This is a genomic window from Xanthomonas floridensis (assembly GCF_001642575.1).
In the GTDB taxonomy this organism is placed as follows: domain Bacteria; phylum Pseudomonadota; class Gammaproteobacteria; order Xanthomonadales; family Xanthomonadaceae; genus Xanthomonas; species Xanthomonas floridensis.
Map to the genome: position 1 here is coordinate 110,846 of NZ_LXNG01000034.1, position 56,869 is coordinate 167,714.

Consider the following 56,869-nt stretch of genomic DNA (forward strand, 5'->3'; position numbering starts at 1 on the left):
CGGGTCCAGGCTCGCCATGGTGTGCAGCGTCGATCCGGCTTCGATCCGCGGCTGCGCATACGCCCGCGTGGCAGGCGCAGCGCTTGCGGCGCGCGTGCCTGCCTGCCGGAACGCGCGCAGGTGATGCAACAGGCTGGCGAGCAGGGCACGCATCGGGCGCCGCTACACCAGCCGCCCGGCGCGACGAGCGGAGCTGGCGGCCGCACGGCGCCTTTGGTCGCTGCCGCCGTGCGCATCACCCCAGCCCGAGCCTGGGCGCTGCACCGCCGGATCGATCACCGCCCCCACCGCCATCGTTGGGCTGCGCTCAATCGCGGAAGTTGTCGAACTGCAGCGGCAACTCGAAGTCGGCCTTCTTCAGCAGCGCGATCGCATCCTGCAGGTCGTCGCGCTTCTTGCCGGTCACGCGCAGCTTGTCGCCGTTGATCTGCGCTTCCACCTTGAGCTTGGCTTCCTTGAGCTTGGCAACCAGCTGTTTGGCCTGCTTCTGCTCGATGCCCTGCTTGACGGTGACCTTCTGCCGCGCGCCGGCCAGGTTGGTTTCCACGTCGCCGAACTCCAGGCAGCGCACGTCGATGCCGCGCGCCAGCAGCCGCGCGCGCAGGATGTCGGTCATCTGCTTGAGCTGGAAGTCGCTGGGGGCGGACTGGTTGATCACCTTGCCGTCTTCCAGCTCGAACGTGGCCTCGACTCCCTTGAAGTCGAAACGCGTGTCCAGTTCGCGGTTGGCCTGGTCCACCGCATTGGTCAATTCGTGCTTGTCGACTTCGGACACCACGTCGAAGGAAGGCATGCAAGGCTCCTGCTGTCTGAATACAGCGGCCATTCTAGGCCATTGGCCGCGCTGCCCCGTGTCGGCGCATTGGCGGCCGGCGCGCTGCGGCGGCGATACTACGCCCATGCCCACTCCCCGTTCTCCGCTTCCCGCCATCGCCTGGATGGTGGCCGCCGTGGCCTGCTTCTCGTTGATGGACGCGGGAATGAAGCTGCTGTCGGCACATTACCCGCCGTTGCAGGTGACCCTGCTGCGCGGCGCGGCGTCGTTGCCGTTCGTGCTGGTGTGGGTGCTGGCCACCGCCGGGCCGCGCTCCATCGTGCCGGTGCGCTGGGGGCTGCACCTGCTGCGCGGGGTGCTGGGCATGGTGATGATCGGCTGCTTCGTCTACGGCCTGAAGCGGATGCCGTTGTCCACCGCCTACACGCTGTACTTCGTCGCGCCATTGCTGGTGGCGGCCTTGTCGGTGCCGCTGCTGGGCGAGCACGTCGGGCCGCGCCGCTGGACCGCGATTGGCATCGGCCTGGTCGGGGTGATCGTGGTGCTGCGCCCCGGCGTGGACGGGCTGATCTCGCTGCCTGGCCTGATGGTGCTGCTGGCGGCCACGGCTTACGCGGTGGCCGCGGTCACGGTGAGCCTGTTGACCCGCACCGACACCCCGCAGGCGATGGTGGTGTGGTTCCTGCTGTTCATGGCGATCGGCGCCGGGTTGCTGGCCATCCCCGGCTGGGTGCCGCTGCAGGGCGGCCATGCCTGGTTGATCGCCGGCATGGGCCTGGCCGGCGCGCTGGGCCAGATCGCGCTGACCCAGGCCTTCCTGCGCGGCGAGGCCTCGATGATCGCCCCGCTGGAATACAGCGGCCTGGTCTGGGTGATCGGCTGGGACTGGCTGCTGTGGCAGACCCTGCCCGACACCTGGACCTGGACCGGCGCCGGCATCATCGTCGCCAGCGGGCTGTACTTGTTGCGCCGGGAGCGGATACGGCAGGCCGACAGGCCGCCGCCGTTGGATAGGCCGTGATTGGGGATTCGGCATTCGGGATTGGCAACAGCACGAACGCCGTTGTCCTTGCGAATCCCCAGCGGCCGGGATTGGGGATTTGCGATTCGGGATTGGCACCAGCGGAGCCGCCGTGGCCTTTGCGAATCCCCAATCCCCAATCCCCGACTCCCGGCAGTGAACATTGACTGGTAGGCTTCACGACCCCCCAAACGGCCACGCGCGGTGATCCAGTTTCAGCGCCTGCACAAGTCCTACTCCGTTGACGGTCGTCAGATCGTGGCGCTGCACCCGCTCGATCTGCGGATCGGCCCCGGCGAGGTGTTCGGCATCATCGGCCACTCCGGTGCCGGCAAGTCCACGCTGATCCGGCTGATCAACCGGCTCGAAGAGCCCAGCGGCGGGCGCCTGCTGATCGGCGAGGACGACGTAACCGCGCTGGACAGCCAGGGCCTGCGTGCCCTGCGCCGGCGTATCGGCATGATCTTCCAGCACTTCAACCTGCTGTCCTCGCGCACCGTGTCTGGCAATGTGGCCTTCCCGCTGGAACTGGCCGGCACCGCGCGCGCCGAAATCGATGCGCGCGTGGCCGAGCTGCTGGCCCGGGTCGGATTGCAGGAGCACGCCAACAAGTATCCGGCGCAACTGTCCGGTGGGCAGAAGCAGCGGGTGGGCATTGCGCGCGCGCTGGCCACCCGGCCACAGATCCTGCTGTGCGACGAGGCCACCAGCGCGTTGGACCCGCAAACCACCGCCTCTGTGCTGCAGCTGCTGGCGCAGATCAACCGCGAGCTGGGCCTGACCATCGTGCTGATCACCCACGAGATGGACGTGATCCGCCGCGTCTGCGACCGCGTGGCAGTGCTGGATGCCGGCAAGCTGGTGGAAACCGGCCCGGTCACCGAAGTCTTCCTGCATCCCAAGCACGCCACCACCCGGCGCTTCGTCTCCGAAGCCGAGCACGTGGACGAGGCCGAGCTGCATCGCGATTTCGCCGCGGTCGGCGGGCGCATCGTGCGGCTGACCTTCCTGGGTAACGGCACCTACGAGCCGGTGCTTGGCCGCATCGCCCGCGAGACCGGGGTGGACTACAACATCCTGTCCGGGCGCGTGGACCGCATCAAGGACACCCCGTACGGCCAGCTCATCGTTGCCCTGACCGGCGGCGACCAGAACGCAGCGCTTGCCGGCTTCGTGGCGGCCGGCGTGCATGTGGAGGATCTGCGCGCATGATTCCGACGTTGTTTGCCGCCGCCGGCGGTTTCTTCCGCAACCTCGATGCCGCCAAATGGGGCGACATCGGCCAGGCGACGCTGGATACCTTGCTGATGCTGGCTGGCGCGCTGCCGCTGACCTTGCTGATCGGCCTGCCGCTGGGGGTTGCGCTGTTCCTGTGCGGCGCCCCGCAGCTGCGCCGCCGCCCGGTGCTGTACGGCGCGCTGGCGCTGGTGATCAACCTGCTGCGCTCGGTGCCCTTCATCATCCTGATGATTGCGATGATTCCGCTCACGCTGATGCTGATGGGCACCTCGCTCGGCGTGCGCGGCGCGATCCTGCCGCTGGTGGTGGGCGCGGCGCCGTTCTATGCACGCCTGGTGGAAACCGCATTGCGCGAAGTCGATCGCGGCATCATCGAAGCCAGCCAGGCGATGGGCGCCACCACCCGGCAACTGGTGCTGCGGGTGCTGCTGCCCGAAGCGCGCCCTGGCCTGATCGCCGGTGCCACCGTGACCACCATCGCGTTGATCGGTTTCACCGCCATGGGCGGGGCGATCGGTTCCGGCGGGCTGGGCGATGTGGCCTACCGCGAAGGCTATATGCGCTCGCATGCCGATGTCGCGCTGATCACCGTGATCGCCCTGCTGGTGCTGGTGCAGCTGCTGCAGATGCTGGGCGACCGGCTGGTGGCGCACTACAGCCGGCGCTGAGGCAGTGCAGGGCAGGGGTGGGCCGGCGGACGCTGGTCGTGCACCCTGGCACCGGCCGTGCTGGCCGTGTTGGCGCAATCCGGCACGCCTGTCTGCATGACGCGATGCGCCGTGGGCTGCCACGGCGCGCTGCATCGCCGCCGTCGCTGCGGTCTGCTAGGTTTAACGTCTGCGGCCTGCCCGCACTCCTCCTCCCACGGATCCCCACATGAGCACTTTTGCGTTTCGTTCCCTTCTGGCTGCCGCCACGCTGGCGCTGGCGTCCTGCGGCGGCAGCGCTGGCGGCAGTGGTGGCGACACCCTTACCGTCGCGGCCACGGCGGTGCCGCATGCCGAGATCCTGGAAGTGGTCGAACCGCTGCTGGCCAAGCAGGGCGTGAAGCTGGACGTGCGCGTGTTCAACGATTACGTGCAGCCCAACGACCAGGTCGTGCAGAAGCAGATCGACGTCAATTATTTCCAGACCGAGCCCTACCTGGACGCGTACAACCGCGATCGCAAGAGCCAGCTGGTGACCGTGGTCGGCGTGCATATCGAGCCATTCGGTGCGTACTCGCGCCGCTTCAAGGCGCTGGCCGATCTGCCGACCGGCGCCGACGTGGTGATTCCCAACGACCCGAGCAACAACAGCCGCGCGCTGATCCTGCTCGACAAGGCGGGCGTGATCAAACTCAAGGACCCGAGCAACGCGCTGTCCACCCAGCGCGACATCGTCGACAACCCCAAGCAGCTGAAATTCCGCGAGCTCGACTCGGCGATGCTGCCACGCGTGCTGGATCAGGTCGACCTGGCCCTGATCAACACCAACTACGCGCTCGATGCCGGGCTCAATCCCACCCGCGATGCGCTGGCGATCGAAAGCAAGGACTCGCCCTACGTGAACTTCCTGGTGGCCCGCGCAGACAACAAGGACGATGCGCGCGTGCAGAAGCTGGCCAAGGCCTTGACCAGCCCGGAAGTGAAGGCCTTTATCGAGCAGAAGTACAAAGGCGCGGTGTTGCCGGCGTTCTAAGCGCGGCATGCAGCACGAAACACGCGGCGCGTGGCGCCTGGCGTTCGAAGACCGCGGTTGCGCGGAGTCTGGGAGCGTGTGTGTCATGGCGTGGCACGCATGATCGGTGCCGAGTTATGCCGCTGTTGGAAGCCAGTGCCGCGACTGGGCGATCGCGCTGTCTTATGCAGACAGCGCGGTTTTTCGCAGTGATTGCTGCCACGGTGACCGGCTGATTCGACTTCGGCCCGCTTCAGGACCGTCCCAACCCCAAGCGCCTGCCGTCAGCTGGTCTGCCGACCTGGTCAACCCGCGTGACAGCGGCCCCCTGACGCCCGGTGCGCTGCCTTTTCGTGCCTGCTGACGCGCGGTTGGACGGTGGCCTGCAAGTCGCTTGCATGCACTGACGCACGGACATCGTGAGCACGTGGCGCAAGCAACGTTGCACCCGGCGCCGGCGCTTCGATCGAACGGAGCAGAAGGTGCTTGGAGACGTGGATTCCCAAACTTCTGCCGAATTCTCGTGTGCATTGAAGAGACGTTGACGCAACGCGGCCTCGCCGTTGGATCGCTGATCCGCTACGCCATGCCGTATCGAACGCCACGCGCACAAGCCTGCGTAGCCTGCCGGTATCGCAACACCCACACCCACACCCACACGCACACGCACCGCTGACGCAGGCGTAGTAGCGTGGTCGTCCATCCCTTCCTGCAACCCGCTCCCATGCCTCTGCTGCTTGCCATTCCGCTGGCCGTGATCATTGCCCTGGCGGTGTTCGCGGTGTTGTTCCCGTTGTCGTTGCTGCAGCGCTTTCGGGTCGGCACCGCGCGTCGCCAGGCGCGTGGCTGGTTGCTGATGATCAACCTGGCGTCGGCGGTGGTGTCCAGCGTGTTGTTTGTCGTCTTCACCCTGATTGCCGCGGCGTTCTGGCCCGGTGCGATCAGCCATGCCGCCTTCGGCTGGGCCTGCGGGCTGGTGCTGGGGGTCGTTGCAGTGCGCCTCACCCGTTTCGAGCGCACCGCGCAGGGCCTGTTCTACCGCCCCAACCTGTGGCTGGTGCTGGCACTGACGGTACTGGTGGTGGTGCGGGTGATCGCCGGCATGGTGCAGGGCTGGCGCAGCACCTGGCAGGGCGCGGCGTGGCCGGTCGAGGGCTGGCTGAGCCATGCCAGCCTGTTGGGCGCGGCGGGCGTGCTGCTCGGTTATGCGCTCGCCTACGCCACCTTGCTGTGGTGGCGCTGGCGCAACGCACGCCTGCGCGGCAGCGTCTACTGGCGTTGAGTCATCGAGTCATCGAGTCATCGAACTGCGAGTCATCGAACTGCAGGACGTGCAGGCAACAGCGCCTGCACCATCAGGCCATCAGCGCCCCTCGCGCACAAAAAAAACGGGCCTTGCGGCCCGTTTTTTCATCACGCGTCAGTTGACTGGACGGCCATCGCTTAGAAGCGCGCGCCGACACCGAAACCAACCGTCCACGGATCCAGTTCCAGCTCGCTGCCGGTGCCCTGGCCGCCGACACGCAGTTCCGGACGCGAACGCATGTAGCGGGCGTCGGCACGTGCAAACCAGGTGGAGTTGATGTTCATGTCCACACCGACGGTGCCGATCACGCCCTTGGCGGTATCCAGACCCACGTGCTGACCGGTGGTCGACGCCGCATCGATCTTCTCGTTGCTGAAGTTCGACTCGTAGTAGCCCACGCCCACGAACGGGCGGAACACGTTGTCGGCCTGGCCGAAGTGATACTGGCCGCTGATGGCGATCGGCTGCTGCTCGACGGTGCCCAGCTTGCCTACGCCATCGGCGTTGACGCGATGGTTGAACTTGTCGGCAGCGCCCCACAGCTCAACGGCCCAGTTGTCATTGATGTAGTAGCTGGCGCTCAGCGTCGGTGCCGGGCCGCCATCAACGTCCAGGCCCGGAGCCGGATCGTTCTTGGGGTTCAGCAGCGCCACGCCGCCGACCACAGCCCAATGCTTGCCCGACGCAGTATCGTCGCTGCTGGACATCGTGCTTGAAGAAGTCGAGGAGGTATCACCGGTATAGGTGGTGTCCTGCGCGAACGCGGACGGTGCAATCGCAAGTGCGGATACAGCAGCCAGGCTCAGGATGGAAATGGAACGCATGAGGGTCTCCTCGTCTTGTTGTTAGGCCCGTGGAGTGGGCCGCGCCAAAACTATTCCCAAAAATCTGAATCCACGCCCACCTGCAGCCCGCTAAAATTTCGTTTGTTCAGGAATTTCCCGAAGAAGGCCGTGGTTGCGCGATGCAAGCTGAAAAAGACATTCACGCAGATGCGATTGCCGTGACGAAAAACGGCGCATGCGACGGGCTGCCAGCGCACATTCGTCACGATTGCCGTGTACTGGTGCTGGGTTCGATGCCGGGCATTGCCTCGTTGCAGGCAGGCCAGTACTACGCGCATCCACGCAATCGCTTTTGGCCCTTGATGCATGCCCTGTTGGGCATTGATCCAGCGGCAAGCTATACGGCGCGCCTGCAGGAATTGAATGTGCACGGTGTTGGGGTGTGGGACGTGATCGGCCGGTGCGAACGACACGGCAGCCTGGATTCGGCCATCGTCGCGGACAGCATCGTGGTCAATCCATTGCCCGCCTTGCTGGCCACGTTGCCGCAGCTGCGCCTGGTGGCCTGCAATGGCGCCACGGCGATGCAGGCCTGGCGCCGGCACGTGCAGCCGCTGCTGTCGGCCGACGCACGCGCGGTGCCGGTGCTGGCCTTGCCGTCCACCAGCCCGGCCAATGCCGCCTGGTCCCTGCCACGTCTGTGCGCGGCGTGGCAACCGCTGCGCGATGCCGTGCAGGGCTGATGCCGCGCGCAGGCGTGTTCATCATTGCCATGCGGGGCTTGTCAGCCTGCGGGTTTGCCACGTGCTCACCCATGCCCCGGCCGCCAGAAGTCATGCCAGCCTCCGGCCTATGGTGGTGTGCGGTGCCTGCGCACATGCTGCCCCCAGCATCCAAGGGAGTTGCGACATGACGATCAGGCAGACGCTGGCGGCGGCAATGGCCGTGTTGCTGGGCATGGCCGGTGCGATGCCGGCAGCACTGGCCGACCCGTTGCACTGCAATGTCAGCAGCGACTACGACCTCACCCTGTCTCCGCGCAGCGTCATTTTCATCCGCAGCACAGGAACGCCGCAGCGGCTGGTGCTGCGCCAGGGCGCCTTGTTCGTCGACGATGCCTGGGTGGCGCTGAGCGCCGACGATCGTGATCGCCTGATCCGTTTCGAACGGCAGACCCGCGAGCTGGTGCCGCTGGCGCAGCAGGTCGGGCGCGAGGCTGCCGATATCGCGATCACCGCACTGGGCGAGGTGGCCGCCGGCTTCAGCCGTGATCCGGAGGCCACGCGTGTGCAGCTGACCGGTGTGCGCGAGAAGATCGACCTGCGTTTGCAGCAGAGCTTCCGCAAGAGTCAGCTGACCCCCATCGATATCGATGACGACATCGGTGAACTGGTCGCCGAGCTGTTGCCGCAGCTGATCGGCGATGTGGTTGCCGGCGCTGTGCAATCGGCGCTGACCGGAAACGCGGAGCGGCTGCGCTCGCTCGATGGCCTGGAACAGCGCATCGAGCGCCTGGTCGAGCCGCAGGCACGCGCATTGCGGCCACGCGCGCAGCAGCTGTGCACCCGGGTCGAGGCGCTGGATGCGCTGGACAATGCGCTGGCGTATCGTTTGCCATCGGGCGCGCCGTTGCAGCTGTTGCAGGTGGATCGACGCGCGTCGAAATGATCCTGCAACGGCGTACGCAGACACTGCATTCCGCCCGGCACGCGATCTTTTCATCGGCAATGGTTGGCGCTGCGGCCCGTGGCCGGCCACAATAGGGGTTTCCCCATCTGTTGCCGGAGTTCCCCGTATGGCCGAAATCAAGGAAGCACTTGTCCCCGATATCGGTGACTACAGCGACGTCCCGGTAATCGAGGTGCTGGTGTCGGTCGGCGATACGGTCAGCAAGGACCAGAGCCTGGTCACGCTGGAATCGGACAAGGCCACCATGGAAGTGCCGTCGTCGGTGGCTGGCGTGGTCAAGGAGATCAAGGTCAAGGTTGGCGATTCGCTGTCGCAGGGCGCCCTGGTGGCGCTGATCGAAGTGGCCGATGCCGGCGCCGACACTGCCGCCAAGCCTGCCGCTGCCGCGCCTGCTGCCCCGGCCAAGGCTGCGCCCGCGGCAGCGCCGGCACCTGCTGCCAAGGCTGCACCGGCTGCACCTGCCGCCGCCGAAGGCGGTCTGGTCGAAGCGCGCGTGCCCGATATCGGCGATTACACCGACATCCCGGTCATCGAAGTGCTGGTGGCTGTGGGCGATACCGTTGCCAAGGACCAGAGCCTGGTCACGCTGGAGTCGGACAAGGCCACGATGGAAGTGCCGTCCTCGGCCGCCGGCGTGGTCAAGGAACTCAAGGTCAAGGTCGGCGACACCCTCTCGCAGGGCAACGTGGTGGCGATCATTGCCGCCAGCGACGGCGGCGCCGGCGCGGCGCAGTCGCCCGCCAAGCCCAGCACCGAGACGGCCGAGACTGCCGGCAAGGTCGAGCCGGTCGCGGTGTCGGCCGAGCCGGACAAGCTGGCCCAGCGCGAGATCGCGCAGGTGCAGGGTGCTCGTTCCGGTGCAGGTGCACAGGCAGCGCAGGGTGGCCAGCCCTCGGCCGGCAACCCGAGCAGCCCACCGGTGACCTTCGACGCCGACAGCGTGCTGCCGTCCAAGGTGCCGTACGCCAGCCCGGTGGTGCGCGTGTTCGCACGCGAACTGGGCGTGGACCTGAACCAGCTCAAGGGCAGCGAAAAGGGCGGCCGCATCACCCGTGAAGACGTGCAGCGCTTCGTCAAGGCAGCACTCAGCGGTGGCGCACCTGCCGCAGCCGGTGCTGCGCCGGCCGGTGGTGGCAACGGCCTGAACCTGCTGGCCTGGCCGAAGGTGGACTTCAGCAAGTTCGGCGAAACCGAAACCCAGCCGCTGTCGCGCATCAAGAAGATTTCCGGTGCCAACCTGGCACGCAACTGGGCGATGATTCCGCACGTCACCCAGTTCGAATCGGCCGACATCACCGACCTGGAAGCCCTGCGCGTGGCGCTGAACAAGGAAAACGAGAAGGCGGGCATCAAGCTCACCATGCTCGCCTTCCTGGTCAAGGCCAGCGCCGCGGCGCTGAAGAAGTTCCCCGAGTTCAATGCCTCGCTCGATGCGGCCGGCGAAAACCTCACGCTGAAGAAGTACATCAACATCGGTTTTGCCGCCGATACCCCCAATGGCCTGGTGGTGCCGGTGATCCGCGACGTCGACAAGAAGGGCGTGCTGCAGATCGCCCAGGAAAGCGGCGAGCTGGCCAAGAAGGCGCGCGACGGCAAGCTCGGCCCGGCCGACATGAGTGGCGGCTGCTTCTCGATCAGCTCGCTGGGCGGCATCGGCGGCACCGCGTTCACTCCGATCATCAATGCACCGGAAGTGGCGATCCTGGGCGTGTCCAAGTCGGCGATGCAGCCGGTGTGGAACGGCAAGGAGTTCGCGCCGAAGCTGATGCTGCCGTTGTCGCTGAGCTACGACCACCGCGTCATCGACGGCGCGCTGGCGGCCCGCTTCACCACCTACCTCAGCCAGGTGCTGGCCGACATGCGTCGCGTCCTGCTGTGAGGCGCGCGCTGCTGACGATCGCCGTGCTCGGCGTGCTGCCGTGGACCGGCGCGGTCGCACGCGAGTGCGACAGCACGTTGGGGCGCGGCTGGCCGCCGGCAGTGGGCAATTACGGCACTGCCGTCACCACCTTGCTCGATGGCGGCAGCAAACCCTCGCTGGCGCTGTTGACGTTGCCTGTGCGCGGCGTGGAAAGCGGCGTCTCGCTGGTGCCGGGCAAGGACGGTGCCGACTGGACCCTGCGGCATAGCCGTGCCGACGAGCGCGTCTACAACTGGGTCAGCGAGGCTGGTCGCGGCAGCGTGCAGTTCCGCACCGAGCAGACCCCGGAAACGGTCGAGATCCCGATTCCGGCGGCGTTGGCCAAACGGCTGGTCAGCAACTGGACCGCGGCCTTGACCCAGCTGGCACCGAGCGGCCGCACCGCGCCGGTGACCGAGGGCGAAGTGCTGTCGTTCCAGGTCGAGGGCGTGCGTTACAGCGGCGCCCGCCCGAGCTGCGGCGCCGGCGAACTGCTGCTGCAACAGGCTGCGCTGCTGATCGAAGCCAGCGACGGCAAGGAAAAGAAGCGCGACAAGCGCTGGACCCAAATCGAATCGTCGCTGGATGAACTCCAGCAGACGCTTGCCGGCACGGCCGGTTAAGCCACAGGAGAAGCAAATGGCGGTCATTGAAATCAAGGTTCCCGACATCGGCGATTACAGCGATGTCCCCGTCATCGAAGTGCTGGTCGCCGTGGGCGACAGCGTGGCCAAGGACCAGGGCCTGGTCACGCTGGAATCGGACAAGGCCACGCTGGAAGTGCCGTCCTCGGCCGCCGGCGTGGTCAAGGAACTCAAGGTCAAGATTGGCGATACCCTGTCCGAAGGGGCGGTGGTGCTGCTGCTGGAAACCGAAGGCGAGGCCGCCGCGCCTGCGCCTGCGAAGACCGAGGCCAAGGCCGCTGCGCCCGCTGCGGCCCCCGCACCCGGCAGCAAGCCGCCAGTGACGCCGTCGCACCGCGCTCCGGCCGAGCCGGCTGCGCCCAAGCCGGCGCTGGCCAGCGGCAAGACTGCCGATATCGACTGCAAGATGGTGGTGCTCGGCGCCGGCCCCGGCGGCTACACCGCCGCCTTCCGCGCCGCCGACCTGGGCCTGGACACCGTGCTGATCGAGCGCTATGCCAGCCTGGGCGGTGTCTGCCTCAACGTCGGCTGCATTCCGTCCAAGGCGCTGCTGCATGCCGCCGCGGTGATCGATGAAGTGGCCCATGCCGGCGACTTCGGCGTGGACTTCGGCCAGCCCAAGATCACCCTGGACAAGCTGCGCGAGTACAAGGAAAAAGTGGTCGGCAAGCTCACCGGCGGGCTGGCCAGCATGGCCAAGCAGCGCAAGGTGCGCACCGTCACCGGTGTGGCCAGCTTCGTCTCGCCCAACGAGCTGGAGATCGTCGGCGACGACGGCAAGACCCAGCTGCTGCGCTTCGAACATTGCATCATCGCGGCCGGCTCGCAGGCGGTGAAGCTGCCCAACTTCCCGTGGGACGACAAGCGCGTGATGGACTCCACCGACGCGCTGGAGCTGCACGACATTCCTAAGACCCTGTTGGTGGTCGGCGGCGGCATCATCGGCCTGGAAATGGCCACGGTGTACAGCGCGCTCGGCAGCAAGGTGACCGTGGTCGAGTTCATGGACCAGCTGATGCCGGGCGCCGACAAGGACCTGGTCAAGCCGCTGGCCGATCGCCTGAAGAAGCAGGGCGTGGAGGTCCATCTCAAGACCAAGGCCACCGACGTCAAGGCCGACAAGAAGGGCATCACCGTTGGCTTCGAAGCGGCCGCCGAGGGCGAGAAGCCGGCGTTGGATGCGACCACCTACGATCGCGTGCTGGTCGCCGTGGGCCGCACGCCCAACGGCAAGAAGATCGGCGCGGACAAGGCCGGCGTCACCGTCACCGAGCGCGGCTTCATTCCGGTCGACCGGCAGATGCGCACCAACGTGCCGCACATCTTCGCCATCGGCGACATCGTCGGTAACCCGATGCTGGCGCACAAGGCCACCCACGAAGGCAAGCTGGCTGCCGAAGTGGCGGCCGGCGAGAAGAAGGAATGGGTGGCGCGGGTGATTCCGTCGGTGGCGTACACCAATCCGGAAATCGCCTGGGTGGGCGTCACCGAGACCGAGGCCAAGGCCAAGGGCCTGAAGGTCGGCGTGGCCAAGTTCCCTTGGGCCGCCAGCGGCCGCGCGATCGGCATCGGCCGCACCGAAGGCTTCACCAAGCTGATTTTCGACGAAGACACCCACCGCATCATTGGTGGTGCCATCGTCGGCGTGCATGCCGGTGACCTGCTTGCCGAGATCGGCCTGGCCATCGAGATGGGCGCCGAAGCCGAAGACATCGGCCACACCATCCATGCGCATCCGACCCTGAGCGAATCGGTCGGCATGGCGGCCGAGGTCTACGACGGCACCATCACCGACCTGTACATCCCGAAGAAGAAGTAAGCACCGCACACGTGGCACTGCCAGCGACGCCCCGCCTTGCGCGGGGCGTCGTCGTTGTGGGCCTGGGTGCGCGTCAGCGCTGCGGCGATGGGCATTGCCGTGCGGGTCGCGCGCTCTGCGACGCCTGGGTGCATGCGGTGCTGCTACACGCGCGCTGAGTTGTTCCGGTACTCCTGCGTGGTACGCAGTGCCGTGTGGCCTGGCGGCTACGCTCGATCGCATGCGTCGACAGGGCGATCCACGGCAAGCCGATTCCGCTCGGCATCTGGAAGGGACCAGTCCGGCGCGTGGCGACGTTGCATCGGTCACACACGACAGGGTCGCCGCCGCAGTGCATTGCGCTGCCGTCGTCCGATATCCATGATCCGGCGCTTGCGCAGCCCGCAGCGCGCTTGCACCATCGGTGCGCGGACACGCCGTTCGCACCTCAGGGACGACCCGTATGTCGAAGATGCATTTGCCGGCGTTGCTCGCCGCCGCAGGCTGCCTGTGTGCGTCGTGGGTTGCGCATGCACAAACCACCGTGATCACCGCCGCGCGCCTGCTGGACGTGCAGGCCGGCCGCTATGTGGACAAGCCGCAGATCGAAGTGGTTGCCGGCCGTATCATCCGGGTCGGTCGGCACGGCGATCCGCTGCCGGCGCAGGCGCAGCGGATCGATCTGGGCACGCGCACGCTGTTGCCGGGCTTGATCGACATGCATGTGCATCTCACCGTGGACCCCACCCTGGGTGGCTACAAGGGCCTGGAATTCACCGACAACTTCTGGACCGTGGTCGGCGTGGCCAATGCCGCAAAAACGCTGCGTGCCGGCTTCACCACGGTGCGCAATGTCGGCTCGCTCAACTACGACGATGTCGCGCTCAAGCAGGCGATCGAGCGCGGCACCGTGCCCGGCCCGCGCATTGTGCCGGCCACCTATGGCATCGGCGCCACCGGCGGCCACTGCGATGCCACCGAATTTCCGCCCTCGGTCACTGTCACCGGCCCCGGTGTCGCCGACGGTCCGGACGCGATCCGCGCCGCGGTGCGCACGCTGCGCAAGTACGGCGCAGAGGTGATCAAGTTCTGCGGCACCGGCGGCGTGCTGTCCAAGACCGACAGCGTGGGCGGGCAGCAATACAGCCTGGAAGAGATGCGCGCGCTGGTGGACGAGGCGCACCGGCTGGGCCTGAAGGTCGCCGTGCATGCGCATGGCACCTCCGGCATCAACGATGCGATCCGCGCCGGTGCCGACACCATCGAACACGCCAGCCTCGCCGATGCCGAGTCGTTCAAACTGGCCAAGGCGCATGGCACCTGGTTTTCGATGGACATCTACAACGACGACTACATCCTGGCCGAAGGCGAGAAGAACGGCCTGTTCGCCGAGTCGCTGGAGAAGGAGCGGCAGGTCGGCCGCAAGCAACGCGAGACCTTTCGCGCCGCGCATGCGGCCGGCGTCAAACTGGTGTTCGGCAGCGATGGCGGGGTATATCCCAACGGCGACAACGCACGTCAATTCGCCAAGATGGTGGAGTGGGGCATGACCCCGCTGGAGGCGATTCGCGCCGCAACGATAGACGCTGCCGACGCACTGGGACGCACTGCCGATGTGGGTGCCGTTGTGCCGGGGCGTTATGCCGACCTGATCGCGGTCGATGGCGATCCGCTTCAGGACGTGAGCGTGTTGACGCGGGTGCAGGACGTGATCAAGGGCGGCCAGCGCGTGGCGGAGTGAGGCCGCTGCATCCTGCGCCTGCAGGACGCTGTGGCATCCAGCGACGCGCACCTGGTGGGAAATGTCGTGGGTAGTGCGGCATGGGTATGTGCCCGCGTGCCCCGTTGTAAAGGCTGGTTGGCATTAGGCGATGCATCTACCTTGAAGTGGTGACTTCAGCGAAGCGCCCCAACGACAACGCCCCGCACAAGGCGGGGCGTTTGTCTGTGACGCGATGACGCGTGGATCAGAACGCGAAGGTCACGCCTGCCACCGGGCCCTTGAACTCCTGCTTCAGGCCGATCAGGCCATCGCTGCCGCGCTGGTCGACGTCCAGCTTGAACCAGTCGTAGCCGGCGAAGATGCCGAAGTTCTTGGTGAAGCGGTATTCGGCAATCGCGTTGGCGCGGCTCAGGTCGCCCTCGTAGTCGTCGAAGTTGCCCCAGCTGGTGTTGAGGTACTGGCCCTGCACGTTGAACAGCCAATGCTCGCTCGGACGTGCGGTGAAGCGGATGCCCACCACCGGCGCCACGCCGTCGGCCTTCTCGTCCAGCACATCGCCGGAGAACACGGTGCCCAGATCGGCATACCCGTTGGCTTCGACCTTGGCGTATTCGGCGCCGAGCTGCAGGCCCAGGCTGAATTCCGGCGAATCGATCACCGAGTAGTCGTACACCAGGGTCGCGACCTGATACTTCAGCTCGCCCTTGATGAAGCTGCCGCTCGGCACGGTCACGCCGCCTGCGCTCAGATCCTGGGTCAGGGTCTCGCGGCGGTCCTTGTCGTACTTGAAGTAGTCGAAGATCAGGCGCTGGCGGGTGCTGATGCGGAACACGCCGTCCACGCGCGGCTCCCACTCCTTGCCGCCGAGCTTGAAGTCTTCGTTGACGGAGACGTTGTTGCCAGCCAGCAGGGTGTTGCCGCGAATGGTGTTGTCGTTGTCAACATTCATCGCACCCAGACGAATCTGGAAGCGATCATCGGTGTCTTCGGCGTGGGCAGGCGCGGCGTAGGCGGCGGCCAGGACGCACGGGATCGCCAGTGCGAGGAGGTGTTTCATGGGGAGCTCCGATTGCTTGGAATGGTCAGACCGTTCGGCCAGTGGCGCGCACTATCGATAAGGCGGCGTCTTCCAAAAGTGAAGGGTCTGTCGCACGGCTGTGAAGGCGGGCATAGCAATCGGACAAAACGGTCCGCATCGCCAACAGGCATGGGCATCGCGCTCCGATGACCCTGTTTCTGACGCGCCGTGCGGCACCTGCAAAGTGTGCGTCAGCGCATACCGCGCAGTACGGTCAAGCCTGTCAATTGCGCAGCCTGGTCGGCTGAATGCGCGCGGCACATCGGGGCTCCGGCGCCTGCATAGCGCAAACGATCGTGCGCTGCAGCGGATTGGACCGTCTATGGGAAGGTGGCAGGGTGCGACAAAAAGCGTAAAAAAGCAGGAGCCCCGGTCTCCCAGGGCTCCCAGATGCGGCCTGCGGTGGCACCTTTCGACGAGGATGTGCAGGCCTCGCGGGTTATGACCGCCGGTTTGTGGCAAAGTTCCCGCCCGTTGCCGCCACCGCCACTTGGTGCGGCGCAGCAACTTATGACCTCTGCCGGTTGTCTCGCAATTTGTCCCATTGCTATACTTTCGCGGCTCGACGAGGCGCAACTGCGCTTCCCACTCATTCACACGTAAGGTAACCGTAGTGCTGAACTCCGTTGACGCGGGTCGGCGGTTGATGCTGCGCGCTGCGGTATATCCGCTTGCCGCCGTAGCTATAACCAGTCTGGGGTTGCTGTTGGTCGGTCCCCGTTACTCTGCCGGTCTGGCATTGACCGGGTTTGCGACGGTGCTGGGCGGTTGGGTTGCGGCACGTACCGCGCTCGGGGGCGGTATCCAGGCGGCCGGCATTGCCATGGTCCGGCTGATCCTGGCGATGGTGTTGAAGTGGGTGTTGGTTTTCGTGGCGCTGGCGCTTGGCTTCGGCCTGTGGCGGCTGCCCCCTCTGGCTCTGTTGGCAGGTATTGCCATCGGGCTGATTTTTCAGGTTCTGGCTCTGGCCAGGCGTTGATCCGAACTAAAAGGGCTACGTACACATGGCGGGCGAGGCAGCAACACCTACCTCCTATATCCAGCATCACCTGCAGAACCTGATCTATCCGGTTCGTGACGGTGGCGGTACGTTTTGGACCATCCACGTCGATACCCTGATCATGGCCGTGCTGATGGGCCTGATCATGGTGCTGGCCTTCTGGACCGCGACCCGCAAGGCCACCGCTGGCGTGCCGGGCAAGTGGCAGGCGTTCGTGGAAATCTGCCTGGAGTTCGTCGACCGGCAGGCCAAGGACACCTATCACGGCACCAGCAAGCTGGTGACGCCGATCGCGATCACGATCTTCTTCTGGATCCTGTTGATGAACCTCATCAAGATGATCCCGGCCGATTTCATCGCCATTCCGCTGGGTTGGGCAGGCATCCACGCCTGGAAGCCGGTGCCCACCGCCGACGTCAATGCCACCTTGGGCATGTCGATCAGCGTGTTCTTCCTGATGATCTTCTTCTCGCTGCGCTCCAAGGGCGTGGGCGGCATGACCAAGGAATTCCTGACGGCGCCGTTCGGCAAGTGGATGATGCCGTTCAACCTGCTTTTGAACATCGTCGAGTGGCTGAGCAAGCCGATTTCGTTGGCGATGCGACTGTTCGGCAACATGTTCGGCGGCGAGATCGTCTTCCTGCTGATCTGGGTGCTGGGCGGTGCGGGCATCGCCGGCATGGTTGCTGGCGGCGTATTCGGCCTCGGCTGGATGCTGTTCCACCTGTTGGTGATTCCGCTGCAGGCCTTCATTTTCATGATGCTGTCGATCGTGTATCTGAGCCTTGCGGAAGACAGTCACTGAGTTTCGCTGCACCCTTCATACGCTTCATCCCGATTCATCCATCACCCTTAGAAACTTTCGTTCGGAGATCACCATGTACCTCGCCGTCCTGACCAACCTCGCTCAAGTCCAGAGCTCCACCGTCCTCGCCGTCGGCATCATGATCGGCCTGGCCGCGCTGGGTGCCGGCCTCGGTCTGGCCATCATGGCTGGCAAGTTCCTGGAATCGGCCGCGCGCCAGCCGGAACTGATCCCGGTGCTGCAGGTGCGTATGTTCATCACCGCCGGCCTGATCGACGCCGCGTTCATCATCAGCGTCGCCGTCGGCCTGCTGTTCGCCTTTGCCAACCCGCTGGCCCAGGTGTTCATCGAGCGTCTGTCGCAGGCTGCCGGCTGATCCAGCGGTAGCAGGATGTGGAGGCAGCCCTTGCGGTTGCCTCCGCGGATGAAGGTCGGAAAGCGTTGCCCATGCGGCGGCGCTTTCACCCCTAAACAGCGATTGAGCGACCCATGGATATCACCCTTACCATCTTTGCCCAGGCGCTGGCCTTCGCCGGTCTGATCTGGATCGTCGCGACCAAGATCTGGCCGCCGCTGCTGCAGGCGATCGAAGAGCGTCAGCAAAAGATCGCTGAAGGTCTGGCCGCGGCCGATCGCAGTCAGAAGGACCTGGCGCAGGCGCAGGAAAAGGTCAACGAAGCATTGAAGGACGCACGCACCAAGGCCAACGAGATCATCGATCAGGCCCATGCGCGCGCCAACCAGATCATCGAAGCGGCCAAGCTGGAGGCAATCGCCGAAGCCAACCGTCAGAAGGATCTGGCCCAGACCGAAATCGACGCATCTGCCACCCGTGCCCGCGAGGAACTGCGCAAGCAGGTCTCGGTGCTGGCGGTCAGCGGCGCCGAAAAGCTGCTCAAGCGCGAAATCGACGCCAACGCCCACAAGGCGCTGCTCGACGAGCTGGCGGCGGAGATTTAAGCGATGAGTCAGGCCCTCACACTTGCCCGTCCGTACGGCCGCGCCGCGTTTGCGATCGCGCGTGAGGGCGGTACTTTCGCGCCCTGGTCCGATGCGCTGGCGTTCTCGGCGCAGGTGGCCGGCGACCCGCGCGTGGCTGCATTGCTGCTCAACCCGGCCCTGGGCCAGGATCAGGCAGTGACCTTGCTGGCGCCGCCGCAGGCTGGTGAAGACTATCTGCGTTTCCTCGGCCTGCTGGCCGACGCGCAGCGGCTGTTGCTGCTGCCGGAAGTGGCAGGGCTGTACGAACAGCTGCGCGCCGAAGCCGAACACGTCGTCAAGGCGACCGTGACCTCGGCCGCCGAGATGACGCCGGCCGAGCTGGACACGATCGCCGTTGCATTGAAGAAGCGTTTTGGCCGCGAGGTGGACATCACCACCGCGGTAGATGCATCGCTGATCGGCGGCGCGGTGATCGACACCGGCGACGTGGTCATCGACGGCTCGCTGAAGGGCAAGCTTGCGCGTCTGCAAAGCTCGCTCGCCCACTGAATTCACATAAACGCATGGCCCCCGCGGCCGGCACCTAGGACTGAACGATGGCAACCACGCTCAACCCCTCCGAAATCAGCGACCTGATCAAGACCCGCATCGAGACGGTCAAGCTGTCCGCGGAGTCGCGCAACGAAGGCTCCGTGACCAGCGTGTCCGACGGCATCGTGCGCATCTTCGGCCTGGCCGACGTGATGCAGGGCGAAATGATCGAACTGCCCAACAATACCTTCGCCCTGGCCTTGAACCTGGAGCGCGATTCGGTCGGCGCCGTGGTGCTGGGCGACTACGAGAACCTGCGCGAAGGCGACGTGGCCAAGACCACCGGCCGCATCCTGGAAGTGCCGGTTGGTCCGGAACTGCTGGGTCGGGTGGTCAACGCACTGGGCGAACCGATCGACGGCAAGGGCCCGCTGGGCGCCACCCAGACCGCACCGGTGGAGCGCGTTGCGCCCGGCGTGATCTGGCGCAAGTCGGTCGACCAGCCGGTGCAGACCGGCTACAAGTCGGTCGATGCGATGATCCCGATCGGCCGCGGCCAGCGCGAGCTGGTCATCGGTGACCGCCAGACCGGCAAGACCGCGCTGGCAATCGATGCGGTGATCAACCAGAAGGGCACCGGCATCAAGTGCGTGTACGTGGCGATCGGCCAGAAGGCCTCGACCGTTGCCAACATCGTGCGCAAGCTCGAAGAGAACGGCGCGCTGGCGCACACCGTGGTGGTGGCTGCGACCGCGTCCGAATCGGCCGCGATGCAGTACATCAGCCCGTATGCCGGCTGCACCATGGGCGAGTACTTCATGGACCGCGGCGAAGACGCGCTGATCGTGTACGACGATCTGTCCAAGCAGGCCGTGGCCTACCGCCAGATCTCGCTGCTGCTCAAGCGCCCGCCGGGCCGCGAAGCCTATCCGGGCGACGTGTTCTATCTGCACTCCCGCCTGCTCGAGCGCGCTGCGCGCGTGTCCGAGGAATACGTGGAGAAGTTCACCAACGGTGCGGTGACCGGCAAGACCGGTTCGCTGACCGCGCTGCCGATCATCGAAACGCAGGCCGGCGACGTGTCCGCGTTCGTGCCGACCAACGTGATCTCGATCACCGACGGCCAGATCTTCCTGGAAACCGACCTGTTCAACGCCGGCATCCGCCCGGCCGTGAACGCCGGTATCTCGGTGTCGCGCGTCGGTGGTGCGGCCCAGACCAAGATCATCAAGAAGCTGTCCGGCGGCATCCGTATCTCGCTGGCGCAGTACCGTGAGTTGGCGGCGTTCGCGCAGTTCGCCTCGGACCTGGACGAAGCCACCCGCAAGCAGCTCGAGCGCGGTCAGCGCGTCACCGAGCTGATGAAGCAGAAGCAGTACGCGCCGATGTCCATCGCCAACCAGGCGCTGTCGATCTATGCCGTCAACGAGGGCTACCTCGACGAAGTGCCGGTCAACAAGCTGCTTGCGTTCGAAGAAGGCCTGCACGCCCACTTCGCCAACACCCAGGGCGAGCTGATCAACAAGATCAACAGCACCGGCGGCTGGGACAACGACATCGAAGCCGCGTTCAAGAAGGGCATCGAAGAGTTCAAGACCACGGGCACCTGGTAAGGCGCCGGGATTCGGGATTGGGCATTCGGGATTTGTAGGAGCGGTGGTTCGGGGCGTTGTCCCATGTCGAATCACCGCTGCCGAATCCCAGATTTAGGAATTAGAGAGTCGTGAAGTGGGACGCGGGAGGCTCTGGCCATTCCCGATTCCCGATTCCCGATTCTCACGAGCGGAGCGAGCAATGGCAGGCGGACGCGAAATCAAAACCAAGATCAAGAGCGTGCAGAACACCCGCAAGGTGACGCGCGCGCTCGAAATGGTCTCGGCCTCCAAGATCCGCAAGGCGCAGGACCGCATGAAGACCTCGCGTCCGTATGCGCAGGCGATGAAGCAGGTGATCGGGCATCTGGCGCAGGCCAGCACCGATTTCCAGCATCCGTTCCTGGTCGAGCGCGAGCAGGTCAAACGGGTCGGCTACATCGTGATCTCTTCCGACCGCGGCCTGGCCGGCGGTCTGAACAACAACCTGTTCCGCAAGATGCTGGGCGAAGTGCGTCCGTGGCAGGACACCGGCGCCGAGATCGACGTGGTGACCATCGGGCAGAAGGCCTCGGCGTTCTTCCGCCGCATCAAGGTCAACATGGTCGGCAGCGTGACCCATCTGGGCGACAGTCCGCAGGTGGAGCAGCTGATCGGCGTGATCAAGGTGATGATCGATGCCTTCATCGAGGGCAAGGTGGACCGCGTCTATCTGGTCTACAACCGCTTCGTGAACACCATGACGCAGAAGGCCAGCTTCGACCAGCTGCTGCCGCTGCCGGCCGCCGAGCACAAGGTGGCGCACCACGATTGGGACTACCTGTACGAACCCGATGCCGCGACCGTGCTGGAGCACGTGATGACGCGTTACATCGAGTCGCTGGTGTACCAGGCCGTGCTGGAAAACGTGGCCTCCGAACACGCAGCGCGCATGGTGGCGATGAAGGCTGCCAGCGACAATGCCAACAAGATGATCGGCACCTTGCAACTGGTCTACAACAAGGCGCGCCAGGCGGCGATCACCCAGGAAATTTCGGAAATCGTCAGCGGCGCGGCCGCTGTGTAGCCGGGAATGGAGAATCGGGAAACGGGAATAGGCAAGGCCGTCGGTGCTCTTGATCTTCCCATTCCCCATTCTCGATTCCCCATTCCCGACACCAGAATCGAACAGACATTAGTGGAGTTATCCAAATGAGTCAGGGCAAGATCGTTCAGATCATCGGCGCGGTCGTCGACGTCGAATTCCCGCGCAATGAAGTGCCGAAGGTGTATCACGCGCTCAAGGTCGATGGCACCGAAATCACCCTGGAAGTGCAGCAGCAGCTGGGCGACGGCGTCGTGCGCACGATTGCGCTGGGCTCCACCGACGGCCTGAAGCGCAACCTGGTCGCCACCAACACCGAACGCGCCATTTCGGTGCCGGTCGGCGCCGGCACGCTGGGCCGCATCATGGACGTGCTGGGTCGTCCGATCGACGAGGCTGGCGACGTGCAGGCGTCGGACCATTGGGAAATCCACCGCGGCGCACCGTCGTATGAAGACCAGTCCTCCAGCACCGAACTGCTGGAAACCGGCATCAAGGTCATCGACCTGATGTGCCCGTTCGCCAAGGGCGGCAAGGTCGGCCTGTTTGGCGGCGCCGGCGTCGGCAAGACCGTCAACATGATGGAACTGATCAACAACATCGCCAAGGCGCACTCGGGTCTGTCCGTGTTCGCCGGCGTGGGCGAGCGTACCCGTGAGGGCAACGACTTCTACCACGAGATGAAGGACTCCAACGTGCTGGACAAGGTCGCGATGGTGTACGGCCAGATGAACGAGCCGCCGGGCAACCGTCTGCGCGTTGCGCTGACCGGCCTGACCATGGCCGAGTACTTCCGCGACGAGAAGGACGCCAGCGGCAAGGGCAAGGACGTGCTGCTGTTCGTGGACAACATCTACCGCTACACGCTGGCCGGTACCGAAGTGTCCGCGCTGCTCGGCCGTATGCCGTCGGCAGTGGGCTACCAGCCGACCCTGGCCGAGGAAATGGGCGTGTTGCAGGAGCGCATCACCTCGACCAAGAGCGGTTCGATCACTTCGATCCAGGCCGTGTACGTGCCTGCGGACGACCTGACCGACCCGTCGCCGGCGACCACCTTCGCCCACTTGGACTCGACGGTGACGCTGAGCCGTAACATCGCCTCGCTGGGTATCTACCCGGCGGTGGATCCGCTGGACTCCACCAGCCGCCAGATGGATCCGCTGGTGATCGGCCACGAGCATTACGACACCGCCCAGCGCGTCCAGCAGACCTTGCAGAAGTACAAGGAACTGAAGGACATCATCGCGATCCTGGGCATGGACGAGCTGAGCGAAGAAGACAAGCAGTCGGTGTCGCGCGCGCGCAAGATCGAGCGTTTCTTCAGCCAGCCGTTCCACGTGGCCGAAGTGTTCACCGGCTCGCCGGGCAAGTACGTGTCGCTGAAGGACACCATCCGCGGCTTCAAGGCGATCTGCGACGGCGAATACGACCACCTGCCGGAGCAGGCGTTCTACATGGTCGGCAGCATCGAAGAAGCCGTCGAAAAAGCCAACAAGATGAGCGCCAAGGCCTGATTGGTCCCAGCCGCTATGCGGCTGGAATCGGGAATCGGGAATCGGGAATCGTAAAGGCGGGTCATCGGTGGATTGGAATTGAACGGAACCGGAAAAGCGCGCAGTCAGCCGCTCTTCCCATTCCCGATTCCCGACTCCCGATTCCCCGTCTCACACAGTGAGGCACCATGAGCACTATCCGTTGCGACATCGTCAGCGCCGAGAAGGAAATCTTCCACGGTGAGGCGACGCTGGTCGTGGCCACCGGCGAGCTGGGCGAGCTGGGCATTGCGCCCAAGCACGCGCCGTTGATCACCCGCCTGAAGCCGGGCAAGGTGGTGGTGACCACCGCCAGCGGCGAACAGTTGGATTTCGCCATTTCCGGCGGCATCCTGGAAGTGCAGCCGCAGGTGGTGACCGTGCTGGTCGACACCGCGGTGCGTGCACAGGACATCGACGAAGCTGCCGTGCGCAAGGTCAAGGAAGAGGCCGAGCGCTTGCTGGCCAACCGTGGCGACACCGTGGACGTGGCCCAGGCACAGCGTCAGCTGGCCGAGGCGACGGTGCAGCTGCAGGCGCTGGAGCGCCTGCGCCGCACGCTCAAGCACTGATCGAGCGCGTGCCCGTCGCCGGGCAAATGATGCAATTGAGCAGTAGTGCCACACCCTGGTGTGGACCCGAAACGCCGGCCTTCGTGCCGGCGTTTTCGTTTTTGGAGAGTCTGTTGCGCGGCCGGCCGTATCGGGCGGCCGGGAGCGCGCACACTGCCTGCCACCGCGCCGTGCCGCGCATCGGGCGCGCCATGGCAAACACCATCCGTGAGTCGAGGAGCACCGCATGACCCGCTTGACCGAAGGCCTTCGCGGTTACGCAATCACTGCCACGCTTGCCGTGACGCTGCTGGGCTGCGCATTGCCGGCGCGCAGCCAGCCGTCATTGGATCCGCTGCTGGACCGCATCGTGCAGCGCAATGCCATCGGCGATGCGGTGGCGTTGAGCAAGTGGGACAGCGGCAAGCCGGTGCTGGATCAGACGCGCGAGGCGGCGGTATTGCTGAGCGTGCGCGATCAGGCCTCCGCGCATGGACTGGAGTCCGATGACGCGGTGCGCTTCTTTGCCGCGCAGATCGAGGCCAACAAGGCGGTGCAGTACGCGCTGCTGAATCATTGGCATGAGCGGGGCCGCGCTCCGGAGACCGCCCGGCCGGATCTGGCCACGTTGCGCACGCGGCTGGATCAACTGCAAGGCGAGTTGCTCGATGCACTGGCCGCCGCAGGTCCGGCGCGGGCGGCCCCCGAGTGCCCGGCCAGCACCGCGCGTGCGGCCGCGCACTATGCCGCGCAGTGGCAGCTCGACGCGCTGCATCGTGCGGCACTGGTCCGCAGCCTGGGCGATTTCTGCCAACCGGCGGGCAACAAGTCCTAGCGGACGGTCATCGATCGGGTGCATGGCTGCAGGTGGGCCGATGATGCAGTGACGCGTGGTGGTCCAGCGCGGGCGGCCAGCCTGGGGACGGCTGATCAACCGGTCTGCGGTCAGGAGTGTCCGGCCGCTCCATCTATGCGTAGTGCGAGGTCTTTGCCGCATCTCCCGAATGCCGCAAACCCCACGCTGTGTGCAGCGGCGTCGAATTCGACGCAGGAAAACGCGTAGCTGTGACGTCCTCTGCGACTGACGGAGCGATGTGGCCGAACGAGAGTGCCACGCCATGGCGTCTTCGTTGGCTGCGCTCCATGTCGAAAGCGATCGCACGCGCCATGCTCAGGTCGAGCGCATGCGGGGTGCGTCCATGCGTCCATGCGTTCATGCGGCCGATCGCTGCGATCGCCTGCCTGGCCTCAGCGATACACCACATGCCGGCCCAGAAAGAACGACACAATGGCCAACCCGCCTTCCACCAGCGGCTTGGCCAGCCAGGCCTGACGCAGGCCGAGCAGATCCACGGCAGTCGACAGCAGCCAGGTGCTGATGAGGGTCAAGGTCAGCCACATCACCGCAAAGCGGCGGAAACGCTGCCAGCCCAGGCGAGCGCCATCCTGGTGGGCGAAGGTGTAGCGGCCGTTGAGCCAGAAGCCGAGCACTGCACCGCTGACACGTCCGAGCAGGTTGGCAGACACTGCGGGCATGCCGGCGGCGGTGGCGGCAATGAAGATGCTGCAATCCACGGCCAGCTGCAGGGCGCCGATCAGGGTGAACTGGCTGCCTTGGCGAAACAGGCTCATGCGTGCCGGACGAGAGGAAAGGGCGCTCATCCTAGCGGGGGCAACGCTTAAAAACGTGTCATCGCGTGTTGATGGCATGCAGCGACCACGCCGCGTTGCGGCACTGCGACTAGAATCCGGGTTTCTCTTGCAACCGGAACGTAGTGATGACTTTGCCCCTGCACGTTGTGATCCTGGCCGCGGGCGAGGGCAAGCGCATGCGCTCGGCGCTGCCCAAGGTGCTGCAACCGCTGGCGGGCCAACCGATGCTGGCACACGTGATCGCCACTGCACGGCAGCTGCAGCCGGCGGCGATCCACATCGTGTACGGGCACGGCGGCGATCAGGTGCGCGCGGCGTTTGCTGCGCAGGACGATCTGCACTGGGCCGAGCAGCGCCAGCAACTGGGCACCGGCCATGCGGTCCAGCAGGCGATGGATGGGGTGCCCGATGCGGCCACCGTGCTGGTGTTGTATGGCGATGTGCCGCTGATCCGCAGCGAAAGCCTGCTGCAGTTGCTGCATGCGCCCGGCCGCATGGCGGTATTGGTCGCCGAACTGGCCAACCCCACCGGCTACGGACGCATCCTGCGCGATGCAGAAGGCAAGGTGGCGGCGATCATCGAACAGAAGGACGCCAACGACGAGCAGCGGCGCATCCGCACCATCAATACCGGCATCGTGACCGCCGAATCCACCGCGCTGCGTCGCTGGCTGAGCGGCCTGTCCAACGACAATGCGCAGGGCGAGTTCTATCTGACCGACATCTTCGCCAGCGCGGCCGCCGACTTCACCCCGGCCGAGATGGTGCATGTGGCCGACCCGCAGGACGTGGAAGGTGCCAACGACCCCTGGCAGCTCGCCCAGCTCGAGCGCGCCTGGCAGCTGCGTGCTGCACGCGCGTTGTGCCTGGAGGGCGTGCGCATGGCCGACCCTGCGCGCGTGGAGCAGCGCGGTACGGTCAAGGTGGGCCGTGATGTGCAGCTGGATATCGATGTGATCCTGGAGGGCGATGTGACACTGGGCGATGGCGTGGTGATCGGCCCGTTCGTGCGCCTGCGCGACGTCAACCTCGGTCCCGGCACGCAGGTGCGTGCGCATTGCGATCTGGAAGGGGTGGTCACCGAAGGCGCGGTACTGGTCGGGCCGTTCGCGCGCCTGCGCCCGGGCACGGTGCTGGCCGATGGCGTGCATATCGGTAATTTCGTCGAGACCAAGAAAGTCACCATGGGCGTCGGCAGCAAGGCCAACCATCTGACCTACCTGGGCGATGCGGTGATCGGCAGCAAGGTCAACATCGGTGCTGGCACCATCACCTGCAACTACGATGGCGTGAACAAGTCGCAGACCACCATCGGCGATGGCGCCTTTGTCGGGTCCAACAGTGCGCTGGTGGCACCGATCGAGATCGGCGCCATGTCCACCATCGGTGCCGGCTCGGTCATTACCCGCGATGCACCCGCAGGCCAGCTCAGCGTGACGCGCGCGCGCCAGACCGTGATCGAAGGCTGGGAGCGGCCAACCAAGAAGTAGCACCGCGTGCGGTAGCGGGTGTCGTCGACAACTGCCTGCAGCCGTGGCACTGCAGCGCAACGCATATCAAGGCGCACCATGCGGCTGCAACCACGCACATTATTGATCCTGATTCTGGCGCTGACTCTACCGATGCTGCACGCCGACGCGGCATCGGTAGCCGGTATTCGGCTGTATCTGGCACCTGACGGCGACGATGCGGCCGCGGGCACTGCACCTTCCAGCGCATTGCGCAGCCTTGCCGCTGCGCAGCACCGTCTGATCGAGCAGGCGCCGCCAGGTACGGTGGACGTGGTGATTGCGGCAGGCACCTACGTTGGGCAGAGCGTGCAGTGGACCTTCGTCAATCGCGCCCCGATCCGCTTTATCGCCGCGCCGGGCGCCGCGACGCCTCCGGTGTTCGATGGCCAGGGCGCGGGCACCTGGTTCGCGCTGAGGGGCGGCCGCAATGCCGAAACGCGGTTGAGCTTCGAAGGATTGACGGTTCGCAACTACTGGATGGCACTGTATCTGGGCAGCAGCAACGCCGACGAAGACGGCAATGCCGGCAACACGGTGCGTCACATGCGCTTTGAACGGATTGGCGGGCTCTACGGCCATAGCAGCGAAGCGGCCTATGGATTTGCCGCCATCCGGCTGCAACACTCGCGCGACAATCGGATCGAGCACAATCGCTTTGCCTCGATCGAAAACGACAAGACAACCTCGGGTTTCGTCCACGCGCTCTACCTGGCGCGGCAGTCGTCAGGGAATCGGGTCCAGGGCAACACGTTCATCGATATCTCCGGCGACGCGGTGCGCACGCGCGATGCATCCGACGATACCTATGTGGGCGAGAACCGGTTCCTCAGGGCCGGCAAGTACGCCGCGTTTTCCGACTGGATCAAGCCAGGGCGCGAATGTCCCTCGCAAGGCGGCCGATTCATCGGCAACACCGTGGGCACCGGCTACTACGGTCCCATCGCCGCGACGCGGACTACCGGTGCAGACACCGTCTGTGGCCCATTGCAGCGGCCACGCATCCAGGAGCGTGGCACGCTCGCGCCGGACTGAGAGGTGATGCGTCGGCACCGGGGGCGATCGTCCCGGCGAGCGCTGCCGGATTTACCTGCGCAGTGGCACGTCGGCGACTGCATATCGCAGCGGCAAGCCGTGCGTTTTCGGAAGTGTCGTCGCAGCCGGATTGCCTGACGAAGAGTGGCTGACACGACGACTGCGTGGCCGGCAGCCGGACGTCGGCCGGTGCCGGGAATCGGCATGGGCGATGCGAACACCGCGGTTCTGAGCGCGCCGCCCACACCGGCCTGACGACTGCTCGCGATGCCTGTTCGTCGCTCTAAGGCGTGGGTGCCAGCGGCAGCAACAAGGTGACGCACAGGCCGCCCTGGGCGCGGTTGTGCAGCGAAATACGCCCGCCATGCGCTTCGGCGATCTCCCGTGTCAGTGCCAGGCCCAGGCCGGTGCCGTTGCGCTTGGTCGAGTAGAACGGCATCAGCGCGTTGTGCAGCACCGCTTCGTTCATGCCGTTGCCGCGGTCCAGCACTTCGATACGCAACCACTGCGGCACGCGCGTGACCCGCACCGCGACATCGCTGTTGGGCGGCTGTGCCTCGCCGCAGGCTTCGTGCGCATTCTTGAGCAGATTGAGTAGCGCCTGCTCGACCTGCGCGGCATCGATGCGGCTGGCGACCTCGCTCAGCTCGCCCTGCAACTGGAACGGTATCTGCTGCCGCAGGCGCTCCAGGAATGGTGCCCACTCGATGGTCTGCAATTGCGGCTGTGGCAACTTGGCAAAACGCGCATAGCCGCGGATGAAGCCTTCCAGATGGCGTGCGCGTTCTTCGATGGTTTCAAAGACCGTGCCCAGGCGGTCGGTGCGGTCGCGCCGCAACAATTCCGCGCCCGAATGCGCCAGCGAGGCGATCGGCGCCAGCGAGTTGTTCAACTCGTGGCTGATCACCCGGATGACCTTCTTCCAGGTCTGCACTTCCTGGCGGCGCAGCTCGGTGGTGAGGGTGCGGATCAGCAGCAACTCGTGGCCGCGGCCGTTGAGGTGGAAGCTGCGCCGGGACAGGTGATAGATCTGCTCGTCGTCTTCATCGTCGCCGTCTTCGCGTACCGCAAACAGGCAATCGCCGCCGCGCGCCAGGGCATCGCGCAGTTCGCCGGGCATGCGTTCGAGCACATCGTCCAGATGCTGGCCTTCGAGCTTGCGCCCGTCATGCAGCAGCTTGCGCGCGGCGTTATTGGAAAAGCCGATCCGCCGCAGGCCGTCGCCGCCGGCAATGACCAGCAGCATCGCCACCGGCGTGTTCTGCAGCATGGTGTCCAGCATCAATTCGCGCTGTACCAGGTCGCGCCGCTGCGCACGCAAGACGTCACCGAGTTCCGCATGCGCCTGCACCAGCTGTGCGAGCTCGTCGTTGCCGCGCCAGTACACGCCGAAGTTGTACTCGCCGTCGCGGTAACTGCTGGTGGTGCCGGCCAGGGCGCGGAACAGCGAGCGCATCGGCGCGGTGGCGCGGGCGAGACTGAACCACATCGCGGCCAGCAGCACGACGACCGAAATGGCAGCGACCTGCCAGCCGTGATCCAGCCAGTACGCCATGAACCAGGGCAGGGCGGCGGCCAGTGCCAGCACCGGCAATAGCCGTAAAAATAGCGCGAGCGTGAAGGAGCGATGCCACATATGCACATTCATTCCGACTTGATGCCGTAACGGTCCATGCGCCGGTACAGCGCCTGTCGGCTCAGTCCCAGGTCGGCAGCGGCCTGTGCGATGACGCCTTGCGCGCGTGCCAGTGCCTGCTCGATGCGTGCGCGATCCGGCTCGCCCGCCGCAGGCGCCAACGGCCGCGGCGCTGCGGCGCGTGGCAGGTTCAGGTCCGCAGCTTCGATGCGTGCGCCTTGTGCCAGCAGCGCGGCACGTTGCAGCACATTGCGCAGCTCGCGCACGTTGCCCGGCCATGCGTGCCGCTGCAGCGCGTCGCGCGCCTGCGCCGACAAGGGCGTGCCGCCGGCCAGGAAGTGGTCGGCCAGGGGGACGATATCGCCCGGGCGTTCGGCCAGGGCGGGCAGGGCGATTTCCACGGTGTTGAGGCGGTAGTACAGATCCTCGCGAAAGCTGCCGTCGCGGATCATCGCTGGCAGATCGGCGTTGGTGGCGCTGATGACGCGCACCTTGGCATGGCGCTCGCGGTTGGAACCCAGCCGCTCGTAGCGGCCGGTTTCCAGCACGCGCAGCAGTTTCATCTGGCCCGCCAGCGGCAGATTGCCGATCTCGTCCAGGAACAGCGTGCCGCCATCGGCGGCTTCGAACTTGCCTTCGCGCGCCTTGTTGGCGCCGGTGTAGGCACCGGCCTCGGCGCCAAACAGTTCCGCCTCGATCAACTCCCCGGGCAGCGCGCCGCAGTTGAGCGCGATGAACGGGCCGTGCCTGACGGCGGAATTGGCCTGGATGATCTCGGCGATCTTCTCCTTGCCGCTGCCGTTGGGGCCGGTGATCAGCACCGGCAAGTCCGAGCGTGCCACCTGACAGGCGAGCGCGATGGCCCGTTCGCTGGCAGGGTCGGCGAACACCGCGCCGCGCAGATCGTAGCGCTGTGTCAGTTGCTCGCGACCACGGTGCTCGCGTTCGCGGCGGCGCGCGAGCTCGCGCCGCGCTTCGGACAGTTCCAGCAGGTTGTTCACCGTGGTGAGCAGCTTGGTGTCGTCCCACGGTTTGGCGATGTAATCGGCGGCGCCAGCCTTGACCAGGCCCACCGCGCTGCCCAGATGCGTCCAGGCCGTGAGCAGGATGACCGGCAGGTCCGGGTGGCGCTGGCGGATCTGGGTGAACAAGGCTTCGCCTTCTTCGCCAGAGGTGGTGTCGGCGGTGAAGTTCATGTCCTGGATCACCAGGTCGAAGGCCTGCGCATCCAGTAGCGACAATCCGGCCTGCGGCGATGACGCATGCCGTGCTTCGATGTCGTGCAACGAAAACAGCACCTCCAGCGCGGTGGCCACGGCGGTGTTGTCGTCGATGATCAGGATCTGGGACATGGCGGATCAGGTTGGATGGGATGCCATCGTAGCGGCTAGCTGCCCGCTACGGCGCGGTGGGCGTAGCTCAGTACGCGGGTGATGATCCACTGCCCCGAATGCAGTTGCCAGACCATCAGGAAGTCGGCCGCGCCTTCGCACTTGCCGGTCGCCCGATCGCAGAAGCGGTGCTGGCCTTGCGCGATCGCGCCGAAGTCCCGAACCGGGTAGATCTTCAGGCTGCCGGGGATCAATTCTCGCGTGTAGTGCCCGCACGCGTACGTGCGGGTGTTCGCCAGCATGTCCTCGCGGTTCCATGTGACCCCGCCGGTGTCGTGATAGAACTCGACGTGCGGATCGAAATAGCTGGCGTGCTTTTCCAGCTGCGCCGGGTCGGCGCAGCGGTTGAAGCTGTCGAAGACCTCCTGGTCCAGAGAGGCGATGGTGGCTTGGAGATCGGCAGCGGTGACCGGTGTTTCGGCCAGGGCCGGAAGGGAGAGCAGGGACAGGGCGGCGAACAGAAGCGCTAGGTTGTTCTTCATCGATGGTGGTCCGGGAAGTTTGTCGATGGTGATTGGCGGACGCATGTGGCCGCTGCGGCGGCGCCTGGGCCCCGCTAGCGTGGCGTGGGCGGCAACGGCGCGATGGGCGGCAGCAAGGGCGCATAGCTTGCCGCTGCCCAGGTCAGGCGCAGCTGGACGCCATCGCGCAGGACCTCCATGACGATGGGCTTGCCCGCAGCGGCGCGCAGCGCGTCCAGCAAGTGCGCCACCGCGGTGATCTGGGTCCGGCCCGCGGTGCGCACGCGGTCACCGCGCTGCAACTGCAGGTCCAGCGCCACGCTGGCCTGGGTGACCAACAAGCCATCGCCGGTGGTGACGAGCTCAAGAACCTGATCGTTGTGGCGCCAGTTGAGCCGGGTGTCATTGACGACAAGCACCTCGTGGGTCGAAGCGCCCGCCTTGGTTACGGCATGCGCCTGGCCGGCGGGGACAACACAGAAGACCGCCAGAACGATCAGTACCGGTGTCGCAAAAAAGGTGGCCATAGGGATGTCCGGTTCGGAACGGTGGTTGCAAGATCGATGGCGGCAACGCCCGCCCCATCCCGGCCACCAGGGGCCGGGATGGGGCGCTGATCATCATGCACTGCGGGTGGCAACGGCCGGGGGGACCGCGGCCGCGCGGCGGGCCGGCCAGAACACCGCCAGCTGGCCGAGCATCCATAGCAGCAGCGCGCCAATCGGCAGATAGATTGCCGGCAGTCGCGGCAATTCGTAGCGTGCCATCAGCCAGACGTTGATCGAGTAGGCCATCAGCATGCCGAGCACGATGCCGATCGAGGCGAGCAGGAAATTCTCAATCTGGAAATAGCGCAGGATCTGGCTGCGTGTTGCCCCCAGTGCGCGGCGAATGCCGATCTGCTTGGTACGCTGCTGCACCCAGAAACTTGCCAGGCCGACGATGCCCAGTGCGGTGACGATCAGTAGCGCGATGCAGACCGCTCCAAGCAACCAGATCATGGCGCGATCATTGCGGAAGTACTTGTCGCGGATTTCGGTGTAAGTTTCTTGTTTCAGCACCAGCCGGCTGTTGTCCACCCTCATCAAGGCCGCCACCGCCGCCTTCAGCACCTCCGCCCGTCGAAGAGGGTCGCTGACACGCACGACGTATTGCCCATCCGTGTACGGAGGACGGATCGGCAACAGCATCGAATAGTCCTTTGCCGACAGCCCATTGACGTTGTTCGGCCGCGCCAGGGTGCGCACGATTCCGACGATACGCAGCGGGACATCGGCAGAGTAGATGGTTTTACCCAGCGCGCTGTGGTCCGGAAACATCTTGTCGGCGGCGGCCTGCGTCAGAATGACCGCTGCGCCCTTCTTGCGGACCTCATCGTCGTTATCAGCCTTTTCCTGGCTGATGTATTCGTCGGGGCTGAAGTCGCGTCCGGCATTCAATTGCAGGCCAAGTGCATCCAGGCTGCCTTCGCTGACCAGATACTGCGCGGCATTGAGCGTAGAGCGTTCCTGTTCCGGGGTGAGGGTCAGCCCCGTGTTGGACGAGTAATTGACGAAGGGGATCTGATTGGTGATGACCGCATTGCGCACGCCGGGCACCGCGCGTAGCGCTGCCAGATCCTCCCGGGTACGTGCATCGGCATTGGCCTGCGGACCGATGCCGTCCAGCTGGATGCTGAGCAGCTCGTGTTCGGCGATACCGCTGGCGCGATGGAGCGTGTCCAGGCGATTGCCGATCAGGAACAGCGAATTGCAAATGATGGCGCAAGCCAACGCAATCTCCAGCACGATCAGTGCGGCGGCCGTCTTGTGGCGGCGCAAGGTGGAGATGATGGGGCGGATGTCCATGGGCTGACCTTGAATATAGGGAGCGTGGCCCGCCGCGGTGCGGCGGGCAGGAGGTTCAGGACGACTTCAACTGCAGCGCCGGTGCGACCTGGATAGCGCGCCAGGACGGCAGGATGCCGGCGAGCAGACTCGCGGCGATCGCAATGGCGAACGTCAGCACCAGCATCGTGATATCCAGGTGCGCCAGCGCGGCGTAGTCCACCGGTTGCTGACGCACGGCCCACAGCCCCAGCCACGCCAGCACAAGTCCGCAGATGCCACCGGCCAGGCCGATGGTTCCTGCCTCCACCAGACACTGCGCAAAGATTGCGCTGCGCGACGCTCCAAGCGCGCGCCGCACACCGATCTCCCCGCTACGGCGCAGGAATTTTGCCAGCAGCAGGCCTACCGTGTTGAGTAGACACACCAGCAGAAAGCCCATGGCCAGCCATAGCTGCAGGCGTACGTCGCTAGGCACCACCTCATTGTGATCCAGCCATTCCATCACGTTACGCAGGCGCACATTGTTCGGTCGGGTAAAGCGCCCGGCGGCTCGTTGTTGATCGGAATAATTTTCGAGATAGGCCTTGTAATCGCCTGCCTGATTGGCGTTCTTCAACTCCACCCAATACTGCACCCAGTTGCAGGGCGCATTCAGTGCAGTGGTGTCGCCGGCCTCGACCTTGCCGGAGCAGTTGGTTCCTCCGGAGTGGCTCAGTTTCAGGTCCATCGCCGCGCTGAAAGGCACGTATAGCTGCTCTTTTGAGCCGTAGGTATCGAGGATGTCGTAAAAGCGTGGATCGACCTTCCAGGTATCGAGTACGCCCACGATCCGGAAGGTATTCTTGTCGACGCGCAGCTCGCGTCCGACGCTATTGCTGCCGTTGAACAGTTTCTCGTTCAGCGACTTGCTGATCACTGCGACACGTTCGTGCCGTTCGTCGCTGACGCTTGCCCAGCCTTGGCCATATAGGAACGGTACGTCGAACATCGGAAAGAAATCGGCCGAAGTGAAACGCGCCTCCAGCTTGAACGGACTCATTCCACTGCGCTGCGGCTCGAGCGCCACGCTTCCGCCAGTCATCATTGCCTGACGCATGGCGCGCTTTTCACGCAGTAGCGCTTCGGCGTCGAATCGGGTGGACTGGTAATCGGGCTCGTCTCCCGGCTGATAGCCGGACTTCGGTTCCGCATCGACCTGCACATAAAACAAGCGATCGCTCTTCTGCGGGATCGGATCGCCCGATAACACATAGAACACCGTCAACGTCGTCATGCTGGCGCCGATGCCCAGCGCGATAGCCAGCACCATCAGCGCGGTGAGGACCTTGTTGCGGCGGAAGCTGCGCAGCGCGAGAGTGAAGTAGTAGCCGAACATGGGCAGGCTCCTTAGTCGGCCAGGTGTGCAGCGGCGCTGGGCGCGCGCATCAGGCTGGGATTGCGTTCCAGATCGGTGGCCTGGCCATCGACGATATGTACGTTGCGCTGCGCGCGTACGGCCAGTTCCGGGTCGTGGGTGACCATGACGATGGTAGTGCCCTGGCTGTTGATTTCCTCCAGCAGTTCCATCACCCCGCGTGCCATTTGCGAGTCGAGGTTGCCGGTGGGTTCGTCGGCCAGCAGCAAACGTGGACTACCAGCCAATGCACGCGCAATGGCGGCGCGCTGCTGTTGACCGCCGGACAACTCGGTGGGGTAGTGCTTCAGGCGCGAGCCCAGGCCGACCTTGGTCAGTGCCTCTTCGATGCGCTGCTTGCGCTCGGCTGCGGCCATGCCGCGATAGCGCAGCGGTACATCGACGTTGTCGAACAGGTTGAGGTCGGGAATCAGGTTGAAGCCCTGGAAGATGAAGCCGATCTTCCGGTTGCGCAGCCGCGAACGTGCGTCGTCAGATAGGTGGCTGACGTCTTCGCCGTCGAGCAGGTATTGCCCGCTGGTGAAGGTCTCCAGCAGCCCGGCCAGGTTGAGGAAGGTGGTCTTGCCCGAGCCGGACGGGCCGGTGACCGCGACGAATTCGCCCTCGCGTACATGCAGGTCCAGCGAGCGCAGCGCGTGCGTTTCCACCTGTTCGGTGCGGAAGACCTTGGAGACCGATTGCATCTTGAGCATTGCCGATTCCTTTGCGAGAGAGGTGTGCGAAAGAGAGTGAGCGTGACGACTGCAACGTTGCGCGCAGTCGTCGGGAGCGTGGAGGCTGCGGAGCTATCGTTTCTAGTGAACGGTGACGCGCGGTGCATCGCCGAAGTTGTCTGCGCCGGATACCACCACGCGGTCGCCGGCCTGCAGCCCGGACAGCACCTGCACCTCGCCCAGGCTGCTGACGCCCATGCGCACGGGGCGGCGCACCGCGGTGTTGCCGTCCATCACGTAGGCGTAGCTGCCGCCGGATTGTTCGACGAACGGGCCGCGTTCGACCTTGAGCACATTGCGACGCGTGTCCATCACCACACGTGCGCTCATGCGTTGGCTCTGGCGCAGACCCGGCGGCTGCTTGTCAGTGAAGCGGATGCGCGCGGTGACTTCGCCATTGACCACCTCCGGCGACACCGCCGAGATGGCACCCGGGAACGGTTGGCCGCTGCCGCTGGTGAGCTGGGCCGGCATGCCGATCGCCAGATCGCGCGCGAAGCTTTCCGGCACCTTGATTTCGACCTCGAATTTGGACAGATCCACCACGCCCAGGATCGGCGCGTTCGCCGCGACCTGGGTGTGCTGCACCGCCTGCACCTGGCCGACCTGGCCGTCGAATGGTGCCAGCAGGGTGAGCGCGTCCACCTGGCGCTTTACTTCGGCCACCACGGCGCGCTGGCGGTCGGCCAGCAGGCGCTTGTTGCGCGAATCCAGGTCTGCGCCCTGGCTCTTCAATGCCGCATCGCGCTGGGCGTGCTGCAGGTCGATATCGGTCTTCTTCAAGGTGTCCTGCGCCTTGGCCAGCTCCACCTGCGGCACGGCGCCGCCATCGTAGCCGCGCTGGTAGCGCTCCAGGTCGCGCGCGGCGGCCTGCTTGTCGATCTTGGCCTGGTCGGTGAGCTTGCTGGCCGTGGCGCGCGCCAGGGTCGCATCCAGGGCCGCGCGGCTGGACTCGGCTTCCAGGCCGGCCAGGGTGGCCTGCTCCTGCGCCAGCTTGCTGCGCAACTCCGGGCTGTCGATGCGCGCCAGCTCCTGGCCCTGCTTGACCACGTCGCCGGCCACCACGCTCAGCGTCACCGTGCCGGCGGAGATGGCGTACAGCACCGGGCTGTTGGCGGCGATGACGCGGCCGTCGGCGGCGATGTCGCGGACCAGGTCGCCCTGGGTGACAGTGGCAATGCGCACCCGGCTGGCATCGAAGGAGCGGCTGCCGGCGCTCCACGCGGTGATCGCCCAACCGATGCCGGCCAGCACCGCCATGGTGGCGACGCCGGGCCACAGCCAGCGGCGCCATGGCGCGGCATGAGCGGGTGTGCGGATGACTTGGTCCTGGGCGGAGGTGTCACGAATCATGGCGGGCGTGCTCGGTGGCGTCATGCTGACAAAGCAGGCCGCGTGCCAACTTCCAAGTAACTGATATCAAAGGTATTCAGGCCAATGTAGCGGGTGTCCACAGTGTCCGCGGACACCCGCGCGGACACGCTGTCCGGCCGCGGTCATGCAGTGGACAAGAGCGGACACGCTAAAATGCCGCTCTTCTTTCCTAATGAGCTGTCCCTATGTGCGGCATTGTCGGAGCGATCGCCGGGCGCGACGTGGTCCCGGTCCTGATCGAAGGACTCAAGCGGCTGGAATATCGCGGCTATGACTCTTCCGGCATTGCGGTGCTCGATGGCGACCACGTGCGCCGGGTGCGCCGTACCGGGCGGGTGGCCGAAATGGCCCAGGCCGCGCAGGCCGAACGCTTCGGCGCCACGCTGGGCATCGGCCATACCCGTTGGGCTACGCATGGCGGCGTGACCGAAGCCAACGCGCATCCCCACATCAGTGCCGGCATCGCGCTGGTGCACAACGGCATCATCGAAAACCACGAGCAGCAGCGCGAGAAGCTGCGTGCACTCGGCTACACCTTCGAGTCGCAGACCGACACCGAAGTCATCGCCCATCTGATCCATCATCATCTGGCCGACGCCGGCGATCTGCTCGGCGCGCTGCAGCGCACGGTCAAGGAGCTCACCGGCGCCTACGCGCTGGCGGTGATGAGCCAGGCCGAGCCGGAGCGTTTCGTTTGCGCGCGCATGGGCTGCCCGCTGCTGATCGGGGTGGGCGAGGGCGAAAACTTCGTCGCCTCCGATGTCTCGGCCATCGTGCAGGCCACCCGCCAGGTGATCTTCCTGGAAGAGGGCGATACCGCCGAGCTGCGCCGCGATGGCGTGCGCATCTTCGACGGCGACAACGCACCGGTCGAGCGTGCGCTGCATCTGTCGGATGTGTCGCTGGCCTCGCTGGAACTCGGCCCGTTCCGCCACTTCATGCAGAAGGAAATCCACGAACAGCCGCGCGCGCTGGCCGATACCATCGAGGCGGCGATTGATGCCAAGGGCTTCCCGGCATCGCTGTTCGGTGCCAATGCAGAAGCGGTGCTGCGCGACATCGAAGGCGTGCAGATCCTGGCCTGCGGCACCAGTTACTACGCCGGCATGACCGCGCGCTACTGGATCGAAGCCATCGCCGGGCTGCCATGCAGCGTGGAAATCGCCAGTGAATACCGCTACCGCGCCGCCTATGCCAATCCCAAGCACCTGATCGTCACCATCTCCCAGTCCGGCGAAACGCTGGACACGATGGAAGCGCTGAAATACGCCAAATCGCTTGGCCACCTGCATACGCTGTCGATCTGCAACGTGCCCGAAAGCGCGATCCCGCGCGCCAGCGAGCTGGTGTGCTACACGCGCGCCGGTGCCGAGATCGGCGTGGCATCGACCAAGGCATTCACCACGCAGCTGGCGGTGCTGTTCCAGCTGACCGTGGTGCTGGGCAAGTTGCACGGGCGCGTCAGCGACAGCGAAGAAGCCGATTACCTGGAGCAGCTGCGTTTCCTGCCCGGCAGCGTGCAGCATGCCTTGAATCTGGAGCCGCAGATCATGGCTTGGGCCGAGCGGTTCTCGCCGAAAGAGAACGCCTTGTTCCTGGGGCGTGGCCTGCATTACCCGATCGCCCTGGAAGGCGCGCTCAAGCTCAAGGAAATCTCCTATATCCACGCCGAAGCGTATCCGGCAGGCGAGTTGAAGCACGGCCCGTTGGCTTTGGTGGACGCGGCCATGCCGGTGGTGGTGATCGCACCGAACGACCGGCTGCTGGAGAAGGTCAAATCCAATATGCAGGAAGTGCGCGCCCGCGGCGGCGAGCTGTTCGTGTTCGCCGACCAGGACAGCCATTTCAGCGAATCCGAAGGCGTGCACGTGATCCGCACGCCCCGCCATGCCGGCGTGCTGTCGCCGGTGATCCACACCATCCCGGTGCAGCTGCTGGCCTACCACACCGCCCTGGCACGCGGCACCGACGTGGACAAGCCGCGCAACCTGGCCAAGTCGGTGACGGTGGAGTAGCAAGTGGCACGCGGTCAGGCACTGGGATCGACCGCATGCGGGGCCAGGTGCGCGGCGGCCGGATGCCGAACCGTTGTCCGGCGTCGGAGCCGGTGTGGAGCGTTTCGCCCAACTGCCAGGTGCGCGTGTAACGGAGCATCCACCACCTCGCAGATGCCTGAGCGCGCGGGCGTGGTAGACAGCGACGAGGGCACGGCTGAGCGTCTTGCCTCGCCTGGCAGTCTCGTCCAAGCCCAGGCTCAACGGCACTGCGCTGGTGGCGCAGCGCACGTGCATCGACTCTTCTTCGCGTAGTAGAGGTGCTGGCGGAACGCCGCGCATCGCCGCCGGCGACCTGCGCCGCATTGGCAGACAGGTGCCCAGGCTGCCAGCAGTTTGGCCCAGCTTATGCATACGCTTTCTGCGAGGGTCACCACCACGCAGGAGGACGTATGCACGAGTCTTTCAAACAGGGAGCGCCGGCCGAACTGTGGCAGGCGTTGGTGCGCGAAGCAGGCGAGCGGATTGCACGTCCGCTGGACGAATCGCGCGAGCACTATCTGGTCTTCGTGCTGCTGCGCTTCCAGCGCGATGCGCATCTGCTGTCACGCACGCAAGCGCTGGCCTGGCTGCATGCGCAGGAACAGGTGGGCAGCGTGCGTGCGGACCTGCTGCGCGATGTCGGTGATGGATGTCTGTTGATCGCAGGCCTGTTTCCCGGCGTCGCGCAACGGCGCCGACTCAGTGTGGACTACTTCATCGATCTGGGACGAGGCGCCTACTCCGACGTGGCCGACACCCACTGCAGCGATGCCGGCCTGTTCGCACAACTGGCCGACAGCTATCGCGAACTGGTCCGCATTCTCGCTGCCTTGCGCACGCCGCGTCACTGGCAGCCCGGCGCCGGCGGGATCCTGCATGCCTGATTCTTGAGGTCGGGCAAGGGCGGTCCCCACACAGGCGTGGGGACTGTCCCGACTGCGATCGCCAGCGGTCTCGCGCACACTATCCCGGCAGGCCGATCTGCCGGGTGGGGTGCCATTACCCGGCCGATCACGGCACTGCGCAGTTGATGACCATCGCGTCGATGCGCTGCATGGGGGACATGCAGCGCATCGCCATCATCCATATGGACGGGGATTCATGAAAACGTGTATTGCGGCGGTGCTGTTGGCACTGCCTGGGCTTGCCGTTGCACAGGACGTGCCGCCGGGTTATTCCGGCCAGGGTGGAATGACGCTGCAGGAGATCGATCCTGCCATCTATGCATATCACTACGACCACGGCTTCGTGGGCGAGGATGCAATGGGTTGGGATCCTGCGCTGCAATTCACCTGGTCGCGCATTGCCGCGGCCGAGGTCTGCGCACAGCAGGCGCCTTCCGATGCACTGATCGCCAAGCTGGTGGAGCAGTACGGCAAGGATGCGGTGGTACACCAGACCAATGGCATTGGTTTCCACGAAGCGCAAATGCGTGCCGCCGGCACGTTCTGCACGCCGACGCGTAGTGCAGAGGCCACTGCAGTAGTGCCTGCATTTGCGGGCGGAGATTTTTCCACGGCAACCGTCTATGCGGCGGCGGCCGAGGCGGGGACGGTGGTGGTTGAATCGACTGATTCGACCACAGGAAACCTGGAAGGCGCGCTCATGCCCTCCGCAGATTGGGCGTTGCAGCTGCCATTGCAGGCGCAGCTCAACGTGGGTTCGAACGGTCAGCCCAATGGCGATGAAATGTTGCGGGTGGTGCGGCGTGGCCACACCGGTGCCTTGGTTGGGGTCCAGGTTGCCGCCAGCTTGTTTGCCCGTGGCTTGGTGGCCTCATCCTTCAGCAAGGATCAGCTGAAAGGTGAAAAGATCAAGAGTATCGGCAATCCTGGATATGCACTGCAACGCGATGCGGTCAACGCGCAACTGAAGGCCTACTTCAGCGGCCATCCGTCCGCGATCCCGGTCGATCCGTTTCCGCTGCAGGTGGTCATGTCCGATTGGGTGTTGGTCTATCAGAGCCTGAGCGATACCGCATCACCCTACGAGTTGCGTTACAACGTCAGCATCGGTGGGGAGCGGAGTGGGTTGTTGAAGCGCAAGGCAAGCCCGGTCCATCTGGTCTGTGTACCGACGCCACGCACTGCCTCGCTGGAAGAGTGGGAAGCCAATGATTACGCATTGGTCAAACAAGCCGCACAAGCCTATAGCGATGAATGTGCAGCGAAATTCGCCGAGCGCTTGCCGCAATGGTTTCCGGACAGAGAGGCTGTTGCGGCCTCCAACTGAGCGTGGGATCGTTCAACGACGGACATCAGATCGCTGGGGGATCTGGAAAATTTCGCTGTCAGCGTATTGCTTTAACCAGAACGGGGCACTGATCCAACGATCAGTGCCCCGTTCTGTTTTCCGGAATGCAGATGTATCAGGCGACGCCGCGCGCCTGGCTGCGTTGCTGCTCTTGCTGATCTTGGACCTGTGTTTGTGACTGCAGCTGCGCGTCCTGCCGGACGGCATTGCTGCTTTGCTCCAATGGGCGTTCTGCAGCCGATGCCTTGTCCGTATAGATTCGCTGGTGCGCCGGATCGCTCGGCTGACCCTGTACCGCGAACAGTCCGGTGCCGTCCTTGCTCTGCATCACCGCATCGATGCGCTGCAAACCGCTGACCTTGGCTTCGAACGCCAATGAACCCGCTGCATTCTCCAGTGCACGACGGTCCGCGAACGCATTCGGACCCAGCTGTTCCAGCTTGCTCACCGCCTGGTTGTACAACGGATGATCGGGATTGGTTTTTTCCGACAGCAACGGCGTCTTCTCGGCCTGCTTCAGCGCCTTGAGCGTATCGCCGCCAACGACGCCATCATCCTGCAGTCCGTGTGCACGCTGGAAGGCCTTGACCGCCTCACCCGTTCGCTGGCCATAGGCGCCATCGGCGTTGAGTTCATTGCCCCTTGCGTCCTTGTAGCCCAACTGCTGCAGGGTCTGCTGCAACTTGAGAACTTCAGCGCCATGCGACTTATCGCGCAGAACCCCGGATGTTTCTGCCGCAGCCTGCGCATGCGCGGGTTTGTGTGCGTTGCCGTCGTGAGACTGCTGCTTGCTTTGGCTGCGGTCCTGCAGCAACTCGCGCGCCTCGGAAAGCGGGTCGCTGGCATAGAGCTTGACGCCCTTGGCGTGCTTGCGTTCAAGGTAAGAGTCCAGCGAGCTGAGCTCGACACCCTCACCGCCACGCGATTGGCTGATCTTAAGCTCGCCATCCTTGGGGTCGCGCACCACCATGGTGATGTGGTCGATACCTTTGTAGCGCCCTTTGTCCCAACCCAGTGAACCATTGTCCTCGCCGATGATCATGCCTTCCTTGAGCTTGTCGGCAGTGACGTCCTTGCCCTCGATCAGGACACCAGAACGCTGCTCCGATTTGCGCAGCAGTTCAGATGCACTGTCATAGCCCGAAACGAATTTTTGCTCGTCCGCGAAGACTGATTTGCCTGCGCCCTGATTTATCTCGTCCATCGTGGCGTTTTGCATTTTGACGACCCAGCCCGAACAATCGACCGTACCTTTGTCTGGGTTCTTTGCACCCATGCCGTACTTGACGTGGTCATATTTGACAGTGAGATCGTAGGCGGCATTGAGTGCAATGCCCTGCCCGTCAGGGTGTTGTTGTTGTGCGGATACCGACTGTGTCGGCGATTGCACCTGCCGATTTTCCGAAACGGGAGCAATGCCTTTTTCAGGAATGCGGATACGGTCCATCTTCGTATCCCAATACTGGACAAACGTTTGCGCCATGTCTTTGTCGGACATGCGCTGGAACGTCGCAGCATCCACACCGGTCAGGGACTTCAGTTCTTTCTCGCCTACATTGTTGAGGATGTTGGCGCGTGTGCTCTCTAGCCCGAAAGATCCCGTGGCGATCGCGGTCTGAAGAGAGCGGTAACCGCTCGCGCCCTGCTGATGGGCCATATACATGTCCAGGCCATCAGGCGCCGATTTGCCCGATAGGTAAGGCCGGCCATCGCGTTCGTGTCGGTCGACCAGGGTTGCGCGGTTATCCAGGTACAGCCGCGCGGCTGCATCCGTATTGACCACCGCGTCCAGCTCGCGTCCAGTAATACCGTACTCGCCGGCGGTTCGGGGGGTGAACTGGAATAGTCCTTTTGCACCACTGGCCCCGCGGCTGGCCAACTCGTTGAAGTTGCCGCCGGTCTCTACGTGGGCAAAACGCAGGAAGTCGTCACGTGGGATATTCCGCTCGATCGCTTCGCGTTCGATGATATCGAGCACTTGGGCTCGTGAGTAGTTCGTCGGCATCGCTCAAGGTCCTTGATTGAGTGCTGCAGCCACGCGGCTGCAGCGGTACGCCGCCCGAACCAATTCCTTTGGTCCTGTATTAAGGGGTCGGCAGATACGATTTCTGGGCTGCATCGTACCGGTATACAACCGTTTCGTCACCCCCGCTCGTCGGCGGGCCGGCCGAAACGGTTACTCGCAGCTTGGGCAGGCCGGCTTGCGGAACAAATTCAAGCGTACTGCTGTTCTTGATACAGGGGATTTTCCCAGGCGCGTCCTCGCCACAATCGGCACTATTGTCCTCACCGGCCGGGAGATTGCCGAGATAGGTCCAGTGCCTATCGTCGATGTCCTGGGTTTCCTTCGGGTTGTACACGAGTACATCGTAGGAAAGGATGCGTATGCCGGACTGCAGGCTCCACGTCGGCACGGTCAGGACCAGTCGACCATCGTCGGTGACAACGGTCTGTGGCTTGCGTGTCGTGTCGACCGTGTTGCCTTTTTCCATTCCGCCGAATTCGCCGATGTAGGGCTCTGCGCCGAGAAACTTCCAGGGCGACTTGCTGCCCGGTTCGCTGGTGACGAAGGTGGCGTGGGCTAAGGTCACCTTGGTTTCCGGCGCCGCATAGTGGTTTTCACGCTCGGCACCGAAGAGCTGGGGGGTTTTCCAGGCGAAGCCGGTGTAGTAATGCGTACCACCAAGGTCGAACTGCAAGCCGTACCAGAAATGGATCCAGCTGCCATTGGCGATTTCATAAGACAGTGCGCCATCGCCATCGACATCGCTAATGAAGTAGAGCGCGCTATCCGGACGGGGCGGCTGGAGCTGTTGGGTGGAACCCTGGGTTGCATCCTGCATGGGAGAAGCGTCCTTATCTGAAGGTTTGGGGGGGGCGCTGGCCGGGGCGGCGGTTGTCTTCGGAGCTGTGGCGTCTGTTGCCGCCGGTTTGCAGGCGGCCAGCATCGCTAATGCAAGGATCAGCGGAATCTTCCTGACGAGCATCGGGGTGCATCCATTGCGAAGGGCGGCGAAAGTCTACTCCAGCGCGGCGATGTGTCCAGTCGTCGCGCCGGGCCTTGCAGAGCCAGGCTATCTACCAGGCTTGGGGCTTCCAGGCGATGGGCGGGGGGCCTTCAAGTCTGCATCCCTTCTGTTGCATCCCTCGTCCGCTGACGCCTCAGCGTTATCTGGTGGACTGTCTGCTCACGCCAAAGGCGTATTGGAAATGATCTCCACCCAATAGCCGTCCGGGTCCTTGATGAAGGCCAGGTGCTTCATGCGGCCGTCTTCCAGGCGTTTTTGGTAGGCCACACCGAGGCTGTCGAAGCGTGCGCAGGCGGCGTGGATGTCCGGTACCGAGACGCAGATATGGCCAAAGCCGCGTGGGTCGCTGTTGCCGTCGTGATAGACCGGGCCGTCCTGGGTTTCGGTGCCGTGGTTGTGGGTGAGTTCCAGCACGCCGGGGATGCCGGCCATCCACAGGCGGCGCGCTGCGTCGTCGTCCGGAATCGCGGTGTCCTGCGGCAGCAATGCGAGAAAGTACAGGCTGAACTCCGCCTCGGCGAAGTGGCGCGCATCCAGCAGGCGGAAGCCGAGCACACGCGTGTAGAAATCCAGCGAGCGCTGCGCATCCTTGACGCGCAGCATGGTGTGGTTGAACACGAAGCCACGCGTCTCGGCGGGGGCGGCGCTGGCGCCGGGTACCTGTTGCAGGTCGGTCAAAGGCATTGTGGTTTCCTCGATTTGAACGGGTGCGCGGGACAGGCGCGCAGGACGTGCAGTTTAGCGGGGCGCGGGTGGGCGCCATGTCTGCAGCGCGCCATGGCGTGTTGCACCACGGCGTGTGTGGATGTGCGGCATGCCGGGCATGACCTTGCACGGCAGATTGCCAGTTCGCTCGCTCGATTGCGGCCCACGCTTGCACGCAGAAACTAGCGGGGGGCGGTGCAATTGGCGTCGCGATGACGCAGCCGTACATCTCGAGTCAGAACCAGAAACGGATGCCGGCAACGAACTGGCTGTCGCGTGGGCGCTCACCTTCCAGCGCGTCGCGTCGCGCGGCATCGCCGAAGCTGCGGGTATGCACCCAGCCGATATACGGCGCGAAACGGCGGTTGAACTCATAGCGCAGCCGTACCCCGGCTTCCACCTGCTCCATGCCATTGCCGATCCCTCGCCGGTCATCGTCGGTGAGGGCGATGTCCGCTTCCACGCGTGGCTGCAGGATCAGCCGATTGGTGAGTAGAACGTCGTACTCGCCTTCCAGGCGCAGCGCAGCGCGGCCGCCACTGCCCAGGTATAGCGTGGCTTCGGTTTCGAACTTGTAGGGCGCCAGGCCCTGTACGCCAAAGGCGGCCCAGCTGCGACGATCACCCGGGGCAAGATCCTGGCGTGCGCCGACCAGCAGATCCCACCACGGCGAGATCGCGTGACCGTAAAAGGCCTCGAGCGACGCGGATTGGGTGCGGCCGTTTTCCCGCGCGCCCTCGCTGCGTAACCACAGGCGGTCGATGTCGCCGCCGATCCAGGCGCGTGCCTCCCAGTCCTGGCCGGTGCCGCGATCGGTATCAACCGCTTCCAGGCGATCGAGCAGGATGTAGTGGTTGATGCCTGCGCCGTGCATCGCGTGTGCCTGCAGTGGCGCAAAGGCGGTGGCAATTTCTTCGGCGGTCAGTGCTGGAATCGGTTCGCGTGGCAGCGCCGTGCCAACCGGCGATGCAGGCGTCGGCGCGGTGTGTACACGATGGTCCATTGAATGATGCTGCATGCCGTCATGCGTGATCGAGCGGTGTTGCATCGCGTCGTGGGTCATCGGAGCAGGCTGCGATGTGCGGTCATCCGTTGCGTCGTGATGCATCTCGCTCTTTATCGAACCCTGTAACGTCGCGCCGTGCTCCGTTGCCTCAGCAGCCTGGTCGGCAGAATCATGGCCCATCGCCTCCATCGCACCGTGGTCCATCGCGGCGTGATGCATGGCGCCGTGGTCCATGCCGGCATGCGCCATCTGCGAATGATCCATTGGCGCTGCGGTGTTCTGCTCTACCGGTTGACCATGCTGATGCCGCGGTTGTGCAGCCCCCATCGCTTCCGTCGCCGCCGAGGATTCAACAGTATCGTTCGCAGGAGTGCCCGAGGTCTGCGTTACCGCCTGCGCTCCACCAGGATGCTGGCCGTGCGCAGACGTCATCGCAGGCGTGGTTTCCTGCGAAGAGGTCGATGCAGTAGCCGTCGCTGCCTGCGAGGCTTGCGCGTTGTATGCGCCTGCTGTGCCGCCGGTCTGCACCGCTGCTGCATGCTCGCCATGCGCAGCGGCGTTCATCGCATCATGCGTGTGGCCCTGCGCGGCCAGTGATGCGCTGAACAACCAGGTGCCCACCAGCAGTGGGCGTAGACCTGACGCGCTCATGCTTCCACCCGCACTTCGCGCATCATGCCCGCTTCCATGTGGTACAGCAGATGGCAGTGGTAGGCCCAACGGCCGAGCGCATCCGCACGCACGCGATAACTGCGGCGCGTGCCGGGCGGCATGTCGATGGTGTGTTTGCGAACCTGGAAATTGCCGTCGGCATCTTCCAGGTCGCTCCACATGCCGTGCAGGTGGATGGGGTGCTGCATCATGGTGTCGTTGACCAGCACGATACGTAGCCGCTCACCGTAGCGCAGCCGCAGGGGCTCGGCCGAGGCGAACGCCACGCCATCGAACGACCATGCGAATTTTTCCATATGCCCGGTCAGATGCAGTTCGATCTCGCGCCCGGGTTCGCGGCCATCCGGGTCTTCGAACAGGCTATGCAGATCGCCGTAACACAGCACGCGGCGGCCGTTGTCGCGCAGGCCCACGCCGGGGTCGTCAAGACGTGGCGCGGTGGCATTGCTGCGCATGTCGATCAGTGGATTGCCATCTTCGCTGGCGGGGTGGTGGGGTGTCTTGCCGGATGTCGCGTCCGCAGCGTGCGCATGCTGGGCCGGCATCTGCATCTGCATCTGCATCGCGTGTGCGGCATGCGGGGCGCCCTGCATCGCGTCGCCTGCATGCTTGGCATGGGCTGCGTGCGTCATGCCATCGCCATGTCCCATGTCCTGCATGGTCAAGATGGCACGCGGGTCCAGCGCGGGAATCGGCGCCTGCAGGCCATGCCGCACCGCCAGCGTTCCGCAGGCAAAGCCGGTGCGTCCCATGTCCTGCGCAAATAGCGTAAAGGCGTCCTGGCCGGATGGTTCGACGAGCACGTCGAAGGTCTCGGCCGCGGCAATCCGCAGTTCGTCCACGCTGACCGGATGCACGTACTGGCCATCGGCCGCGACCACGGTCATGCGCAGGCCGGGGATACGGATGTCGAAGTAGGTCATCGACGAGCCGTTGATGAAACGCAGCAACACCTTTTCGCCCGGCGCGAACAACCCGGTCCAGTTGCCGGCCGGCGCCACGCCGTTGAGCAGGTAGGTGTAGGTGTTGGCGTTGACGTCGGACAGGTCGGTCGGAGTCATGCGCATGCGGCCCCACATGCCACGGTCGGCCAGTGTCGCGCGCAGGCCGTCTTCGCGCGCATCGCGCAGGAAATCGCCCACCGTGCGCTGGGCGTAGTTGTCGTGGCTGGGCATCTGCTTCAGGCGGCGGAACAACGCCGCCGGGTCGAGATCGGTCCAGTCCGACAACAGCACCACATGCTCACGATCGTGGCGGTACGGCGGCGGTGTCAGCGGGTCGATTACGATGGCGCCGTACAGGCCGGCCTGTTCCTGGAACATGGAATGGCTGTGGTACCAGTAGGTGCCGGATTGGCGCAGTGCGAAGTGGTAGTGATACTCCTGGCCCGGCGCGATGCCATCGAAGCTCATGCCGGGCACGCCGTCCATGTTGGCCGGCAGCAGCAGGCCGTGCCAGTGCACCGAGGTGGGTTGGTCGGGCAGGGTGTTGCGCACCCGCACGCTCACCGTATCGCCCTCGCGCCAGCGCAGCGTGGGCGCAGGCAGGCTCTGGTTGACGGCGATGGCAGGGCGCGTGCGCCCGGTGAAATTGACCGGCAGGCGGCCGATCTGCAGCGACTGGCTGCTGCCGCGCAGGACCGGCGTGGTCACCGCGCCGGCCGCACGCGCGTCGGCACGCCACAGCCCGGCACCGGCGGCAACACCGCCCAGCGCCAGGCCCTGCACGAAACGGCGCCGGCTGATTCCGTGGTTGGCGGTTGGGGTGAAGACAGGAGTATCGGACGACATGACACCTCCGGTGCATCCACCGAACCGGCAGACGCAACGCATCGCTGAGAAATCCCGCATCCATCGATGCAGGGCGAAGAGCGATCAGGGCAGCCAACACATCCGCGTGAAACGGCAGGGGCATCGACGACGTGGGAAGCGGGGGTGAACACGCGGGGCGGGAAGATCCCCGCGACCGCTACACGTACCCGGCGTCGAACGCCGCCATGGTGTCGGCTGCGCTCAGCCGATGGGAGGTCGAACCGGCTGTTCGGGCACCGGGCTACCACGCCCGTCGGCCGGAATCGCCGGCAGTGCCAGGCGGCCGGGCAGGCCGGCAGGTATCGCCGGCAGGGTCAGCAAGGCCAGGCTGCAGTGTTGCAGGCAGTCGCAGCTACCCAGCTTGCAGCAGTCGGCTGCGTGCGCGTGGCGGGACGCGTTGTCGGGCTGGGTCGGGGCCGGCGGCGCCATGTCCTCATGACAGGGCATGGCAGCGGCGCTTGCCGCATGCCCCGCCGCATGCGCAGCCGGCTGCGGCATGGCCATCTCCGGCATCGCCATGCCCACCGACGCCCATGCGCCGGTGGCCGTGTTGGCGACAAGGCACAGGCACAACAGCAGGCGGAGCAGGCAAGGCAGCATGGGCGCTCGCGGCGGAAACAGATGCGGCCAGCATACCATCGGCTTCCGACTGCCCCCCCGATGACCGCCTGCGGCGGGTGTGCGCCTGGCGGCGGTAGAATTGGGGTCTCTTTCGCATCACGTCCGTGCCCATGTCGCAGCGCCAGTGGGTGGCCGCCGCCATCCAGAAGATCGAGGCCGATTTCAACCGTTCGGCCGATACCCATCTGATTCCCATGGACCTGCCGGGCTATCCGGGCATCGACCTGTACTTCAAGGACGAGTCCAGCCACCCCACCGGTAGCCTCAAGCACCGGCTGGCGCGGTCGCTGTTCCTGTACGCGCTGACCAATGGCTGGCTGCGCGAGGGCCGCCCGGTGATCGAAGCCTCCAGCGGCTCCACCGCTGTGTCGGAAGCGTATTTCGCGCGCCTGCTGGGGGTGCCCTTCATCGCGGTGATGCCGGCCTCGACCTCGCCGGAAAAGATCGCCGCAATCGCGTTCCAGGGGGGGCGCTGCCACCTGGTGGAGCGCGCCTGCGACCTGGACAGCGCCTCGCACCAGCTCGCACGCGAGACCGGCGGGCACTTCATGGACCAGTTCACCTATGCCGAGCGCGCCACCGACTGGCGCGCCAACAACAACATTGCCGAGTCGATCTTCAAGCAGCTGGCCGAAGAGCCGCACCCGATTCCGGAATGGATCGTCTGCAGCCCGGGTACCGGCGGCACCAGCGCCACCCTGGGGCGCTATGTGCGCTACCGGCGCCACGCCACCCGCATCCTGTGCGCCGACCCGGAAGTGTCGGTGTTCTTCGACGGCTACTGCCGTGCGGTGGACGGGCAGTGCCCCAAGGAACTGGCCATCACCGGCGGCTCGCGCATCGAAGGCATCGGCCGGCCCCGGGTGGAGTCCAGCTTCATTGCCACCTGCGTGGATGAAATGATCAAGGTGCCAGACGCCTTGAGCCTGGCGGCCATGCGCCACGTCAGTGCCACCCTGGGCCGCCGCGTGGGCGGTTCCACCGGCACCAACTTCATCGGCGTGCTGCACGCCGCGCAGCGGATGCGCGAGGAAGGCCGGCAGGGCTCCATCGTCACCATCCTGTGCGATGCCGGCGAGCGTTACGCGCACAGCTACTACGACCCGGCATGGTATGTGGCGCGCGAGATCGACACCGTCGACAGCGACGCGGCCATTGCCAGCGCAGTGAACGGCGGCGCGTTGCCGCCGCTGCCTTGTGCTGCGCTGGAATGACCGCCATATCGTCACGATAGATGGTGCATGCACCTGTGTGCACCGCCGCGTGCCGCTTGTCCCTTCCCCTGATTCAGTCCACCGCAGGAGCGCCCCATGACCAACCCGCTGCTCGACCTCTCCGGACTGCCGTCCTTCGATGCGATCCGCCCCGAACACGTGGGCCCGGCGATCGACCAATTGCTCGCCGAGGCCGAGGCGGCGGTGAAGGCGGCCGAACAGGTCAGCCCGGTGCGCTGGGACAGCTTCGTGGTGCCGCTGGACGATGCCACCGAGCGGCTCTGGCGCGCCTGGGGGCAGGTGGGCCATCTGCAGGCAGTGATGAACACCCCCGAGTTACGCGAGGCCTACAACAGCAACCTGCCCAAGGTGAGCCGCTTCGGCAGCGCGCTGGGCCAGAACCTGGCGCTGTACGCGCAATACAAGGCGCTGGCGCAATCGCCGGAAGCTGCGCACTACGATGAAGCCCGGCGCAAGGTGCTGGAAAACGCGCTGCGCGATTTCCGGCTCGGCGGTGCCGAGCTGGACGACGCCGCCAAGGCGCGCTTTGCGCAGATCCAGGAAGAACTGTCGGCACTGGCGGCGAAGTTTTCGCAGAACGTGCTCGATGCCACCGATGCCTGGTCCTACGTGACCGAAGACGACACCCAGCTGTCCGGTCTGCCGGCCGAAGTGATCGCCGCCGCGCGCGCGGCCGCAGAAAAGGACGGCGTGCCAGGGTGGAAGTTCACCCTGCAGATGCCGTGCTACCTGCCGGTGCAGACCGATGCCGATAGCCGCCAATTGCGTGCAACGCTCTATCGCGCCAATGCCGAGCGCGCGTCCGAGTTCGGCGACGCCGCGCTGGACAACAGCGCCAATATCGATCGCATTCTCGCCCTGCGCGCAGAGCTGGCGCAGCTGCTCGGGTTTGCCAGTTACGCGGAGTATTCGGTCGCCACCAAGATGGCGCAAAGCCCGGATGAAGTGATGGGCTTTCTGCGCGATCTGGCGGTGCGCGCCAAGCCGTATGCGCAACGCGACCGTGCCGAGCTCGAGGCCTTTGCACGCGACGAACTTGGCCTGGACGAACTGCAGGCCTGGGATCTGGCCTACGTTAGCGAAAAGCTCAAGCAGGCGCGCTACAGCTTTTCCGAGCAGGAAGTGAAGCAGTATTTCACCGAGCCGAAAGTGCTGGCCGGCTTGTTCGATGTGATCCACAGCTTGTACGGCCTGCGCGTCACGCCGGACAGCGCGCCGGTCTGGCATCCGGACGTGCGCTTTTACCGGCTCGAAGATGCGCAAGGTGCCCTGGTTGGCCAGTTCTATCTGGATCTGTACGCACGCGAAGGCAAGCGCGGTGGCGCGTGGATGGACGATTGCCGCAACCGCCGCGAGACCGCCAATGGCGTGCAGACACCGCTGGTGTACCTGGTGTGCAACTTCGGTCGCGGCAGCGGCGATGCACCGGCCACGTTCCGGCATGGCGAAGTCACCACGCTGTTCCATGAAATGGGCCACGGCCTGCATCAGTTGCTCACCCGCATCGGCGAGTTGGGCGTGGCAGGCATCAATGGTGTGGAATGGGATGCGGTGGAGTTGCCCAGCCAGTTCATGGAGAACTTCTGTTGGGAATGGGAGCGCGTGCAGGCGATGACCGCACACGTGCAGACCGGCGAGCCGCTGCCGCGCAATTTGTTTGATCGGCTGCTGGCCGCACGCAATTTCCAGAGCGGCATGTTCACCGTGCGGCAGCTGGAATTTGCGTTGTTCGACATGCAGTTGCACAGCAGTTTCGACCCGACGCAGGACAGCGTGCTGCAGCTGATCGAACGCGTGCGCGATGAGGTAGCCGTCAATCGTCCCCCGGCGTGGAATCGCTTCCCGCATCAGTTCAGCCACATCTTCGCCGGCGGCTACGCGGCGGGTTACTACAGCTACAAATGGGCCGAAGTGCTTAGCGCCGATGCCTACGCCGCGTTCGAAGAAGCGCCGGAACAGGTAGCTGAAACTGGCGCACGTTTTCGGCATGAAGTGTTGTCGCGCGGTGGCAGCCGCAGTGCGGCTGACAACTTCCGGGCTTTCCGGGGACGCGCGCCGAGCATCGACGCATTGCTGCGGCACAACGGCATGGCGGGCTGATGGCGCCCGTTGCGCAGTCGTCACCTGCTACCGGCCGCTACGGCGTTCGCATTGCATTGAGGTGAGCTGTCTTATAAACGCGACGTGACGCCTCTTGGTGAGGCGCAGTGTGCAGTGGAATAGGGCACAAGGAGAGCGCAATGCAGCGACGTTTGTCATGGAGTGTGCTATGGCTGATGGCCGTGGCCCTGCCGGTTTGGGCGCAGCACGCCGGCCACGCCAACGGCCTAGTTGGCCTGCGCGCCGGGCCTGCTGAAGAGTATCGACGTGTGGGCGAAGTTCAGCCCGGCACTGCGATTCAGGTCTATGGTTGTCTCGACAGCGGCACCTGGTGCGACGTGCGTTCACCGGAGGCACGTGGTTGGATTCCTGCGACGTCAATCGTGCTCAATCACGGTGCCCTGACGCGCGTGGTGCCGAAAGTGAAGTTCTCGCTGGACGCCTACTGGGACACGCACTATCGCGGCCGCGAGTGGACGGTCGAGAGCGAGCGTGCGTTCTGGCGTGATCACACGCCTGGGGATTCGCTTCCACTGGAGCTCCTGGCACCTGGCGAGGGCATGCCGGCGGATGGAGTGCAGTCCATGGCAAGACGCGCCAAGGCCCGAACACGGGCAGAGACCGAGCGCACCCAACGCGAGCGGGCCGAGATTGATCGCGCCGTGCAGGATCGGTACGACGCCGACAGGCGGGACGACAAGATAAAAGGCTGCGAGCGCTCGGGTGGCCAGGACAGCGCCGTGCAAAGCTGCATCTCAAACGCACGCAGCGACTACGAGCAATCGGTTCGGGAGCGAAAAAATCGCAACCAGCAAGATCGCTAGCCGGCTGTGCGTCGAACGAGGTCTGGCATGCACTTGGCAGGTCCGTGTGGCGGGCGCCTGGTGGCGGTACGAACCGCGCAAACCTCAGGTTGCCGCGCCTGGCCCACAGCCTCGCCCGATTGCATGCAAGACCCTGGCCGTCACTGCGTTATCGGCGCTGTGTCATCGCCGTAAACGGTGCCACCGCAGCGTGATCGCGGCGGTGGCACCAGCCATCACACCCGCCCGAACACCAGCGTGCCGTTGGTGCCGCCAAAGCCGAAGCTGTTGGACATCACCACGTTCAAGCTGGCTTCCTGGGTCTGGCGCAGGATCGGGAAGCCTTCGGCACGCGGGTCGAGTTCGTCGATATGCGCCGAGCCGGCCATGAAGCCGTCGCGCAGCATCAGCAGGCTGTAGATCGCCTCGTGCACGCTGGCCGCACCCAGCGAATGGCCGGACAGCGCCTTGGTCGAGGACAGCGGTGGCACGGTGTCGCCGAACACTTCGCGCACCGCGCCCAGCTCGGTGACATCGCCCAGCGGTGTCGATGTGCCGTGGGTGTTGAGGTAATCGATCGGGCGATCCAGCCCTTGCATGGCCATATCCATGCAGCGCACCGCACCTTCGCCGCTGGGCGCCACCATGTCCGCACCATCGGAGGTCACGCCATAGCCGAGCAGTTCGGCATGGATACGTGCGCCGCGTGCGACGGCGTGGTCGTAGTCTTCCAGCACCAGCATGCCGCCGCCGCTGCCGATGACGAAGCCGTCGCGCTGCGCATCGTAGGGACGTGAGGCCACTGCCGGGCGATCGTTGAAGCCGGTGGACAGCGCGCCCATCGCATCGAACATCACGCTCATTGTCCAGTGCAGTTCCTCGCCGCCGCCGGCGAACATCACATCCTGCGCGCCGTGCCGGATCAGATCCGCGGCCGCGCCGATGCAATGCGCCGAGGTCGCACAGGCGGCCGACAGCGAATAGCTCAAGCCGCGGATCTTGAACGCAGTGGCCAGCGAGGCGGAGACCGCCGAACACATCGTGCGCGGCACCATGTACGGGCCCACCTTACGCACGCCACGGTTGCGCAGCAGGTCGGCGGTTTCCACCTGCCATTGACTGGATCCACCACCGGAGCCGGCGATCACCCCGGTGCGCACATCGCTGACCTGTTCGGCGCTCAGGCCCGCATCGGCGATGGCATCGCGCATGGCCAGATACGCGTACGCGCAGGCATCGCCCATGAAGCGTTTGAGCTTGCGGTCGATCAGGCTGTCCAGATCCAACGCCACCGCGCCGCCCACCTGGCTGCGCAGGCCTGCCTCGGCGTGATCGGGCAATGCAGAGATGCCGGAGCGGCCCTCGCGCAGTGCGGTGGAGACGGTGTCCAGATCGTTGCCCAGACACGAATTGATGCCCATTCCGGTGACGACGACACGACGCATCAGAAGTTCTCCGTCGAAGTGAACATGCCCACGCGCAGATCCTTGGCGGTGTAGATCTCGCGCCCATCCACGAGCATGCGTGCATCGCTCTGCGCCATCACCAGCTTGCGGTTGATCACGCGGCTGACATCGATCTCGTAGCTCACCAGTTTGGCGCTCGGCAATACCTGGCCGGTGAACTTGACCTCCCCGCAGCCCAGCGCGCGTCCGCGACCGGGCGCGCCGATCCAGGTCAGGAAAAAGCCGGTCAGCTGCCACATCGCATCCAGCCCCAGGCAGCCGGGCATCACCGGGTCGCCGATGAAGTGGCAGCCGAAGAACCACAGGTCCGGGCGCACGTCGAGTTCTGCGCGGATCACGCCCTTGCCATGCGCGCCGCCGGTGTCGCTGATCTCGGTGATGCGGTCGAACATCAGCATCGGGTCATTCGGCAACCGGCCGCTGTCGGGTCCAAACAATTCCCCACGCGCGCTGGCCAGCAATTGGTCGCGCGAGTACGCACTTTGACGAGTCATGACGAACGTTTCCTGCAAGAAGCGAAAGGCAAGGGCGGCAAGGGTGCATGAGGCCACACGGTTCAATCAAACGTTTTATCCGTACGCATGCGTGCTGTTTTCAGGCGATTGCGCAGTGCGGCACGCAGTCGCACAGGTGCGTGCCCTGACCCGAGGCGCGCAACCAATGCCTGACCGGGAAGCTGTCATCGGCCGGCGCCACGGAGCAGTGGCGCGCACCAACCCTGCTCAATCCTTTGCAGTCGCGCCCGTTTCGCAGGTACGGCCAGGGCCTGCGCGTGCTCAAGGCGTGAGACGCAGCTGATCTATCATGGGCCACTACCTGTGGAGAGACGCCAGCTTGATGCGCAAGATCGTGCACGTGGACATGGATGCGTTCTATGCGTCCGTGGAGCAACGTGACGATCCCGGCCTGCGCGGCAAGCCGGTGGTGGTGGCCTGGCGCGGCGCGCGCTCGGTGGTCTGCGCCGCCTCCTACGAGGCACGTACCTTCGGCATCCGCTCGGCGATGCCGGCGTTGCGCGCCGAGCGGCTCTGCCCGGATGCGGTGTTCGTGCCGCCGGATTTTGCGCGCTACAAGGCGGTGTCGCGGCAGGTGCGCGAGATCTTTCATCGGCATACCGATCTGGTCGAGCCGTTGTCGCTGGACGAAGCCTATCTGGATGTCACCCAAGCCAAGACCGGCATGCAGCTGGCCACCGAAATCGCGCAGCTGATCCGCACCCAGATCCGCGACGAAACCCAGCTCACTGCATCGGCCGGCATCGCGCCGAACAAGTTCCTGGCCAAGATCGCCTCCGACTGGCGCAAGCCAGATGGCCAGTTCGTCATCGCACCCAGTCGCGTGGATGCGTTCCTGCTGCCGCTCAAGGTCAATCGCATTCCCGGCGTGGGCAAGGTGATGGACGGCAAGCTGGCGGCGTTGGGCATCGTCACCGTGGCCGATCTGCGCCTGCGCCCGCTGGAAGAATTGCAGGCGCATTTCGGCAGCTTCGGACATAGCCTGTATCGCCGCGCGCGCGGCATCGACGAACGCCCGGTGGAACCGGATCAGGAAGTGCAGTCGGTGTCCTCGGAGGACACCTTCAGCGAGGATCTGGCGCTCGATGCACTGGATCCGCACATCCTGCGCCTGGCCGAAAAAACCTGGCTTGCCACGCGGCGCACCGAACGGATCGGGCGCACGGTGGTGCTGAAGCTGAAGACCTCGCACTTTCGCATCCTGACCCGCTCCTACACGCCAGAGCAGCCGCCCGCTTCGCTGGATGCATTGGCGCAGATTGCATTGGCGCTGACCCGACGCGTGGAGCTGCCCGACGAGACGCGCTATCGCCTGGTCGGCGTGGGGCTGAGCGGTTTCAGCGATGCCGACGAGGGCGCGGTGCAGGGGGAGTTGTTCGGCGAGATGCCGTCGGCGCAGTGAATGCGGCCTCATGCCCGAGATGCCGTGTGGTCGAGCGGCGCACGTAACGACTGTGTCCACCGCCAGGCGGGCATGTCCGGTGCTCGCTGCTGCACGTATCACTCGTGCACTGCAGTTCAGAGCGCACCGTCCATCCACCTGATGGCTGCTCGCTACGTTCGGTTGGCCGCTCTTGGCCTGCTGCATGCAGCATCTCGACCGCGCACGCTGACACGCCCTGAATCCTGCGGCTCTTACACTGCAGGCCGCTCCCCAACGAGACTGTGCGCATGTTTCCGTATCCGCTGGTGATCTTCGACCTGGATGGCACGCTGGTGGACAGCGCACCCAATATCGCCGAAGCGCTCAATGCCACCTTGCAGGAACTCGGGATGCAGCAGTTCAGCGAGGCGACGATCCGTGGCTGGATCGGCGAAGGCGTGCACGTGCTGCTCGCCACCGCCTTGCGCGAAGCCGGCGGTACCCATGACGCCGATACCGAAATGCCGGTGATGATGCGTCATTACGAAGCCTGCCTGCTGCATAACCCACAGCTCTATTCCGGTGT

At 65.0% G+C, this 56,869-nt stretch carries 52 protein-coding genes and 1 other RNA gene (2 of these 53 cut by a window edge); 32 read left to right on the top strand and 21 right to left on the bottom strand.

Annotated features, from left to right (window positions below):
* Positions 1-153: the beginning of a hypothetical protein gene (locus A7D17_RS17190; RefSeq protein WP_064510205.1), read on the bottom strand. It extends 312 nt beyond the left edge of the window; the window shows 153 of its 465 coding nt (coding positions 1-153); its start codon is at positions 151-153; the stop codon falls past the left edge of the window.
* A gap of 154 nt (positions 154-307) precedes the next feature.
* Complete coding sequence (locus A7D17_RS17195) at positions 308-793, bottom strand: YajQ family cyclic di-GMP-binding protein (protein WP_064510206.1); 486 nt, start codon at positions 791-793, stop codon at positions 308-310.
* A gap of 106 nt (positions 794-899) precedes the next feature.
* Between A7D17_RS17195 and A7D17_RS17200 the strand changes: the two genes are divergently transcribed.
* The 5 genes from A7D17_RS17200 (at position 900) to A7D17_RS17220 (ending at position 5,976) form a co-directional block, all read left to right on the top strand.
* A complete protein-coding gene (locus A7D17_RS17200; protein ID WP_064510207.1) occupies positions 900-1,796 on the top strand; it encodes a DMT family transporter in 897 nt (298 codons plus the stop codon).
* 204 nt (positions 1,797-2,000) lie between these two features.
* On the top strand, positions 2,001-3,008 hold the full coding sequence (locus tag A7D17_RS17205) for a methionine ABC transporter ATP-binding protein (RefSeq protein WP_064510208.1): 1,008 nt from the start codon (positions 2,001-2,003) through the stop codon (positions 3,006-3,008).
* Positions 3,005-3,703, top strand: coding sequence for a methionine ABC transporter permease (locus A7D17_RS17210; RefSeq protein WP_064510209.1), 699 nt, complete (start codon positions 3,005-3,007; stop codon positions 3,701-3,703). Before A7D17_RS17205 ends, A7D17_RS17210 begins: the two co-directional genes overlap by 4 nt.
* 208 nt (positions 3,704-3,911) lie before the next feature.
* Positions 3,912-4,715: a MetQ/NlpA family ABC transporter substrate-binding protein gene (locus A7D17_RS17215; protein ID WP_064510210.1), complete on the top strand. Its 804-nt coding sequence runs from the start codon at positions 3,912-3,914 to the stop codon at positions 4,713-4,715.
* Positions 4,716-5,418: 703 nt separating this feature from the next.
* On the top strand, positions 5,419-5,976 hold the full coding sequence (locus A7D17_RS17220; protein ID WP_064510211.1) for a CcdC protein domain-containing protein: 558 nt from the start codon (positions 5,419-5,421) through the stop codon (positions 5,974-5,976).
* Between the two features lie 161 nt (positions 5,977-6,137).
* Here the strand turns inward: A7D17_RS17220 and A7D17_RS17225 are convergent, their stop codons facing one another.
* Complete coding sequence (locus A7D17_RS17225) at positions 6,138-6,824, bottom strand: OmpW/AlkL family protein (protein WP_064510212.1); 687 nt, start codon at positions 6,822-6,824, stop codon at positions 6,138-6,140.
* A gap of 140 nt (positions 6,825-6,964) precedes the next feature.
* Between A7D17_RS17225 and A7D17_RS17230 the strand changes: the two genes are divergently transcribed.
* From A7D17_RS17230 to A7D17_RS17255, 6 genes are all read left to right on the top strand, one after another.
* Entirely contained in the window at positions 6,965-7,528 is a 564-nt protein-coding gene (locus tag A7D17_RS17230) for a DNA-deoxyinosine glycosylase (RefSeq protein ID WP_064510213.1), read from the top strand.
* Positions 7,529-7,694: 166 nt separating this feature from the next.
* Entirely contained in the window at positions 7,695-8,453 is a 759-nt protein-coding gene (locus A7D17_RS17235; RefSeq protein WP_064510214.1) for a DUF2884 family protein, read from the top strand.
* Positions 8,454-8,580: 127 nt separating this feature from the next.
* On the top strand, positions 8,581-10,353 hold the full coding sequence (locus A7D17_RS17240) for a dihydrolipoyllysine-residue acetyltransferase (protein ID WP_064510215.1): 1,773 nt from the start codon (positions 8,581-8,583) through the stop codon (positions 10,351-10,353).
* Positions 10,350-10,997 (top strand): hypothetical protein, encoded by a 648-nt coding sequence (locus A7D17_RS17245; RefSeq protein ID WP_064510216.1) that lies wholly within the window; start codon positions 10,350-10,352, stop codon positions 10,995-10,997. Before A7D17_RS17240 ends, A7D17_RS17245 begins: the two co-directional genes overlap by 4 nt.
* Positions 10,998-11,013: 16 nt before the next feature.
* A complete protein-coding gene (gene lpdA, locus A7D17_RS17250) occupies positions 11,014-12,837 on the top strand; it encodes a dihydrolipoyl dehydrogenase (RefSeq protein WP_064510217.1) in 1,824 nt (607 codons plus the stop codon).
* Positions 12,838-13,279: 442 nt separating this feature from the next.
* Positions 13,280-14,557, top strand: coding sequence for a Xaa-Pro dipeptidase (locus A7D17_RS17255; RefSeq protein ID WP_064510218.1), 1,278 nt, complete (start codon positions 13,280-13,282; stop codon positions 14,555-14,557).
* Positions 14,558-14,783: 226 nt separating this feature from the next.
* Here A7D17_RS17255 and A7D17_RS17260 read toward each other — a convergent pair whose 3' ends face one another.
* Complete coding sequence (locus A7D17_RS17260) at positions 14,784-15,596, bottom strand: hypothetical protein (RefSeq protein ID WP_064510219.1); 813 nt, start codon at positions 15,594-15,596, stop codon at positions 14,784-14,786.
* Between the two features lie 634 nt (positions 15,597-16,230).
* On the opposite strand from A7D17_RS17260, the gene A7D17_RS17265 reads away from it, so the two are divergent.
* From A7D17_RS17265 to A7D17_RS17310, 10 genes are all read left to right on the top strand, one after another.
* A complete protein-coding gene (locus tag A7D17_RS17265; RefSeq protein ID WP_016901016.1) occupies positions 16,231-16,596 on the top strand; it encodes a hypothetical protein in 366 nt (121 codons plus the stop codon).
* Positions 16,597-16,621: 25 nt separating this feature from the next.
* The gene (gene atpB, locus A7D17_RS17270) at positions 16,622-17,422 is read left to right on the top strand and encodes a F0F1 ATP synthase subunit A (protein WP_064510220.1); all 801 of its coding nucleotides are present in this window, start codon (positions 16,622-16,624) and stop codon (positions 17,420-17,422) included.
* Positions 17,423-17,495: 73 nt separating this feature from the next.
* On the top strand, positions 17,496-17,798 hold the full coding sequence (gene atpE / locus A7D17_RS17275; protein ID WP_002814105.1) for a F0F1 ATP synthase subunit C: 303 nt from the start codon (positions 17,496-17,498) through the stop codon (positions 17,796-17,798).
* A 113-nt stretch (positions 17,799-17,911) separates the two neighbouring features.
* Positions 17,912-18,382 carry a F0F1 ATP synthase subunit B gene (locus A7D17_RS17280; RefSeq protein WP_003483999.1) on the top strand — a complete coding sequence of 157 codons (471 nt, stop codon included), beginning with the start codon at positions 17,912-17,914 and terminating at the stop codon, positions 18,380-18,382.
* 3 nt (positions 18,383-18,385) lie between these two features.
* Positions 18,386-18,913, top strand: a complete 528-nt coding sequence (locus A7D17_RS17285) for a F0F1 ATP synthase subunit delta (RefSeq protein ID WP_064510221.1) — start codon at positions 18,386-18,388, stop codon at positions 18,911-18,913.
* Between the two features lie 47 nt (positions 18,914-18,960).
* On the top strand, positions 18,961-20,508 hold the full coding sequence (gene atpA, locus A7D17_RS17290; RefSeq protein ID WP_064510222.1) for a F0F1 ATP synthase subunit alpha: 1,548 nt from the start codon (positions 18,961-18,963) through the stop codon (positions 20,506-20,508).
* 181 nt (positions 20,509-20,689) lie between these two features.
* Positions 20,690-21,553, top strand: a complete 864-nt coding sequence (atpG, locus tag A7D17_RS17295; RefSeq protein WP_064510223.1) for a F0F1 ATP synthase subunit gamma — start codon at positions 20,690-20,692, stop codon at positions 21,551-21,553.
* Between the two features lie 125 nt (positions 21,554-21,678).
* Positions 21,679-23,085, top strand: coding sequence for a F0F1 ATP synthase subunit beta (gene atpD, locus A7D17_RS17300; RefSeq protein ID WP_003484008.1), 1,407 nt, complete (start codon positions 21,679-21,681; stop codon positions 23,083-23,085).
* Between the two features lie 167 nt (positions 23,086-23,252).
* Positions 23,253-23,675 carry a F0F1 ATP synthase subunit epsilon gene (locus tag A7D17_RS17305; protein WP_002814084.1) on the top strand — a complete coding sequence of 141 codons (423 nt, stop codon included), beginning with the start codon at positions 23,253-23,255 and terminating at the stop codon, positions 23,673-23,675.
* Positions 23,676-23,901: 226 nt separating this feature from the next.
* Positions 23,902-24,489: a chorismate mutase gene (locus A7D17_RS17310; RefSeq protein ID WP_064510224.1), complete on the top strand. Its 588-nt coding sequence runs from the start codon at positions 23,902-23,904 to the stop codon at positions 24,487-24,489.
* A gap of 413 nt (positions 24,490-24,902) precedes the next feature.
* Here the strand turns inward: A7D17_RS17310 and A7D17_RS17315 are convergent, their stop codons facing one another.
* On the bottom strand, positions 24,903-25,286 hold the full coding sequence (locus A7D17_RS17315) for a GtrA family protein (protein ID WP_064510225.1): 384 nt from the start codon (positions 25,284-25,286) through the stop codon (positions 24,903-24,905).
* Between the two features lie 146 nt (positions 25,287-25,432).
* On the opposite strand from A7D17_RS17315, the gene glmU reads away from it, so the two are divergent.
* Complete coding sequence (gene glmU / locus A7D17_RS17320; protein ID WP_064510226.1) at positions 25,433-26,797, top strand: bifunctional UDP-N-acetylglucosamine diphosphorylase/glucosamine-1-phosphate N-acetyltransferase GlmU; 1,365 nt, start codon at positions 25,433-25,435, stop codon at positions 26,795-26,797.
* A 78-nt stretch (positions 26,798-26,875) separates the two neighbouring features.
* Positions 26,876-27,850 (top strand): right-handed parallel beta-helix repeat-containing protein, encoded by a 975-nt coding sequence (locus tag A7D17_RS17325; RefSeq protein WP_064510227.1) that lies wholly within the window; start codon positions 26,876-26,878, stop codon positions 27,848-27,850.
* A gap of 283 nt (positions 27,851-28,133) precedes the next feature.
* Here A7D17_RS17325 and A7D17_RS17330 read toward each other — a convergent pair whose 3' ends face one another.
* The 8 genes from A7D17_RS17330 to A7D17_RS17365 form a co-directional block, all read right to left on the bottom strand.
* Entirely contained in the window at positions 28,134-29,486 is a 1,353-nt protein-coding gene (locus tag A7D17_RS17330) for a sensor histidine kinase (RefSeq protein WP_064510331.1), read from the bottom strand.
* Positions 29,487-29,494: 8 nt separating this feature from the next.
* Positions 29,495-30,838 (bottom strand): sigma-54-dependent transcriptional regulator, encoded by a 1,344-nt coding sequence (locus tag A7D17_RS17335; protein WP_064510228.1) that lies wholly within the window; start codon positions 30,836-30,838, stop codon positions 29,495-29,497.
* A gap of 35 nt (positions 30,839-30,873) precedes the next feature.
* Positions 30,874-31,359, bottom strand: a complete 486-nt coding sequence (locus tag A7D17_RS17340; protein ID WP_064510229.1) for a nuclear transport factor 2 family protein — start codon at positions 31,357-31,359, stop codon at positions 30,874-30,876.
* A gap of 74 nt (positions 31,360-31,433) precedes the next feature.
* Positions 31,434-31,838 carry a hypothetical protein gene (locus tag A7D17_RS17345; protein WP_425479640.1) on the bottom strand — a complete coding sequence of 135 codons (405 nt, stop codon included), beginning with the start codon at positions 31,836-31,838 and terminating at the stop codon, positions 31,434-31,436.
* A gap of 120 nt (positions 31,839-31,958) precedes the next feature.
* Complete coding sequence (locus A7D17_RS17350) at positions 31,959-33,185, bottom strand: ABC transporter permease (RefSeq protein WP_064510230.1); 1,227 nt, start codon at positions 33,183-33,185, stop codon at positions 31,959-31,961.
* A gap of 55 nt (positions 33,186-33,240) precedes the next feature.
* Complete coding sequence (locus tag A7D17_RS17355) at positions 33,241-34,542, bottom strand: ABC transporter permease (RefSeq protein WP_064510231.1); 1,302 nt, start codon at positions 34,540-34,542, stop codon at positions 33,241-33,243.
* 11 nt (positions 34,543-34,553) lie between these two features.
* Complete coding sequence (locus tag A7D17_RS17360; protein ID WP_064510232.1) at positions 34,554-35,273, bottom strand: ABC transporter ATP-binding protein; 720 nt, start codon at positions 35,271-35,273, stop codon at positions 34,554-34,556.
* Positions 35,274-35,375: 102 nt separating this feature from the next.
* Positions 35,376-36,647, bottom strand: a complete 1,272-nt coding sequence (locus tag A7D17_RS17365) for an efflux RND transporter periplasmic adaptor subunit (protein ID WP_064510233.1) — start codon at positions 36,645-36,647, stop codon at positions 35,376-35,378.
* 206 nt (positions 36,648-36,853) lie between these two features.
* Between A7D17_RS17365 and glmS the strand changes: the two genes are divergently transcribed.
* The 3 genes from glmS (at position 36,854) to A7D17_RS17380 (ending at position 40,936) form a co-directional block, all read left to right on the top strand.
* Complete coding sequence (gene glmS, locus A7D17_RS17370; RefSeq protein ID WP_064510234.1) at positions 36,854-38,683, top strand: glutamine--fructose-6-phosphate transaminase (isomerizing); 1,830 nt, start codon at positions 36,854-36,856, stop codon at positions 38,681-38,683.
* Between the two features lie 431 nt (positions 38,684-39,114).
* Positions 39,115-39,588 (top strand): hypothetical protein, encoded by a 474-nt coding sequence (locus A7D17_RS17375; RefSeq protein ID WP_064510235.1) that lies wholly within the window; start codon positions 39,115-39,117, stop codon positions 39,586-39,588.
* A gap of 217 nt (positions 39,589-39,805) precedes the next feature.
* Positions 39,806-40,936 (top strand): hypothetical protein, encoded by a 1,131-nt coding sequence (locus A7D17_RS17380; protein ID WP_064510236.1) that lies wholly within the window; start codon positions 39,806-39,808, stop codon positions 40,934-40,936.
* A 136-nt stretch (positions 40,937-41,072) separates the two neighbouring features.
* Here A7D17_RS17380 and A7D17_RS23725 read toward each other — a convergent pair whose 3' ends face one another.
* The 6 genes from A7D17_RS23725 to A7D17_RS17410 form a co-directional block, all read right to left on the bottom strand.
* The gene (locus tag A7D17_RS23725) at positions 41,073-42,935 is read right to left on the bottom strand and encodes an XVIPCD domain-containing protein (RefSeq protein ID WP_064510237.1); all 1,863 of its coding nucleotides are present in this window, start codon (positions 42,933-42,935) and stop codon (positions 41,073-41,075) included.
* Positions 42,936-43,041: 106 nt separating this feature from the next.
* Entirely contained in the window at positions 43,042-43,800 is a 759-nt protein-coding gene (locus tag A7D17_RS17390) for a hypothetical protein (protein ID WP_064510238.1), read from the bottom strand.
* Between the two features lie 345 nt (positions 43,801-44,145).
* Positions 44,146-44,670: a lactoylglutathione lyase gene (gene gloA / locus A7D17_RS17395; protein ID WP_064510239.1), complete on the bottom strand. Its 525-nt coding sequence runs from the start codon at positions 44,668-44,670 to the stop codon at positions 44,146-44,148.
* 256 nt (positions 44,671-44,926) lie between these two features.
* A complete protein-coding gene (locus tag A7D17_RS17400) occupies positions 44,927-46,024 on the bottom strand; it encodes a copper resistance protein B (protein ID WP_239692242.1) in 1,098 nt (365 codons plus the stop codon).
* Between the two features lie 320 nt (positions 46,025-46,344).
* Complete coding sequence (locus A7D17_RS17405) at positions 46,345-48,159, bottom strand: copper resistance system multicopper oxidase (RefSeq protein ID WP_064510241.1); 1,815 nt, start codon at positions 48,157-48,159, stop codon at positions 46,345-46,347.
* A gap of 222 nt (positions 48,160-48,381) precedes the next feature.
* A complete protein-coding gene (locus A7D17_RS17410) occupies positions 48,382-48,819 on the bottom strand; it encodes a CopL family metal-binding regulatory protein (protein ID WP_064510242.1) in 438 nt (145 codons plus the stop codon).
* A gap of 92 nt (positions 48,820-48,911) precedes the next feature.
* Between A7D17_RS17410 and A7D17_RS17415 the strand changes: the two genes are divergently transcribed.
* The 3 genes from A7D17_RS17415 (at position 48,912) to A7D17_RS17425 (ending at position 52,960) form a co-directional block, all read left to right on the top strand.
* The gene (locus A7D17_RS17415; protein WP_064510243.1) at positions 48,912-50,015 is read left to right on the top strand and encodes a PLP-dependent cysteine synthase family protein; all 1,104 of its coding nucleotides are present in this window, start codon (positions 48,912-48,914) and stop codon (positions 50,013-50,015) included.
* A 96-nt stretch (positions 50,016-50,111) separates the two neighbouring features.
* Positions 50,112-52,136 (top strand): M3 family metallopeptidase, encoded by a 2,025-nt coding sequence (locus tag A7D17_RS17420; protein WP_064510244.1) that lies wholly within the window; start codon positions 50,112-50,114, stop codon positions 52,134-52,136.
* 140 nt (positions 52,137-52,276) lie between these two features.
* Positions 52,277-52,960 (top strand): SH3 domain-containing protein, encoded by a 684-nt coding sequence (locus A7D17_RS17425; RefSeq protein ID WP_064510245.1) that lies wholly within the window; start codon positions 52,277-52,279, stop codon positions 52,958-52,960.
* A gap of 215 nt (positions 52,961-53,175) precedes the next feature.
* On the opposite strand, the gene fabB is transcribed toward A7D17_RS17425, so the two are convergent.
* Complete coding sequence (fabB, locus tag A7D17_RS17430) at positions 53,176-54,384, bottom strand: beta-ketoacyl-ACP synthase I (RefSeq protein ID WP_064510246.1); 1,209 nt, start codon at positions 54,382-54,384, stop codon at positions 53,176-53,178.
* Positions 54,384-54,899 carry a 3-hydroxyacyl-[acyl-carrier-protein] dehydratase FabA gene (fabA, locus tag A7D17_RS17435; protein WP_064510333.1) on the bottom strand — a complete coding sequence of 172 codons (516 nt, stop codon included), beginning with the start codon at positions 54,897-54,899 and terminating at the stop codon, positions 54,384-54,386. The genes fabB and fabA overlap by 1 nt, the downstream gene beginning before the upstream one ends.
* Before the next feature lie 343 nt (positions 54,900-55,242).
* Between fabA and dinB the strand changes: the two genes are divergently transcribed.
* The 3 genes from dinB to gph all read left to right on the top strand — a co-directional run.
* Positions 55,243-56,322, top strand: coding sequence for a DNA polymerase IV (dinB, locus tag A7D17_RS17440; RefSeq protein ID WP_064510247.1), 1,080 nt, complete (start codon positions 55,243-55,245; stop codon positions 56,320-56,322).
* Positions 56,323-56,415: 93 nt separating this feature from the next.
* A non-coding RNA gene (locus A7D17_RS17445) (sX9 sRNA) lies at positions 56,416-56,490 on the top strand.
* 101 nt (positions 56,491-56,591) lie between these two features.
* Positions 56,592-56,869 carry the beginning of a phosphoglycolate phosphatase gene (gene gph / locus A7D17_RS17450; protein WP_064510248.1) on the top strand. The gene runs 373 nt beyond the window's last position, so only the first 278 of its 651 coding nucleotides appear in the window; the start codon lies at positions 56,592-56,594; its stop codon lies off the right edge, out of view.

Excerpts from the sequence above, each read along its gene's own strand:
- A7D17_RS17195 (WP_064510206.1), bottom strand. The coding sequence starts at position 793 with ATGCCTTCCTTCGACGTGGTGTCCGAAGTCGACAAGCACGAATTGACC.
- A7D17_RS17200 (WP_064510207.1), top strand. The coding sequence starts at position 900 with ATGCCCACTCCCCGTTCTCCGCTTCCCGCCATCGCCTGGATGGTGGCC.
- A7D17_RS17210 (WP_064510209.1), top strand. The coding sequence starts at position 3,005 with ATGATTCCGACGTTGTTTGCCGCCGCCGGCGGTTTCTTCCGCAACCTC.
- A7D17_RS17215 (WP_064510210.1), top strand. The coding sequence starts at position 3,912 with ATGAGCACTTTTGCGTTTCGTTCCCTTCTGGCTGCCGCCACGCTGGCG.
- A7D17_RS17220 (WP_064510211.1), top strand. The coding sequence starts at position 5,419 with ATGCCTCTGCTGCTTGCCATTCCGCTGGCCGTGATCATTGCCCTGGCG.
- A7D17_RS17225 (WP_064510212.1), bottom strand. The coding sequence starts at position 6,824 with ATGCGTTCCATTTCCATCCTGAGCCTGGCTGCTGTATCCGCACTTGCG.
- A7D17_RS17230 (WP_064510213.1), top strand. The coding sequence starts at position 6,965 with ATGCAAGCTGAAAAAGACATTCACGCAGATGCGATTGCCGTGACGAAA.
- A7D17_RS17235 (WP_064510214.1), top strand. The coding sequence starts at position 7,695 with ATGACGATCAGGCAGACGCTGGCGGCGGCAATGGCCGTGTTGCTGGGC.
- A7D17_RS17240 (WP_064510215.1), top strand. The coding sequence starts at position 8,581 with ATGGCCGAAATCAAGGAAGCACTTGTCCCCGATATCGGTGACTACAGC.
- lpdA (WP_064510217.1), top strand. The coding sequence starts at position 11,014 with ATGGCGGTCATTGAAATCAAGGTTCCCGACATCGGCGATTACAGCGAT.
- A7D17_RS17255 (WP_064510218.1), top strand. The coding sequence starts at position 13,280 with ATGTCGAAGATGCATTTGCCGGCGTTGCTCGCCGCCGCAGGCTGCCTG.
- A7D17_RS17260 (WP_064510219.1), bottom strand. The coding sequence starts at position 15,596 with ATGAAACACCTCCTCGCACTGGCGATCCCGTGCGTCCTGGCCGCCGCC.
- atpB (WP_064510220.1), top strand. The coding sequence starts at position 16,622 with ATGGCGGGCGAGGCAGCAACACCTACCTCCTATATCCAGCATCACCTG.
- atpE (WP_002814105.1), top strand. The coding sequence starts at position 17,496 with ATGTACCTCGCCGTCCTGACCAACCTCGCTCAAGTCCAGAGCTCCACC.
- A7D17_RS17280 (WP_003483999.1), top strand. The coding sequence starts at position 17,912 with ATGGATATCACCCTTACCATCTTTGCCCAGGCGCTGGCCTTCGCCGGT.
- A7D17_RS17285 (WP_064510221.1), top strand. The coding sequence starts at position 18,386 with ATGAGTCAGGCCCTCACACTTGCCCGTCCGTACGGCCGCGCCGCGTTT.
- atpA (WP_064510222.1), top strand. The coding sequence starts at position 18,961 with ATGGCAACCACGCTCAACCCCTCCGAAATCAGCGACCTGATCAAGACC.
- atpG (WP_064510223.1), top strand. The coding sequence starts at position 20,690 with ATGGCAGGCGGACGCGAAATCAAAACCAAGATCAAGAGCGTGCAGAAC.
- atpD (WP_003484008.1), top strand. The coding sequence starts at position 21,679 with ATGAGTCAGGGCAAGATCGTTCAGATCATCGGCGCGGTCGTCGACGTC.
- A7D17_RS17305 (WP_002814084.1), top strand. The coding sequence starts at position 23,253 with ATGAGCACTATCCGTTGCGACATCGTCAGCGCCGAGAAGGAAATCTTC.
- A7D17_RS17310 (WP_064510224.1), top strand. The coding sequence starts at position 23,902 with ATGACCCGCTTGACCGAAGGCCTTCGCGGTTACGCAATCACTGCCACG.
- A7D17_RS17315 (WP_064510225.1), bottom strand. The coding sequence starts at position 25,286 with ATGAGCCTGTTTCGCCAAGGCAGCCAGTTCACCCTGATCGGCGCCCTG.
- glmU (WP_064510226.1), top strand. The coding sequence starts at position 25,433 with ATGACTTTGCCCCTGCACGTTGTGATCCTGGCCGCGGGCGAGGGCAAG.
- A7D17_RS17325 (WP_064510227.1), top strand. The coding sequence starts at position 26,876 with ATGCGGCTGCAACCACGCACATTATTGATCCTGATTCTGGCGCTGACT.
- A7D17_RS17330 (WP_064510331.1), bottom strand. The coding sequence starts at position 29,486 with ATGTGGCATCGCTCCTTCACGCTCGCGCTATTTTTACGGCTATTGCCG.
- A7D17_RS17335 (WP_064510228.1), bottom strand. The coding sequence starts at position 30,838 with ATGTCCCAGATCCTGATCATCGACGACAACACCGCCGTGGCCACCGCG.
- A7D17_RS17340 (WP_064510229.1), bottom strand. The coding sequence starts at position 31,359 with ATGAAGAACAACCTAGCGCTTCTGTTCGCCGCCCTGTCCCTGCTCTCC.
- A7D17_RS17350 (WP_064510230.1), bottom strand. The coding sequence starts at position 33,185 with ATGGACATCCGCCCCATCATCTCCACCTTGCGCCGCCACAAGACGGCC.
- A7D17_RS17355 (WP_064510231.1), bottom strand. The coding sequence starts at position 34,542 with ATGTTCGGCTACTACTTCACTCTCGCGCTGCGCAGCTTCCGCCGCAAC.
- A7D17_RS17360 (WP_064510232.1), bottom strand. The coding sequence starts at position 35,273 with ATGCTCAAGATGCAATCGGTCTCCAAGGTCTTCCGCACCGAACAGGTG.
- A7D17_RS17365 (WP_064510233.1), bottom strand. The coding sequence starts at position 36,647 with ATGATTCGTGACACCTCCGCCCAGGACCAAGTCATCCGCACACCCGCT.
- glmS (WP_064510234.1), top strand. The coding sequence starts at position 36,854 with ATGTGCGGCATTGTCGGAGCGATCGCCGGGCGCGACGTGGTCCCGGTC.
- A7D17_RS17375 (WP_064510235.1), top strand. The coding sequence starts at position 39,115 with ATGCACGAGTCTTTCAAACAGGGAGCGCCGGCCGAACTGTGGCAGGCG.
- A7D17_RS17380 (WP_064510236.1), top strand. The coding sequence starts at position 39,806 with ATGAAAACGTGTATTGCGGCGGTGCTGTTGGCACTGCCTGGGCTTGCC.
- A7D17_RS17390 (WP_064510238.1), bottom strand. The coding sequence starts at position 43,800 with ATGCAGGATGCAACCCAGGGTTCCACCCAACAGCTCCAGCCGCCCCGT.
- gloA (WP_064510239.1), bottom strand. The coding sequence starts at position 44,670 with ATGCCTTTGACCGACCTGCAACAGGTACCCGGCGCCAGCGCCGCCCCC.
- A7D17_RS17400 (WP_239692242.1), bottom strand. The coding sequence starts at position 46,024 with ATGGGGGCTGCACAACCGCGGCATCAGCATGGTCAACCGGTAGAGCAG.
- A7D17_RS17405 (WP_064510241.1), bottom strand. The coding sequence starts at position 48,159 with ATGTCGTCCGATACTCCTGTCTTCACCCCAACCGCCAACCACGGAATC.
- A7D17_RS17410 (WP_064510242.1), bottom strand. The coding sequence starts at position 48,819 with ATGGTATGCTGGCCGCATCTGTTTCCGCCGCGAGCGCCCATGCTGCCT.
- A7D17_RS17415 (WP_064510243.1), top strand. The coding sequence starts at position 48,912 with ATGTCGCAGCGCCAGTGGGTGGCCGCCGCCATCCAGAAGATCGAGGCC.
- A7D17_RS17420 (WP_064510244.1), top strand. The coding sequence starts at position 50,112 with ATGACCAACCCGCTGCTCGACCTCTCCGGACTGCCGTCCTTCGATGCG.
- A7D17_RS17425 (WP_064510245.1), top strand. The coding sequence starts at position 52,277 with ATGCAGCGACGTTTGTCATGGAGTGTGCTATGGCTGATGGCCGTGGCC.
- fabB (WP_064510246.1), bottom strand. The coding sequence starts at position 54,384 with ATGCGTCGTGTCGTCGTCACCGGAATGGGCATCAATTCGTGTCTGGGC.
- fabA (WP_064510333.1), bottom strand. The coding sequence starts at position 54,899 with ATGACTCGTCAAAGTGCGTACTCGCGCGACCAATTGCTGGCCAGCGCG.
- dinB (WP_064510247.1), top strand. The coding sequence starts at position 55,243 with ATGCGCAAGATCGTGCACGTGGACATGGATGCGTTCTATGCGTCCGTG.